Here is a 56,970-nt window from a genome sequence, read left to right as displayed (position 1 = left end):
GGTGCCCGGCTGGCAGACCCTCGCCCCGACCCTGGCCGCGCACCGCACCCAGCGCAACGCCGACCCGTACCACTACGAGCGGTACTGGGAGCAGGCGGTGCGGCTCGTCGGGACCCTCGGCGGGCAGGAGGGCCTGGCCGCGAGCCTGCCCGCCGCCGGGGACCTGCCGTGCGCGCCGGGCACGGGCGGCGGCGGGAGCGGCGGGCTGTTCACGGGGGCCGCCTCCCTGTCGCCGGAGGGGTGCAGCGTGCGCCCGGACCCCTCCACCGGCCGGGGCTGCCTGACCCCGCGGGCCGCGGCCCTGTACGAGCAGCTCGCCGCCCGCGGCTGGTCGACGTCGTGCTGGGACGCGCACGCGTGGAACCCCCGCAGCGACCACCCGCAGGGGCGGGCGTGCGACGTGTTCCCCGGCCGGGGCGGGCGGATGCCGAGCGCGCAGGAGAAGGCGCGCGGCGACGCCCTGGCCGCGGACCTGCAGGCGAGCGCGGAACAGGCCGGGATCTCCTACGTCGTCTGGTACGGGCGGATCTGGTCCCCGGCGCGCGCGGCGGAGGGCTGGCGGCCCTACGGCGGCGGGGGCGTGTACGACCCGGGCGACGTGACCGGCGGGCACTTCGACCACCTGCACATCTCGGTGCGCTGAGCCCGGCCGGCGCATTGTTGACTTTCCAGACCGACAATCGGATAGGGTTCGGGGACGCCGTCCGGGGCGGCCGGGGGACCCGGCCCACCGACGCCGCGGAATCCCCCCGGAACAGGGTCCGGGTGTTCCCGCCAGGACCGATGGGAGAGCAGACGTGAGGACCACGGCCGGCCGCGCGGCGCTGGACCGCCGCAGCGTGCTCCGCCGGCACGTCGACCTGTGCCGCGTCCGCAGCGCCCTCTGTCCGTCCCCGCGCGCCTGACCGGCGCACCCCCGCGGTTCCCCCGCCTCCCCGCGACCGGCCGAGCGCCGGTGCGCGGTGGACCCCCCGCGCACCACCACCGCGCGGCACCCCTCCCGCCGCACCCCCCGCACGGCGCCACCCCTCCTCCGGGGCGGTGCCGTTCCACCCCTCCCCAGGAGTTCCGTTGTCCCAGAGCACCCTGGCGCGCCCGCGCGCCTCCGCCGAGCAGGTCCCCACCCTGCGGCAGCTGTTCGGCACCCACGCCGGTGCGGTGGCCGTCATCACCGCCGACGGCGGCACCGGCCCCGCCGGTTTCACCGCCACCTCCGTCAGCTCCCTGTCGCTGGAACCGGCGCTGCTGGTGTTCAACGTCTCCCACACCTCCTCCAGCTGGGACGCCGTGCGGAACTCCGCCACCGCCGCGGTGCACTTCCTCGACGAGGAGCAGGCCGGCCTCGCCCGCCGCTTCGCCACCAGCGGCGTGGACCGCTTCGCCGCCCCCACCCGCTGGTCCCGCCTCGCCGACGGCACCCCCGTCCTCGACGACGCGCCCGTCGCCATCGCCGGGCCGGTCGAGCACCGCTTCACCGCCGGCGACCACACCATCGTCGCCGTCCGCATCACCTGGGCCGAGATCCGCCGCCCGCACTCCCCGCTGCTGCACCACGCCGGCCGGTACCACGGCCTCGGCGTCGAGGCCGCCGCCCCCGCGCGGGACGTGGCGCCGTAGATCTGCGCGCGACCGCCCGGAAACCTGCCCGGGAACCCCGTTGCGCTGCGGTGCAGCGCAACGGGCGCCGCGGTGGTCCTGCCGCCGCACTCCTCGCCGCCCCGCGGGGCACCGCTCACACCCGGTGCCCCGCGGCCGTCCCGGCGAGCAGACCGAGCAGCGCCGCCGCCACCCCGGCCAGCAGCGAACCGGCGGCGTAGGCGGCGGCCCGGCCGGGAACCCCGTCGCCGTGCAGGCGGACGACCTCGACGGCGGCGGTGCTGAACGTCGTGTACCCACCGCAGAACCCGGTCCCGGCGACGGCGAGGAGGCCGGCGCCCCAGGGCAGCGCGGGCGCGAGGCCGGCGAGGAACCCCAGCAGCAGGGAACCGCTGACGTTGACGGCCAGCGTGGGCCAGGGGAAGGCGTCCCCCAGGCGGGCGCGCAGGGACGTGTCCACGGCGTAGCGGGCGGCGGCACCGGCACCCCCGGCCAGGGCGGTGGCCACGGGCACCAGCAGGCCGCTCACCGGCGCCGGCCCGCGCGCGCACCGGCCGCCGCGCACAGCACGCCCAGCGCGACGGTGAGCAGGGGGTATAGCAGCCCCGCCGGCACCTCGCCCCGGCGCAGCAGCACCCCGGTCTCCAGCGCCAGCGCGCTGTACGTCGTGAACCCGCCGAGGAACCCGGTCCCGGCCAGCAGCCGCCGGCGTGCCGACGGCGCCCGCGCCAGCAGCAGCCCCAGCGCGAAGGCCCCGGCGAGGTTCACGGCCGCGGTGGCGAGGGGCCAGGACCCCGGCTGGGCGGGCAGGGTGAGGGCGAGGCCGTACCTCGCCGCCGTCCCGGCCGCCCCGCCGGCGGCGACGAGGGCACACGCACGCAGGTCCACACCCGGATCCTCCACCCTCCGCGCGGCCCCTCCCCCCGACGGGGGACCCGGGCGCCGCCCCGCTCGGCCGGGCGTCGCGGACCGCGGGCCCGTCGGGTGCGGAACCGCCCGGGGCGCAGCCGGGACCCGCGGCCGTGGGGTTGGCTGGTCGTGCACCCCGGGAGGCCGCCGACGGCGAGCGTCCGGTGGTGGCGGCCGGACCGACCGGATCGACGAACCCGAGGAGAGAGCGTGGACACGCAGGACCGGCCGGTGGGGGGCAACCCGGCGAAGGAGGCCGCGCTCGCCGTGCTCGCGGCGCGGGACGAGGCGGGCCGCGGCGGGGACGCCGAGGTCGGCCCGGAGCACCTGCTGCTCGGCCTGGTGGGGCTGGGCGGTCCCGCCGCGCGGGTCCTGGCGGACGCCGGGGCCGGTGCGCACGCCCTGCGGACCGCCGCGCGGCTGCAGGACGGCGGCGCCCAGGACGGCGGCCTGCTGGGCGCCGGGCTCCCGCTGTCGCCCGCGGTCCGCGCCGTCGTCGAGGCGGCACCCCGGCGCGGGGACGACCGCGTCCTCCTGCGGACGCTGCTGGACGCGGACGGCGGGCGGGTCCAGGAGCTGCTGCGCCGGGCCGGGGCGGACGTGGGCGCGGTGCGCGCCGCGCTCGACGGCGGGGCGCCCGCCGGTTCCGCCGCACCCGTCCCGAGGCCCGCGCCCTCCGTCCACCGCGGCGGGGTGGCGTTCGAGCACGAGCAGGTCGTGGAGTGCACCCCGGAGCGGCTGTGGCCGATGCTGAGTGACCCGGCCCGCAGGCCGGAGTGGGACCACACCGCCGGGTCCGTGACGGTCGGCCCGGACGGGGTGCAGCGCGTGTCGCGGCGCGTGGGGGACGGCGAGCGCCCGCGCGTGGTGGAACAGGTCGTCACGGTGTCCGACCCCGGCCGCGAGATCGCCTGGCGGCACGTCGGGGCGAGGGTGGGCAGCTTCCCCGGCCTGCACCTGCGCCTGGTGGCGGTGGACGGCGGCACGCGGGTGCACCTGCGCGCGGACTGCGCCGCCAAGGGCCGGGTCGGGCGCCTGCTGGCCCGCTGGGTCGTCTCCACGGAGCTGCGCATGCTGGGCCAGAGCATCGCCCGGGCCGCCTCCCGCACCCCCTGAGGACGTGGGGCGCGACCCGCCCCGCGCGGCTACCGCCGCGGCGCCGCGCACGACAGGATCGGGGAACCACCGTTCCGTCCGTGTCAGCGCCGACCGCCGGAGGCCCCGATGAGTTCCACCGCAGCAGCCCCGAGCCAGCACCAGAGCGAGCTGAAGCGGGCCATCGGGCCCAGGCTCCTGCTCCTGTTCATCATCGGCGACATCCTCGGCACGGGGGTGTACGCGCTCACCGGCCAGGTCGCCGCCGAGGTGGGCGGGGCGGCGTGGCTGCCGTTCCTGCTGGCGTTCGCGGTGGCCACGGTGACCGCGTTCTCCTACCTGGAGCTCGTCACGAAGTACCCGCAGGCGGCCGGCGCGGCGCTGTACGTCCACAAGGCCTTCGGGATCCACTTCCTGTCGTTCCTGGTGTGCTTCGTGGTGATGTGCTCGGGCATCACGTCGGCCTCGGCCGCCTCCCGGGCGTTCGCGGCGAACTTCGTGAAGGGGTTCGGCCTGGAGTGGGGCAACGGCGGGATCGTGCTCACCGCGCTGGCGTTCATGCTGCTGGTGATGGCCGTGAACCTGCGCGGCGTCAGCGAGAGCGTGCGCCTCAACGTGGTGCTGACCCTCGTGGAGCTCTCCGGTCTGCTGCTCGTCATCATGATCAGCTTCTACGCGATCGCGGGCGGGAACGCCGACTTCTCGCGCGTCGTGCTGTTCGACGCCCCCGAGGACAAGGGGATCCTGCTCGGCGTGAGCACCGCGACGTCGCTGGCGTTCTTCGCGATGGTGGGCTTCGAGGACTCGGTGAACATGGCCGAGGAGACCCGCGAGCCGAGCCGCATCTTCCCGCGGGTGATGCTCACCGGCCTGGGGATCACGGCGGTCGTCTACGTCCTGGTCTCGATCTGCGCGGTGGCCGTCGTGCCGGTCGGGGAGCTCGCGGGCAACGAGACGCCCCTGGTGACGGTGGTGCAGACCGCGGCGCCGGACTTCCCGATCTCCGACCTGATCCCGTTCATCTCGATGTTCGCCGTCGCGAACAGCGCCCTCATCAACATGATGATGGCCAGCCGGCTGCTGTACGGCATGAGCCGCCAGCACGTCCTGCCCCGGCCGCTGTCGGCGGTGCACCCGACGCGCCGCACGCCGTGGGTGGCGATCCTGTTCACCACCGCGCTGTCGCTGGGCCTCATCACCTACGTGTCGCTGACGCCGGACACCTCCGTCGTGTCGGTCCTGGGCGGCACGACGTCGCTGCTGCTGCTGGCGGTGTTCACGATCGTCAACGTGACGGTGCTGGTGCTGCGCCGCGACCCGGTGGAGCACGGACACTTCTCGGCCGGGCGGGCGCTGCCGGTGGTGGGGGCGCTGGCGTGCGCGTACCTGGTGCTGCCGTGGTCCTCGGGGCGCGCCGCGGAGCAGTACCAGATCGCCGGCGGGCTCCTCGCGCTGGGCGTCGTGCTGTGGGCGCTGACGCGCCTCGTCGGCCGCTCGGCGGGCGCGGGCGCTCCTGGCGGGAACCGGTAGGGGCGCAGCGGTCCTCAGCCCCGGTCCGCACCGTCCCCGCGCCGGGCGCCGAGGCCGACCAGGCGCTCCACCTCCGCCGCCTGCCCGGCCTCGCCACCGGTGCGCAGGTCCAGGTGCGTGCGGTCGTCGGTGTCCAGGGTGAGGACCGGGCCCTCCCCGTGCCGGGGCACCAGCACCGGCACGCCTCACCTTCCCCAGGGCATGCCGGGCGCCGGTGACATAACGTCGAGGTAACTCGACGGGGAGGCGCCGTGGCCGTGCTGACGTTGCCCGTGGAGCGCGCGCCGGGCGTGGTCGCCGCAGCCCTCAGCCTCACCGGTGCGGCGCTCCTGGCGGTGCGCGCCCTGGGGCTCTGGGAGTCCGGGCCGGTGACGTCGGCCGCGGCCGTCCCCCTGGCGGCGGCCGCCGCGCTGCTGGCGGTGGCGGCGGCGGCGAGCGCCCTGCGGGGCCGCCGCGCCGCGACCGTCCTGGCGGGCCTGGCGGTCGCCTGCGCGCTGGCCGTCGACACGGTGCCCGCCGCGCCGCCGCGCCTGCTGCCGCTGCTGCCGCTGGCCGTCGCCACGGCGCTGCTCGCCGCCGCGCCCCGGGCGACGTCCACGGCGCGCTCACCGTGGGCGCTGGCCCTGGGGTGGATGGCGATCGCGGCGCACACCGCGGTGGGTTTCGGCTACCTCCTGCTCGGGCTCGTCGTGCCCTGGTACGGGCTGGCGGTGCTGTGGGCGGTGTGGGCCGGTCTGCTCGTGCTGGCGGTCCGGCTGCTGCGGGAGCGCCCCGCCTGGGCGCTCGCGGTCCCGCCGGTGGCGGTGGTGACGGCGGTCGGCGTGGTGCTCGTGGGCGAGCACCTGCTCGGCTGGATGCCCTGACTCCCGGTCGTCCGACAGGAAGCCGGGCTGCCCGCGGGGTGGCGTCGCACCCGCCGCCCACGGTGGCCGGTGCACGGATCGGACCGGGAGGGCAGCGGCACGCAGGACCCCCGCCAGGAGATCACCCGCATCCTCGACGAGGTCGTGCGCAGGAACCCCGGTGAGGCGGAGTTCCACCAGGCGGCCCGCGAGGTCCTCTCCAGCCTCGCCCCGGTGCTGGCCGAGCACCCCGAGCACCTGGAGATGCGCACGGTGGAGCGCCTCTGCGAGCCGGAGCGGCAGATCATCTTCCGGGTGCCCTGGCAGGACGACGCGGGGAGGGTCCACATCAACCGCGGCTTCCGGGTGGAGTTCAACTCGGCCCCGGGCCCCTACAAGGGCGGGCTGCGGTTCCACCCGTCGGTCAACCTCGGCATCGTGAAGTTCCTGGGCTTCGAGCAGATCTTCAAGAACGCCCTCACGGGGATGCCGATCGGTGGCGGCAAGGGCGGGTCCGACTTCGACCCGAAGGGCCGTTCCGACACGGAGGTCATGCGGTTCTGCCAGTCCTTCACGACGGAGCTCCACCGGCACCTGGGCGAGCACACCGACGTGCCGGCGGGGGACATCGGCGTGGGGCGCCGGGAGCTCGGTTTCGTGTTCGGCCAGTACGAGCGGATCACCAACCGCTACGAGTCGGGGGTGCTGACCGGCAAGGGGCTGTCGTGGGGCGGGGCCCGGGTCCGGACGGAGGCGACCGGTCACGGCCTCGTGTACTTCGCGCAGGAGGTCCTCGCCGCCCGGGGCACGTCCCTGGAGGGGCGTACCGCGGTGGTGTCGGGATCGGGGAACGTGGCGATCCACGCGGCGGAGAAGGCCCAGCAGTTCGGGGCCCGCGTCGTGGCGTGCTCGGACTCCGACGGCTACGTCGTGGACGAGCAGGGCCTCGACGTGGCGCTGCTGCGCGAGGTCAAGGAGGAGCGGCGCGAGCGCCTGACCGCCTACGCCGCACGGCGGCCCGGCGCCCGCCACGTCGTGGCCGGCTCGGTGTGGGACGTGCCGTGCGAGGTGGCCCTGCCCTGCGCGACGCAGAACGAGCTGGACCGGGACGCGGCGGGCTCGCTGGTGCGCAACGGCTGCACCCTGGTGGCCGAGGGCGCGAACACGCCCACCACCGCGGAGGCGGCGGAGGAGTACGGCACGCCGGGCGACCACGTCCTCGGCGCCAACTGCGCGGGCTTCGTGCACGTCGCCGACGCCATGCACGACCTGGGCCTGATCTGAGGGGTCGACCCGGCGGGCCGCACGTCGCCTCCGCCCCGGACGACGACGGGCCGCACACGCGCCTGGAGCCGTGACCCCCTCCCCCGGTGCTGCACCCGGGCCACTTGCCTAAAGGTATTAGGAAGCTGCATAGTTTCCTTAGGCAGGACGGAGGGGGCGGACGTGGCACGTGCGGGGCTGACCGCGGAACGCCTCACCCTGGCCGGGGCGGAACTGGCCGACGAGGCAGGGTTCGACCAGGTGACCGTCTCCGCGCTCGCCAGGCGGTTCGACGTGAAGGCCGCGAGCCTCTACTCGCACCTGAGCGGCTCGGAGGACCTGCGGACCAGGATCACCCTGTTCGCGCTGGAGGAGGTCGCCGACCGCCTCGCCCCCGCCCTGGCCGGCCGCTCCGGCAGGGACGCCCTGGTGGCCTTCGCCGACGTCTACCGCGACTACGCCCGCGAGCACCCCGGCCGCTGGGCCGCCGCGCGGGCGAGGCTGGACCCGCAGGCGGCGGCCGGCAGCGCGGGCGCACGGCACGCGGAGATGTCGCGGGCGATCCTGCGCGGCTACGACCTGACGGGGGCGGACCAGACGCACGCGGTGCGCCTGCTGGGCAGCGTCGTCCACGGCTTCGTCGACCTGGAGGCCGGTGGCGCGTTCGACCACAGCGCCCCCGGCCCGCAGGAGAGCTGGCCGCGGGTCCTCGACGCCCTCGACGCCCTGCTGCGGAACTGGCCCGCGCCCTGACGCCCCGCCCACCCGCACGCCACCCGAGAACCCCGACCCGAGCGACAGGCCACCCCGATGCACCCCGAGCACCCCTGGACCACCACGCCGATCACCGCCGACCTGCTGCGCGGCGCCCTGGAGCTGGAGCACACCGGCCGCGGCGTGCTGCCGCACCGGCTGCCGGCCCGTGCCCGCGCGCAGTGCGCCGACGGCCAGCTCGCCGCGGCCGAGGCCGAGCCGTCCGGCGTGCGGCTGGTCTTCCGCACGCGCGCCACCGCGGTGGAGCTGGACACGCTGCCCACCCGGCGCGTCCACGCGGGCTTGCCGCCCCGCCCGGCCGGGGTCTACGACCTCCTCGTCGACGGGCGCCCGGCCGGCCGGGCCAGCGCGAGCGGCGGGAACACCCTCACCGTCGACCCCGCCACCGGAACCACCGGCACCCGGCCCGGGCCCGCCGGGACCCTCCGCTTCACCGGCCTGCCCGCCCGCGAGAAGGACGTCGAGATCTGGTTGCCCCACAACGAGGTCACCGAGCTCCTCGCGCTGCGCACCGACGCCCCCGTCACCCCCGCCCCGGACCGGGGCCGCGCGGTGTGGCTGCACCACGGCAGCTCCATCAGCCACGGTTCCGGAGCCGCGAGCCCCACCACCACCTGGCCCGCGCTCGCCGCCGCAGCGGCCGGGGTGGAGCTCGTCAACCTCGGTCTCGGCGGCAGCGCGCTGCTCGACCCGTTCACCGCGCGCACCCTGCGCGACACCCCTGCCGACCTGATCAGCGTCAAGATCGGCATCAACCTCGTCAACACCGACGTGATGCGCCTGCGCGCCTTCACCCCGGCCGTGCACGGTTTCCTGGACACCGTCCGCGAGGGCCACCCCACCACGCCGCTGCTGGTGGTCTCCCCGATCTGGTGCCCGATCCACGAGGACACCCCCGGCCCCAGCGCCCTGGACCCCGACGCGCTGCGCGCCGGGACGATGCGGTTCGTGGCCACCGGCGATCCCGCGGAACGCGCGAGCGGGAAGCTCACCCTCGGGGTGGTCCGCGAAGAACTGGCCCGGATCGTGCGGCAGCGGGCGGACGGGGACCCGCACCTGCACCACCTCGACGGCCGGGAGCTCTACGGGCCGGAGGACTCCGCCGACCTGCCCCTGCCGGACCGGCTGCACCCCGACGCCGCCACCCACCACCGCATCGGCGAGCGTTTCGCCCGGCTCGTCCTCGCCGCGGGGCCCTTCGCGCACGTCGTCGCCCCGGCCCGGCCCGGCACGCCGTAGCAGCTCGCGGGCGCGCACCCTGGACAACGGGTGCGCCCGCCCGCGAGGGTTGCGCCATGGGAACCTCCACCGGCTCGCCGCGGCGCCTGGAGCTCGAACGCTCCCTCCCCGTCCCCACCGGTGAGCTGTGGCGGCACCTGACCTCACCGGAACTCCTCCCGGCGTGGATCGGCAGGCTGAGCGGGGAACCCGCCGCGGGCACGCTCGTGCACCTGGCCATGTCGCAGGAGGAGGGCGCACCGGAGTCGGCGGTGCTGGTGCGCGTCTGCGAGCGGCCCACGCACCTCGCGGTCAGCATGGACGACTGGGAGCTGGAGGTGCACCTGTCCGCGGACGGGGAGGGCCGCACCCTCCTGCGGTTCGCGCACCTGCTCGCCGCGGGACTGGAACCCGCCGACGTCGAGGCCGGCTGGCGGTTCTACCTGGACCGGCTCGCCTGGGCGGTGGAGGGCCGGGCGGGCGCGGAACCCCGCTGGGCGGACTACGAGACGACCGGGACCCGGTAGCGCCGGTCCCCGCCGGAGGCGGGGGCCGGCGGCGCGTCGACGGGCGGCGGGCGCGTCAGGTGGTGAGGAACGGGGCGTAGAACGTGCGCGGGTCCTCGGCGAGGGAGGCCTTGACCATCGCGCTCCAGTCGTCGACGACGACCTCGAGGTCACCGGCCTCCACGGCGTCCAGCGTCCTGCGGGCCACGACGGCCGGGTCGGTCTTCGGACCGTCGACGGCCCTGGCCATGTCCGTGTCCGCCAGGCCGAGGTGGACGGAGGTCACCTGCGTGCCCTGCCCGGCCAGCTCCAGGCGCAGGGCGTTGCTCATGTTCCAGTTCGCCGCCTTGGAGACCGCGTACGCGCCGGCGCCGGGGTAGGCGAACCAGGACAGCGCGGAGGCGACGTTGACGATCCTCCCGCCCCCGTTGGCCGCGAGCACGGGGGCGAAGGCGCGGACCATCGACAGGGTGCCCCAGAAGTTGACGTCCAGCTCGGTGCGCACGCCCTCCAGGTCGCCGAGCAGCTGAGCGCCGGTCGAGATGCCGGCGTTGTTGACGAGCAGGTCGACGTCGCCGGCCAGAGCGGCGGCCGCGGCGACGGCGGCGGGGTCGGTGATGTCGAGGGCGATGGGACGGGCGCCGGGCAGATCGATGCTCGCGGGCTCGCGGGCGGCGGCGTAGACCGTCGCCCCCCGTGTGAGCAGTTCTGCGGCGAAGGAGCGGCCGAGGCCGCGGTTGGCCCCGGTGACGAGTGCGGTGGTCATGTCCGGCACGCTAGGACCTCACGTCGGCGTGAGGTGCAAGTCGGGGTCGAGGGCGGGGGGACGGGTGCGCATCGGGGAGGTCGCCGCACTGGCGGGCGTCAGCGTGCGGGCGCTGCGCTACTACGAGGAGCAGGGCCTGCTGGTCCCCGGGCGCAGCGCCGGCGGGCAGCGCCACTACCCGCCCGGGGCGGTCGAGCGGGTCAGGTTCATCCAGAACCTCTACGCCGCCGGGCTCGGCAGCAAGGCCGTCCTGCGGATCCTGCCGTGCATGGAGCACGGCGTGCTCACCGACGAGATGCACGAGCGGCTGCTCGCCGAGCGCGCGCGCGTGCAGGCCCAGCTGGACGAGCTGACCGCGACGCGCGACAAGCTCGACGACGTCATCCGGGCGGGGCAGGCGCACCGCACGGCCCGGGGGCGGTGGGCGGGTGCGGGACGCCGCGCGGACGGACGCGGCTGCACGACGACCCCGGGATGACGGCGCCGGCGCCGCGAGCCCGGCCGCCGCGCGCGCGGTTCAGGGCGCCCGCGGTTCCCGGGCCGCGACCCAGGCCGGCCAGCCCGACTCGAGCAGGTCGACGACCACCGCGACGGCCCGGCGGGGCGCGGCGGTGGACAGCGCGAGGTCGGGGACCTCCAGCAGCCACCGCGCCGTGACCGCCGCCGCGGGGTCGTCGGCGGGCAGGCCCGCGTCCTCGGCCAGCACGGCCGCCAGGGCGGGCCGGCTGCGCAGCCAGGTGCCGCGGGCGTGCTCGCGCAGCTCCGCCGTGGCCAGGACGAGGTCGAGGGCGCGCCGCATCCGCGGCCCGGGGTCGAGGGCCAGCGGGCCGCGCTGCAGCAGCAGCTCCTGCACCGCCCGCAGCGGCGGGCTCCCCCCGGGGCGCCCGCGCACCGCCGCGGCCAGCGCCGCTCCCCGGTCGGCGGCGTCCTCGTCGAAGACCAGGCTCGCCTTCCCCTCGGGGAAGTGGGCGAAGACCGTCGAGACGGACACGTCGGCCGCCTCGGCGACCTGCCGGATGCCGGTCCGCTGGTAGCCGTGCGCGAGGAAGAGCTCCACCGCGGCGTCCGTGATGGCACGGCGGGTCCGCTGCCTCCCCCGCTCGCGCAACCCCTGCGGCGCCGGTTCCGGCTGCGCCGCGGACTGCGGTGTCGGCGGGGCAGCCGGTGGGGCGGCCGGTGCCGGTCGTGCCGCACCGGGCCGTCGTGAGGCGCCCCGCCAGCCGTGCTCCAGCACCGCCCAGGCGGCGGCGGGCCCACCCGCGGCGCCCGGTCCGGCGGCGGCGCGGTCGAGGACGAAGCGCGCCAGGGCCGCGGCGCCCGTGGGCGCGTCGCCCCCCTCCGGCAGGCGCGCCGCGACCGCCGACGCGAGCGCGGTCTCCTGCTCCCGCCACACCTGCTCGGCGTGGGCGCGCAGGGCGGGCGTGCGCTCGACGAGGGCGAGGACCGCCGTGCGCTCCCCGCCGGTGGTCGCGGCGGGCGCCGTCACCGCCTCCCGCGCCGGCGGGGCGAGCAGGGCCGAGCGCAGCGCGTGCAGCAGCGGCGCCCCGGGGGGCGGGCCCTCCACGCAGGAGAGCAGCGCCCCCAGGGTTCCGCCCCCCCGGTCCAGCAGGAGGGACTCCTTGCAGGAGTAGTGCTTCCACACGCCGCTGACCGACACCCCGGCCGCCTCGGCGACCTCCCGCACGCTCACGGCGTCGTAGCCGCGCTCGAGGAACAGCCGCAGCGCGGCGTCCGCGATCGCCTGCCGGGTCCGCGCCTTCTTGCGGTCACGGCGTCCGGGCGCGTCCACCGGCTGGGTCATGCCGCCATCCTACGTTCGGGGGTAGTCGTGCCGATCGTGGACTCGTTACGGTTTTCGGGACACGACGGCCGCACCCCTGGAGGACCGATGACCACGCACCACCCCCTCTGCATCGTCGGCGCCGGTCTCGGCGGCCTCACGCTCGCCCGCGTCCTGCACCTGCACGGCATCGGGGCGACCGTCCTCGACGCCGAGCCCTCGCCCGCGGCGCGCCCGCAGGGCGGCCTGCTCGACATCCACGACGACACCGGCCAGCCCGCCCTGCGCGCGGCCGGGCTCCACGAGGAGTTCCTCGCGCTCGTGCACCGGGGCGGCGAGGCGATGCGCATCGCCGACGAGCACGGCGTCGTGCGGTGGGACGAAGCCGACCACGGCGCCCTGGAGCGCCCCGAGGTCGACCGCGGCCGGCTGCGCGACCTGCTGCTGGGGTCGCTGCCGGCCGGAACCGTCAGGTGGGGCGCGAAGGTCGTCGCGGCACACCCGCTCGGCGACGGCCGGCACGAGTTCACCCTGGCGGACGGCAGCGCCCTGACCGCGGACCTGCTCGTCGGTGCCGACGGCGCCTGGTCCCGCGTCCGCCCGCTCGTCTCCCCCGCGGTGCCCGCCTACACCGGCATCTCCTTCGTGGAGGGCAACCTCCACGACGCCGCGCGGCGCCACCCGGCGGGCGCCGCCCTCGTCGGCGGCGGTTTCTTCCTCGCCCTCGCCGGCGGCCAGGGGTTCATCGCCCACCGCGAGGGAAACGGCGACCTGCACGTCTACACCGCGCTCGCCGTCGGGGAGGACTGGATCGACACGCTCGACCCCGCCGACACCGGGGCCACCAAGGCCGCCGTCCTCGCGCGCTTCACCGGCTGGGCCCCCGCCCTGCGCGCCCTCGTGGCCGACGCCGACGGCCCGCTGGTGCTGCGGCGCGTCCACGCCCTGCCCGTCGGGCACCGCTGGGACCGCACCCCCGGGGTCACGCTCCTCGGGGACGCCGCCCACCTGATGTCGCCCTTCGCCGGCGAGGGGGCCAACCTCGCGATGCTCGACGGCGCCGAGCTCGGCCGTTCCCTCGCGGACCACCCCGGCGACGTCGAGGGAGCGCTCGCGGCGTACGAGGCGGCGCTGTTCGCGCGCAGCGCGCGGTCCGCGGAACGCTCCGCGCAGAACCTGGAGGTGATGTTCGGCCCGGACGCCACCGAACGGCTCCTGGAGATGTTCGCCTCCCCCGTTCCCGCCGGCTGACCCCGTGGGGTGGACCGGCCGGGCCCGTTCAGCCCGGCCGCGGGGCCGTCCAGCCCGCGAGGGCGAGGACGTCGCCGGCCACCTCCGCGACGGTGCGCCGGTCGGTACCGACCCGGTGGGTCCCGGCCGGCGCCCGCTCCTCCAGCACGGCGGCCATGACGCGGCTGCGCTCGACGTGGGCCGCGAGCTCCGACCCGGTCTCCCGGCCGCCCAGGCGGGCGCGGACCGTCTCGTCGGAGGCCGTCAGGAGGACGCCGGTGACCGTCGCCCTGCCGCCGACCGCCCGCACGACGAGGTCGGGTTCCAGGACGCTGACGGTGTTGACGTAGACGAGGCGGTGGTGGCCGATCGCGGCGTAGTTCGACCACAGGGCCGCGAGGTTGGCCTCGGTGAGCCGCGTGCCCTGCGGGTCGTCCGGCGCCCTGGGGTGGGCGGCGTCGAGGTTGTCGCCCTCGACGTGGCAGTGCGCGACCCCCAGGGCCCGCAGCCGGGCCGAGACCTCGTAGGCGGTGCTGGTCTTGCCCACACCGGCACGGCCCCCGACGAGCAGCACCTGCACGACACCACCGACAGCTCCCGTCACGGCGCACAGTCACCCACGCACCGCCGCCGCCGTCCAGCGGCGTGCGCCCCGGGGTCCCACCGGATCCGCGCGCACCCGCGGGCGATGAGTTCCCCCCGTGACAGGCGTCTGAGAACCCATGGCGACCTTCGCGTTGATCCACGGTGCGGGCGACGGCGGCTGGGCGTGGCACCTGGTGCAGCGCGCGCTCCGGGAACGGGGGCACGAGGCCGTCGCGCCGGACCTGCCCGACGACCGCGACGACGCGACGTGGGACGACTGCGTCGACGTGGTCGCCGAGGCCGCCGAGGCCGTCGGGGCCGTCCGGGGCGCCGGTGACGTGGTGGTGGTCGGGCACTCCGCCGGGGGTCTCGTCGTACCGCTCGTGGCGCAGCGGCTGGGCGCGGCGCTGCAGGTGTTCCTGGCGGGGATGGTGCCGCGGCCGGGGGAGAGCGCGGGCGGGTGGTTCGCGAACGTCGGCTGGTACGAGGCGGTGGCCGGGCTGGCGCGGGAGGACGGCGGCCTCACGGGCAACGCGGACCCCCTGGTCGCCTTCTACCACGACGTCCCGGCGCCGCTGGCCCGCGAGGCACTGGCGAGGGAACGGCCGACCGACGGGCGGCTCGGCGAGGTGCCGTGGCCCCTGCCCGCGCTGCCGGACGTCCCGGCGAGGTACGTCGTCACGACCCGCGACCGCTTCATCCCGCCCCCCGTGCAGCGCCGCGTCGCGGCCGAACGCCTCGGCATCACCGCACCGGACGGGATCGAGGCGGGACACTGCGCCAACCTCAGCCGCCCCGGGGAGCTGGCCGCCCTGCTGGCCGGCTGCGTCGACCGGCGGGTTCCGCGGTGACCGGGTTCCGCGGTGACCGGGTTCCGCGGGCGGGTGGGTACGGCGATCCGCCGCCGGTGCCCCGCGTGCCCGTTCAGCCCAGCGCCAGCTCCCCCGCGGGGACCGGCCGTCCCAGCAGGAAACCCTGCCCCAGGTCGCACCCGAGGTCCCGCAGGAACCGCAGCGCACCCGGCGTCTCCACGCCCTCGGCGACCACGTGCATGCCGAGGTTGTGCCCCAGGTCGATGACCGAGCGCACGATCGAGGCGTTGCGGTGGTCCGTCTCCACCTCGCGCAGGAAGGAACGGTCGATCTTCAGCACGTCGACGGGCAGGTCCCGCAGGTAGGCCAGGGAGGAGTACCCCGTCCCGAAGTCGTCCAGCGCCAGGCGGACGCCGAGGTCGCGCAGGCGGGCGGTGACCGTCATCGCCACGTCCGGGTTCGCCATGACGGCGCTCTCCGTGAGCTCCAGCTCCAGCGCGCCGGCCGCCGCACCGGTCTGCTCCAGGATCCGCACGACGGTGTCCACGAGCGAGCCGTCGTGCAGGCTGCGGGCGGAGACGTTCACGGCGACCGACACCTGCGCGCCGGCCGCCGCCCACCGCGCGGCCTGCCGCAGCGCGGAGTCCAGGACGTGCTCGGTCAGCGGGCCGATGAGGCCGGTCTGCTCGGCCACGGGGATGAAGCTCCCGGGCGGGACGAGGCCGTGCTCGGGGTGCTGCCAGCGCACCAGGGCCTCGGTCCCGGTGACCTCGCCGGTGACCAGGTCCCGCTTCGGCTGGTAGTGCAGGAGGAACTGCCCGCGGTCCAGCGCCTCCCGCAGCGCCCCGCGGTACCCCAGGCGTGCGGGGTGGTTCAGGTCGGCGTCGGCGGCGTACGTCTCCACGCCCGAGCCGTTCTGCTTGGCGCGGTACATGGCGACGTCGGCGCGCTTCAGCAGCCCCACCGCGTCCTGCCCGTGGTCGGGTGCCAGCGCGATGCCGACGCTGCCCTCCAGGTGCAGGGTGAGCCCCTCCACGGGCACGGGCCGGCGGATCTGCCGGCGCAGCTCGGCGGCCAGCCGCTGGGCGTAGGACCCGCCGGGCACGGGTTCCAGCAGCACCGCGAACTCGTCGCCGCCGAGGCGGGCCACGGTGTCGGACTCGCGGAACTGCTGGCGCAGGCGGTCCGCGACGACCTCGAGCACCCGGTCGCCCACGTCGTGCCCGAGGGTGTCGTTGACCTCCTTGAAGCGGTCGAGGTCGATGAGCAGCAGCGCCAGCCGGTTCCCGCTGCGCTGCTGCGCGGCGAGGGCGTGGTTCAGCCGGTCGTGCAGCAGCACCCGGTTGGCGAGGCCGGTGAGCGGGTCGTGCAGGGCGCGGTGGCGGATCCACTCCTCGGTGCGGCGCCGCTCGACGGCGGCGGCCACGACGTGCGCGACGGCGGTGAGGAACGCCATCTCGTCGGAGGTGAACGAGCGGGGCGCCCCGGCCTGCACGCACAGGTACCCGAAGCAGTCCCCGCTCCCGCCGACGGTGACGGCGGCCGCGGCGGCGACGCCCTGCTCCCGCCACGCGGCCGCACGCCCGCCGGGCGGCAGGGCCTCCCGCAGGACGGCGTCCTCCCCCGGCGCGGGCACCAGCAGGCCCTCCAGGTCGGAGTGCTCCAGGACGTGGGGGAAGCTCCCCGCAGGCCAGCCGCTGGTGGCGCGGGTCAGCAGGGCGCCGTCGGTGTCCGGGCGCTCCAGCACCTCGCAGTACGCCACCCCGAGGACGCCCCGCACCGCGGAAGCCGTGCGGGAGAACAGGTCCGGGAGGTCGGCCCCGGCGAGGGCGTACCCGCCGAGGTCGGAGACGACGCGCTGCTGCCGTTCGGCGCGCCAGCGCTCGCTCACGTCCTGCAGCACGAGCGTCAGCCGGCCCGCACCGCCCTCCCCCACGGGCAGGACGGTGGTGCGGAACACCCGCTGCGCCCCGTCGGCCCCGCGCAGGGACAGGTCGGCGTGCTGGGCGCGCCCGGTGGCGGTGGCGGTCGCCGCCATGCCGTGGGGGCCGAGGAGGTCCGGGCCGGAGCCCGCGGGGCACAACAGCCCGCGCAGCCGCTGCAGCTGCGCGGAGACCTCCACCGCGTCGCCGAGGAGCGCGCGCAGTGCGGGGGTGCCCCGGAGCAGGCGCCCGTCGGGCCCGTAGTCGAGGACGCCGATGGGCAGCTCGTCGAACGGTGCGCCGCCCGCGACGAGCTCCAGCAGGTGGGCGTGCTCCCCGGCGGCCTCACCGCCGAGGCGCTCGGCGGTGATGTCCACGAGGGTCCCGACGTTGCCGACGACCTCGCCGTGGGCGTCGCGCAGCACCTTCGCGCGCAGCCGGACGTGCCGGTAGCCGCCGGAGGCGGTCCGGTAGCGGCCCTCGTGGTGGCAGTGGTCGGACCCGCCGCCGACGACCGCGGCGAACAGCGCGAGGGTGCGCTCCCGCTCGTCGGGGTGGACGTACTCCAGGAAACCCGTGCCCAGGGTGCTCCCGACGTCGAACCCGGTGAGGCGGGTCCAGGCGGGGCTCAGGGCGGTCCAGTTCCCGGCGGCGTCGGTGCGGAACACCACCTCGTCCAGGTCGGCGAGGACCGTGGCGAGGAGCGGGTCCGCCCCGCCGGGCCCGGTGCTCACGGTTCGGCGCTCACCGGTCGTCGTGGTGCTCGGCGCACCACGCCTCGCGCCGCTCGAGGTCCCGCCGGGAGGTGTAGGTGGTGGCGGCCACGACGGCGCGGGCCTCCGCCTCGGCCTGCGCCTCGACGCTCGCCGCGGTCAGCGCGTACTGCAGGGGCCCGGCGCGGCGGGCTGCCACGAGGCGCTCGGCGTTGCGCCACGCGTTCTCCCGCCACGCCTGGATGGCCTGGAACACCGCGGTCCCGTCGAGGGTGGTCCCGGGCACGTCGCGGTCGTCCACGGTGGGGTCGTAGCGCCGGGCGATCTCGGCGACCTCCTCCTCGGCGACGGCGTTGAGCCACTCGTAGACCCGGTCGTGGTCGGGTTTGCGGCTGGTGCCGTCGGGGGCGACGAGGCCGATCTCGGCGAGGACGAACGGCAGGTCCCTGTTGATGTGGCCGTTCATGCCCAGCAGCATGTCACCGGTCCCGGTGACGCGGCGGGCCTCGGCGGCCTCGAAGGCCACCCGCCAGGCGGGGGCGACCTCGGCGGTGCGCCCGGCCCGCCACAGGTCCTCCTGCTCGAACCAGTACGCGGCGAACGTGGCGTCGTAGTGGTTGAGGAACGGGTGGTCCCGGTAGAAGCCGGGGACGACGGCCGAGCGGCGGTACGCCTCGGTGGTGCGCAGGTACAGCAGGCCGAACACGGCCCGGTGGTGGCAGGAGCGGTCGAAGGGGCGCAGCCGCTGCTCCATCACCCGGATCACGGTGTCGACGCAGGCGAGGCGACCGGCGCGGCAGTCGTCGGAGCTGCTGGGGTCGTAGCCCTGCATGAGGCCGGGCAGCAGCTCGTTCCACGGCAGGCGCTCGGGGTCCTCGGCGGCCGCCGGGGGTGCGAACGCGACGGGGACGGCGACGGCCAGCGCCGCGACCACCCGCTGGACGCGCCGGCGGGTCCCGGACCTCACGCTCTTCTCGCGCACGACGGCCTCCCAGCCAACTACGAGCAGAGCGTGATTGTGACTCAACACGGCGTAGCCACCAAGTCGATCTACCGGGCGCCACCCCGCGGCCCCTACCCTGCCGGGCGTGGACACCCCGCACCGCAACGTCGCCCTCGTCCGCGACGCCCTGGCCGCGCGCGGCTGCTCCGCCGAGGTGCGGGTGCTCGCCGACGCCGTCCGCACCGCGGCCGAGGCCGCGGCCGCCCTCGGCGTCCCGGCCGGCGCGATCGCCAACTCGCTGGTGTTCCTGCTCCGCACCGACGACGGGGAGGAGGCGCTGCTCGTCCTCACCAGCGGGGCCCACCGGGTCGACGTGCGGGCCCTGGGGGCGGCGCTGGGGGGCACGGTCTCCCGCGCCGACGCCACCCGGGTCCGCGAGGCGACCGGCCAGCCCATCGGGGGTGTCGCGCCCGTGGGGCACCCCACCGCCCTGCGCACCGTCGTCGACGAGCACCTGCGCTCCTACCCACGGGTGTGGGCCGCCGCCGGGCACCCCCACGCGGTGTTCCCCACCAGCCACGACGAGCTCCTCGCCCTGACCGGCGGGGTGTCCATGCGGGTCGCGGCGCCCGCAGAACCCACCGGGCCGGACGGTGCGGCCGGGCGGGGGCAGGGGGTGGGTCCAGCAGGGCCACCCTCACCGGGCCCCCGCGCCCCCGCCGCCGGATAGCGTCGACGGCGCCCAGCCCGCACCGGCGCCGCGCGAGCGGCCGCCGCCGCACGCCCGCCCAGGAGGACCTCCGTGCCCCACGTCGCCGCGGACACCCGCTACGACACCATGCCGTACCGCCGTCTCGGCCGCAGCGGCCTGAAGCTGCCCGCCGTCTCCCTCGGCCTGTGGCACAACTTCGGCGACGACAAGCCGCTGGAGACCCAGCGCGCCATCCTGCGCCGCGCGTTCGACCTGGGCGTGACCCACTTCGACCTGGCCAACAACTACGGCCCGCCCGCGGGGTCCGCGGAGGAGAACTTCGGCGCGCACCTGGCCCGGGACCTGCGCCCGTACCGCGACGAGATCGTCGTCTCCACCAAGTCCGGGTACCACATGTGGAACGGCCCGTACGGGGAGTGGGGCTCGCGCAAGCAGCTCGTCTCCAGCCTCGACCAGAGCCTGACCCGGATGGGCCTGGAGTACGTCGACGTCTTCTACCACCACCGGCCGGACCCGGAGACGCCGCTGGAGGAGACGATGGGGGCGCTGCACTCCGTCGTGCAGCAGGGCAAGGCGCTCTACGTCGGGATCTCCAACTACTCCGCCGAGCAGACCCGCGAGGCGGCGCGCATCCTGGCCGGCCTCGGCACCCCGCTGCTCATCCACCAGCCGCGCTACTCGATGCTCGACCGGTGGGTGGAGGACGGCCTGCTCGACGCCCTCGACGAGGTCGGCGCGGGCAGCATCGCCTTCTCCCCGCTGGCGCAGGGCCTCCTGACCAGCCGCTACCTCGACGGCGTCCCCGCCGACTCCCGCGCCGCGGGCGCCAGCCCCTTCCTGGGCACCGACCGCATCACCGACGAGCTGCTCACCCAGCTCCGCGCGCTGGACGACGTCGCCGCCGCGCGCGGGCAGACCCTCGCGCAGATGGCGATCGCCTGGATCCTGCGCGGCGGGCGCGTCACCTCCGCGCTCGTCGGCGCCAGCAGCGTGCGGCAGCTGGAGGACAGCGTCGGCGCGGTCGCGAACCTGGACTTCTCCGACGAGGAGCTGACCCGGATCGAGACCGTCCTGGCCGGCTGAGCCTCCCGGCCCGCCACGGCCCCGGCACCGGACCCGCGAGGTCCGGCGCCGGGGCCGTCGTGCGCCCGGGCCCGCGCGACCTCCCGGGCCGTGAGACCTGCCGGACCGCGGAACCTCCCGGCCCGTGCAACCTGCCGGGGCACGCGGCCCGTCCCAGGGGTGACGGGCCGCGCACACCGCCGGCACGACGAGCCGACCGGGGAGGATCCGGGATGACCGAGGACGACGAGGCGGACTTCTGCGCCCTCGCGGCCGCCCGCGCCCCGGCGCTGCGGCGCACCGCGTACGCCCTCTGCGGGGACTGGCACCTCGCGGAGGACCTGGTGCAGCAGGCGCTGGTCAAGGCCTACCTGTCCTGGCCGCCCCGGGAGCGCTCCGCGGCGGCCGGGTACCTGCGCCAGATCCTGCTGCGCACCTGTACCGACTCCTTCCGCCGCCCGTGGTGGCGCAGGGAGCAGAGCACCGACGCCGTCCCCGACGTCCGGGGCGTGTCCGACGACTACCCCCACGACCAGGGCCCGCTGCTGGACGCCCTGCGCCGGGTGCCGCCCCGGCAGCGCGCGTGCATCGTCCTGCGCCACCTCGAGGACCTGTCCGTCGAGGACACCGCGGCGCTGCTGCGCTGCTCCACCGGCACCGTCAAGAGCCAGACGGCGCGCGGGCTCGACGCCCTGCGCCGCGAGCTCGGCAGCACCCCCGACCTCACCCCCACCCCTGGAGGCCTCCGATGACCGAGCGCGACCTGACCGGCCGGCTGCCCGCCCTGCTGCTGGACGACGTGCGGCGCACCGAGCAGCCGTGGCAGCCCGACCTCGACTCCGTCCTCGCCGCGGGCCGCCGCGCCCGCCGCCGCCGCACCGCCGGCCGCGCCGCCGGGGCCCTCACCGCGGTCGCCGCCGCCACCGGTGCCGTCCTCGCCGGCCCCGGGCTGCTGCCGCAGGGGCAGGGCTCCGGGACGGCGCTGACCCCCGCCGCCCGCACCGTCGGCAGCGCACCGGCCGCCCCTGGCGCGCCGGCTCCCTCCGGCGCACCGGCCGGTGCGGGCACCCCCGCGGCGGTGCCGGGCTCGCAGCCGGAGCCCCTGCTCGACGCCGTCGAGCGCGCCGTCCGCGAGGACGTCGCCCCCGCCACGTACACCGTGGTGGGCCGGGACCGCCTCGACGGCGGCGCCCGCGTCGACGGCAACCTCGCCGACGGCGAGGGCGCCCCCGCCCGGCTGTTCGTGGTGGTCACGCAGGACCGCCCGGGCACCCTGCTGGAGCGCCCGTGCGAGGACCCCGAGTTCGCGCGCGACTCCTGCAGGACCACCGACCTGCCCGACGGCCGGTGGCTGTCGATCGCCGCCGGCTCCGACGGCGGGTACGAGCAGATCGTCGCGACCCTCAGCGCCCCGGGCGGCGGGGACGGCGTCCACGTCGAGGTCGACAACATCGCCGCCCCCGACTGGACCGACCGCGCCCGGCCCGCCCCGGGCGGGGTGGACCAGGCGCCGGTCGTGCGCCCCGACACCCCCCTGGACGCCGCCCAGCTGGAACAGCTCGTCCTGGCCGTCGACGCCGCCGTGCGCTGACCCCCGGAGGAGGACGGACAGGCACCGGCCGCCGGGCGGCGCCCCGCTCAGGCGCGGGCGTCGCCCGGCGGCTCAGGCGCGGGCGTCGCCCGGCGGCTCAGGCGCGGGCGTCGCCCGGCGGCTCAGGCGTGGTCGTCGCCCGGCGCGCCGGAACCCGCGCTGCCCACGAACACGATGCGGTCCCCCGCACGCAGCGCCGCCACGGCCGGGTCGTCGTAGCGCAGCGTGCGCCCGTCCCGCACCACGGCCAGGACCGGCACCGGCAGCTCCGCGGGGGCGCGCCCCACCTCGTCGGTGCGCACGGCGCGGTCGTCCATGTCCAGGCCGTGGCCGAAGGACAGCAGGTCCTCCACGACGTCGACGGCCTGCGGGCTGTCCGTGGCCAGGCCCAGCAGCCGCCCCGACGTCTCCGCGGACACCACCACCGACACCGCCCCGCCCTGCCGCAGCAGCTCGGCGTTCTGCTGCTCGCGGGCCGCGGCGATCACCACGGCGTCCGGTGCGATCCGGCGGACCGTCAGGGTGGCGAGCACCGAGGTGTCGTCCCGGTCCAGCGCCACGATCACCGTGCGGGCCTGCTCGACGAGCGCCTGGCGGAGCACGTCCGGGTTCGTCGCGGAACCCGCCACCACCACGTACCCGTCGGCGGAGGCCAGCGCCACCGCACGCGGGTCCTGCTCCACCACGACGAAGCGGCTCAGCGGGTGTTCCCGCAGCCTCAGCGCGCGCAGGGCGTTGCGGCCCTTGGTGCCGTACCCCAGGACGACCACGTGGTCACGCATGCGTGCCCTCCACCGCGCGATGCGGAACTCGGTGCGGGAGCGCTCGGTGAGCGCCTGGATGGTGGTGCCGACGAGGACGATGACGAACAGCACGCGCATCGGCGTCACGATGAGGGCGTTGAGCAGGCGCGCCGAGTCCGTCACCGGGGTGATGTCGCCGTAGCCGGTCGTGGTGAGCGTGACCGTCGTGTAGTAGAAGGCGTCGATGAGGGACACGGTGCCGTCGCGGCTGTCGGTGTAGTCCTCGCGCTCGACGACCACCAGCAGCCAGTTCAGGACGACGAGCACCCCGGCCACCGCGAAGCGCAGCAGGATCGCGCGCAGGGGCCGGATCTGCGTGCGCGCGGGGAAGCGCAGGCTCTGGAAGGCCGCCGCCTCGGGACCGGGCAGCGTGCGGGAACGGGGCACGATCCCTGCCTACCACGGCGGCGCCTCAGCGGCCCCCGCTGACGTCGACCGTCGTGCCCGTCACGTACGAGGCCGCGTCCGACAGCAGCCACGCGACGGCCTCGGCCACCTCGTGGGCCTCGCCGCCGCGCCCCATCGGCACGCCCTCCGCCATCCGCTCCACCCGGTCCGGCTGGCCCCCGCTGGCGTGGATGTCGGTGTGGATCAGCCCGGGGCGCACCCCGTTCACGCGGATCCCCTCCCGCGCCACCTCCTTGGCCAGGCCGACCGTGAGCGCGTCCAGCGCCGCCTTGGAGGCGGCGTAGTCCACGTACTCCCCCGGCCCGCCCAGGACCGCGGCGCGCGAGGAGACGTTGACGATCGCGCCCCCGGGGCCGCCGTGCGCGGTGGACATGCGGCGCACCGCCTCCCGGGCGCACGTGAAGGCGCCCACGACGTTCACCTCCAGCACCCGCCGGACCCGCTCCCCCGTCAGGGCGTCGACCCGGGCCGGTGCCGCGACGACCCCGGCGTTGTTGACCAGGCCGGTGACGGGGCCCAGCGCGTCGGCGGCCCGGAACAGCGCCGCCACGTCGTCCTCGACGGTGACGTCCGCCCGGACCGCCGTCGCGGGCACCTCCAGCGCGACGCACTCGGCGGCCACGGCCGCGGCGGCGTGCGGGTCGGAGGTCCAGCTCAGGCACACCCCGAAACCGCGGCCGGCCAGCAGACGGGCCGTGGCGGCGCCGATCCCGCGCCCACCCCCGGTGACGACGACGATGCCGGTCATGGGTGCACCGTAGCGGCGCGGCAGCCGTTCCCGCGGCAGGCCCGGGCGGTGCCCCGGGTCCGGGCCGTTACGGTCGTGCCGTGACCGACGTCTCCACCACGGGTTTCCTGCTGCTGGCCCTGGCCGCCGTGCTCGTCGGTTTCGCCAAGACCGCCATCGGCGGCGCCGCCTCCATCAGCGTCGCCGTCTTCGCCGCGGTGCTGCCCCCGAAGGAGTCCACCGGGGCGCTGCTGCCGCTGCTCATGCTGGGGGACGTGCTGGCCCTGCGCGCCTACCGCGCGCACGCCGACTGGGGCCTGCTGCTCCGCCTGTTCCCCTACGTGGCCGTCGGGGTGGGCGCGGGCACGTGGTTCGTCTCCGCGGTGGACGACACGGTGATGCGCCGCTCGATCGGGGCGGTGCTGCTGCTGCTCGTGGCGTTCCACCTGCTGCAGAAGAAGCGCGGGAAGGACGCCGTGCCCACCGGCTGGGCGCGGCGCGTCGCGGCGGTGGTGTTCGGCCTGCTCGCCGGGTTCACGACGATGGTGGCCAACGCCGGGGGCGCGGTGATGTCGCTGTACCTGTTGTCGATGGGCCTGCCGATGCTGGGCTTCCTCGGGACCTCGGCGTGGTTCTTCGCGCTCGTCAACGCCTTCAAGGTGCCGTTCAGCGTGGGCCTGGGCCTCATCACCGTCCCGAGCCTGCTGCTGTGCGCGGCGCTGGCCCCGGCGGTCCTGGCGGGCGGCTGGCTGGGGCGGCGGGTCGTCGCCCGGCTCGACACGTCGGTGTTCCAGCGCATCGTGCTGGTGGTCACCGTCCTGTCAGGGCTGAACCTGCTCCGCTGAGCCGGCCGCACCGCGCGGGGTCCAGCGGTGCAGGCCGGCCGCGGCGAGCATCCCGAGGACGGTCACCGCGAGGGAGGCGCCCGGCAGGGACACCGCGGCGGCCACGGCCCCGACGAGCAGCGGCCCGGCGGCGGCCCCGGAGTCGGTGACCAGGCGCCACGCCCCGAGGAACGCGGCCCGGGCGCCCACCGGTGCCGCGTCCGCCCCCAGCGTCATGACGAGCCCGGCGCCCATCCCGTTGCCCAGCCCCATGAGCACCGCGACGGCCAGCACCGCGGTGGGGGTCTGCGCCAGCGGCAGCGCGGCGTGCGCGGCGCCGAGCACGAGCATCGACGGGATGCCCACCGCCGCGCGGCCGAAGCGGTCCATGGCCGAGCCCGCCGGGTAGAACAGCAGCATGTCCACGGCCCCCGACAGGCCGAAGACGAGGCTGGTGCCGGTCGGGTCCAGGCCCACGTGCTCGCACCACAGCGGCAGCACCGTCTGCCGGGACTGCCGCACGGCCTGCACGGCCAGCGCGGCGAGGCCGAGGGTCGCGAGCAGGTGCAGGTTGCGGCGCACCACCGCGCGCACCGGCTGCGCGGCGACCCCGGCCCGCTCCACGGGCACCTGCGGCTCCGGCAGGACCAGCAGCACCGCCCCGGCGAGCAGCACGGCGACGGCCGAGACGGCCCAGGCGCCGTCCGTGCCGGCCAGCCGGCTCCCACCGGCGCCGAGGAACGGGCCGAGGAACATGCCGATGCGCCCCACCCCGCCCAGCGTCGACATCGCCCGGGCACGCAGGTGCACAGGTGCCGCGGCGGCCAGGTAGGAGACCCGCGCCAGCCCGAACACCGCCGTGCCGGCGCCGAGGGCGGTCACCGCGGCGGCCAGCAGGGCCGCGGTGGGGGCGGCGGCCGCCGCGGCGGTGGCGCCGGTGCAGCCCGCCGCGGCGAGCAGCATGGCGCGGCGCTCCCCGAACCGGGCGACGAGCGCCCCGGCGGGCAGGGCGGCCGCGACCTGCCCGACGCCCAGGAGGGCGACGACACCGGCCGCCCCGCCGACGCTCGCGCCCAGGGAGCGGGCGGAGAGGGCGACGACCGGCAGCGCCGCCCCCTGCCCCACGCTGAACAGGGCGACCGGCAGGTACACGGCGAGCACGAGCCGCCAGGGGACGGACGGGTGGGCGGCGCGTTTCTCCACCGGGGCATCGTGCCCCGCCGGGTCAGGCGACCCGCGCGGGCCGTCCCCGCACCCCGGCGTCCTCGCCGGCCCCGCGCTCCTCCCGCGGCGCGGCCCCGGCGACCGACACGCTCCAGCCCGCGGAGGCCCCGGCGACGAGCGCGGCCCGGGTGCCGTGCGCGTCGGTGGACACCTCGAACACCGCGGCGGGCGCCCCGCCGGGCGCGGGCACGGCCACCCGGCTGCGCTGCCCGTCGGAGGGGGAGAACACCCGCAGCTCCACGTCGTCGTTCCAGGCGTACTCGGGGGTGTCGTCGACCGCGCCGACCGGGATCACCGAGCCCGGCCGCGCCAGCAGGGGGATGCTGTCGTAGCCGTGGACCTGCGTGACCCACCGCCCGCCGCGGATCTCCTCGCCGGTGCGGAAGTCCGTCCAGGTGCCCTCCGGCACGTAGAACGTCACGGTGCCGTCGGCGGAGAGGACGGGGGCGACGAGCAGGTCCGGGCCGAGCATGTACTGCCGGTCGCAGAACGCCGCCGTGGGGTCGTCGGGGAACTCCACCACCATGGGCCGCATCATCGGCACCCCGTCGGTGGCGGCCTCCTCCGCGACGCCCAGCAGGTACGGCATCAGCGACATCTTCAGCCGGGTGAAGGAGCGCAGCACGTCCACGGACTCCTCGTCGAACGCCCACGGCACCCGGTAGGAGCCGGAGCCGTGCAGGCGCGAGTGCGACGACAGCAGCCCGAACGCCACCCACCGCTTGAACACCGCCGGGTCCGGCCTGCCCTCGAAACCGCCGATGTCGTGGCTCCAGTACCCGAAGCCGGAGGAGGCCAGGGACAGCCCGCCGCGCAGGGACTCCGCCATCGCCGAGAACGTCGACTCGCAGTCACCGCCCCAGTGGACGGGGAACTGCTGCCCGCCCGCGGTGGCCGACCTGGCGAACACGACCGCCTCGCCCCGGCCCCGCTCCTGCTCCAGCAGGCCGAACACCGCCTCGTTGTACAGGTGCGCGTAGTAGTTGTGCATGCGCTGCGGGTCGGACCCGTCGTGCCAGACGACGTCGGTGGGGATGCGCTCGCCGAAGTCCGTCTTGAAGGTGTCCACGCCCATGTCCAGCAGGGCCTTCAGCTTCCCCCGGTACCAGGCGACGGCGTCGGGGTTGGTGAGGTCGACCAGCGCCATGCCGGCCTGCCACATGTTCCACTGCCAGACGCCGCCGTCGGGGCGGCGCACCAGGTAGCCGCGCTCGCGGCCCTCGTCGAACAGGTGGGAGCGCTGCGCGACGTAGGGGTTGATCCACAGGCTGATCCGCAGGCCCCTGGCCCGCAGCCGCTCCAGCATCCCGCGCGGGTCGGGGAAGGTGGCGGGGTCCCACACGAAGTCGCACCAGTGGAACTGCCGCATCCAGAAGCAGTCGAAGTGGAACACCGACAGGGGCAGGTCCCGCTCGGCCATGCCGTCCACGAAGGAGGTGACGGTGGCCTCGTCGTAGTCGGTGGTGAACGACGTGGACAGCCACAGGCCCATCGACCAGGCGGGCACCCGCGGGGGGCGGCCGGTGAGGGCGGTGTAGCGGCGCAGGATCTCCTTGGGCGTGGGCCCGTGGATGACGTAGTACGTCAGGCGCTGGCCCTCGACGGAGAACTGGGTCCGGGACACCACCTCGGAGCCGACCTCGAAGGAGACCCGCTCGGGGTGGTCGACGAACACGCCGTACCCGGCATCGGTGAGGTAGAAGGGCACGTTCTTGTAGGCCTGCTCGCTGCAGGTCCCGCCGTCCTCGTTCCACACGTCGACGGCCTGCCCGTTCTTCACGAACGCCCCGAAGCGCTCCCCGAGGCCGTAGACGTGCTCGCCGACGGCCTGCTCGAGCTGCTCGTGGACCCAGGTGCGGCCCTCGGTGTCGGTGAGGACGCCGACGCTGCGCTCCCCGGAGCCGGTGAGCCTGCGCCCGCCGGCGCGGAACTCCACCGACCACGGGCCGCGGCGCCCGACGTGGACGCTGAGCCCGCCGGAGGTGAGCACGGCCTCCTCCTCGCCGACCCGCACGTCGACGTCCACGGGCTGGTGCGCCAGCGCGAAGCGCGGGCCGCGGTCCACCCCGCCGCGGAGGTGCTCGATCGTCACGCCGATCACGTCGGGTGCCGGGGAGGAGTACGTGACGGTGATGACGGGCAGGTTCAGGGTGTCGCCGCGGTCCGCGAGGGGTTTCGTCGGCGCGTACACCGTGAGGGTGCGCCCGTCGTCCACGACCTCCTCGACCCCCCGGGGGCGCAGGGCGGTCAGCCCCGGGCGCAGCTGCCAGTAGCCGTCGGTGAACTTCACAGGGTCTCCTCCACGAGAGCGACGCCCCTGCGGGGCGCGAGGGTGGTGACGCCGCCGAGGACGTCGCCGGTGAGCAGGTCGGTGCGCCGGCCGGGCAGGTCCACCCGCACCTCGCGGTCACCGGCGTTCAGGACGAACAGGACGTCCCCGCGCCGCAGGGCCTCCACGCCCTCGGGGAGCGGGCCGCCGAGGGCGCCCTCGATCCCCGCCTCGGCGAGGCAGCGCGCCAGCACGCGCTCCAGCACCGCGGGGGGCAGCAGGACGGAGGCGTACCAGGCGCTGCCGCGCCCCACCGCCCGGTGGGTCAGGGCCGGCACGCCGTCGAGGTCGCCGCCGGTGTGGGCGGCGAGCACGTCCGCGCCGTCGCTGCGCAGGCGCTCGGCCCAGGTGTGCACGTCGAAGTCCCCGAGGTCCGCGGACGTGACGCGGGAGGCGCCCGCCAGCGGGACCCACTCCTCGCCCGAGGCGCCCAGCAGGTCGCGCAGGGAGGCCGGGAACCGCCCGGCCCCGATGCGCCCGTCGCGGTCGGCGACGCCGGAGAAGGGGCCGACGAGGAGGGTGCCGCCGTCCTCGACGAACCGGGCGAGGCGGGAGGCGAGGTCCGGCCCGACGACGTACAGGGCGGGCAGGACGACGAGGCCGTAGCCGGTGAGGTCGTCCGCGGGGCCCGGCACGTCGACGGCGACACCGCGGCGCGCCAGCGGCTCGTAGTGGGCGAGGAGCTGGTCCAGGACCCGCAGCTCCGCGCTGGGCCCGGCGGGTTCCTCGCACGCCCACCAGCTCCCCCAGTCGTGCAGCAGGGCGACGCGGGCGGGCACCGGGGAGCCGGCCACGGGCGCCAGGCGGCGCAGCGCGGCGCCCAGCTCGCGCACCTCGGCGTGCAGGCGGGTGTCGGGCCCGGCGTGCGGGAGCATCGCGGAGTGGAAGCGCTCGGCGCCCGCGCGGGACTGGCGCCACTGGAAGAAGCAGACGGCGTCGGCGCCGTGCGCGACGGCGCGCAGGGAGTCCAGCCGCATCCCCCCGGCGGGTTTGGGCACGTTGTGCCGCCGCCAGTTCACCGCCCCGGCGGCCTGCTCCATGAGCACCCAGGGCCTCCCGCCGCCGAGGGAGCGCACGAGGTCGTGGGTGAGGGCGGCGAGGAGCGGCGAGCGCGGGTCGGCGGGGTCGGTGTAGTGGTCGTCGGCGACGACGTCCACCTCACCGGTGAAGGTGCGGTAGTCCACGACGGGGAAGAACCCCATGAAGTTCGTGGTGACGGGCGCGGCGGAGAACCGGCGGACGACGTCCCGCTCGGCGCGGAACTGCTCCAGCAGCGCGTCGGAGCAGAACCGCTTCCAGTCCACGCTCTGCGCGGGGTTGTGCAGGTAGGGCGCGGCGCGCGGGGGCAGGACCTCCTCCCACGCGGAGTACCGCTGGCTCCAGAACGCGGTGCCCCACGCGGCGTTGAGCCCGTCGAGGCTCCCGTGCCGCTGCCGCAGCCAGTCCCGGAACCGCTCGGCGGCGGTGTCGCAGAAGCAGACCTGGCCCAGCTCGTTGCCCACGTGCCACATCACGACCGCGGGGTGGTCGCCGTAGCGCTCGGCGAGGTCGCCGGTGAGGGCGAGGGCGGCGTCGCGGTACTGCGGCGAGGAGGGGCAGAACTGGTTGCGGGAGCCGTAGTGCAGCCGCCGCCCGTCGGCGTCGACGGGCAGGGTGCCGGGGTGGCGGTGGCCGAGCCAGGGCGGTGGCGAGGCGGTGGGCGTGGCGAGGTCCACGTCGATCCCGGCCCCGGCGAGCATGCCGAGGACGGTGTCCAGCCAGCCGAAGTCCCGCTCGCCGGGGCGCGGCTCCAGCGTGGCCCAGGAGAACACCCCGACGGTGACGAGGTCCACGCCGGCCTCGGCCATGAGCGCGACGTCCTCGGCCCAGGTGGCCTCGTCCCACTGCTCGGGGTTGTAGTCGCCGCCGAAGCGGATGCCGGGACCACCGCGTCCGCGCGGGAGCCGCAGGGGGGCGTGCCCGTCCGTTCCCGATGTCATCGGCACCTCCAGGGAGAGCGCGGACGACACCACAGTCGAAGCGCTTCAACTACGCTAGCCAGCGCCCGGCGGCATGTCCAGCAGCCCGGCGGCCCCCGGGTCAACGGGGCGCGGCACCCACCAGGAGGGGGACCGGCGTGGCGACGACGCCCGCGGACACCGGCGGCACCTGCACCGGCGAGCACGAGATCCGCCTGCACGGCGACACGGGCGCGTGGGAGGAGAGCCTGCCGGTGGGCAACGGCCTGCTCGGCGCCTCCTGCTCCGGCCGCCACGGCGGCGAGCACCTCGCCCTCAACGACACCACCGCCTGGTCCGGCGGCCCGTGGTCCCCGGCGGAGGCGGAACACCGCGCCACCGGTGGGCCGGCGCAGCTCGCTGCGGCCCGCGAGGCGCTCGCCGCCGGGCGCGTCCGCGAGGCCGAGGAACTCCTGACCCGGTTCCAGACGCCGTGGACGCAGGCGTACCAGCCGCTCGCCGCGCTGAACGTGTCGGTCTGCGCCGCAGGCGATCCGGTGGGCGGCGGAACTCCCGGGACCCGCCCGGAGGTGGTGCGCCGCCTCGACCTCGACGCGGCCGAGGCGAGCACGTCCTACACCCTCGCCACGCCGGGCGGGCCGGCCGCGGTGCGGCACGCCACCTTCGCCAGCCACCCCGACCGGGTGCTCGTCCACGAGGTCCGCGCCGAGGCGGAGGTGGACGTGACGGTCCGCCTCGACGGCCCGCACCCGCAGGAGCTATGGCAGGTGGAGCCCGGCACGGGGCCGGACGGGGAGCGCCTGCGCGTCGCCTGGCTGCTGCCGGCGGACGTCGCGCCCGGCCACGAGGACGTGCCGGACCCGGTGCGCTACCCCCCGCCGGCAGCGCCGCGCCGCTGGGCGGGGTGCGCGGTGGTGCTCCTGCACGACGGGCGCGCCGAGGAGGTCCCCGGGGGCCTGCGCGTCCTCGGCGCCCGCTCCGCGGCCCTGGTCCTGGCAAGCGCTTCGACACAACCGCCGCCGTCCTCGGCCGGCGACGGCAGCGGCGTGGACGCGCCGGGGCCGCTGCTGGGACGCCTCGCGGAGCGCGCCGGCCGGGCCGCCGCCCTCGGCCCCGCCGTCCTGCGGGAGCGCCACCGGGCCGACCACCGCGCGCTGTACCGGCGGGTGGAGCTGCGACTGCCCCCCGGCCCGCACCCGGCGGGCACCCCCGTCGACGAGCGCGTCGCCGCGGCGGCACGCGGCGCCGAGGACCCGGGGCTCCTCACCCTGGCCTTCCACCACGGCCGCTACCTGCTCATCGCCTCCTCCCGGCCCGGCGGGCTGCCCGCGACGCTGCAGGGCCTGTGGAACACCGAGCTCCGGCCGCCGTGGAGCTCGAACTACACCCTGAACATCAACCTGCAGATGGCGTACTGGCCCGCGCACACCACCGCCCTCGACGAGTGCGCGCGGCCGCTGGCGGACTTCCTGGCCGTGCTCGCCGCGCAGGGCGGGCGCACCGCGCGCGAGCTGTACGGCGCGCCCGGCTGGGTGGCCCACCACAACTCCGACGCCTGGGGGCACAGCGCCCCGGTGGGCGCCGGGCACGGCGACGCGGCGTGGGCGTTCTGGCCGGTGGCCGGGGCGTGGCTGTGCCGGCACCTGCTGGAGGCGGCGCGGTTCCGCGGCGACCCCGCGCGCCGGCGCGAGGCGCTCCGGGAGGCCTGGCCGGTGCTGGAGGGCGCCGGGCGCTTCGCCCTGCACTGGATCCGCCCGGCGCCCGGCGGGGGGACGTGCTCGGCACCGTCCACGTCACCGGAGAACCACTACGTCGCCGCCGACGGCGCCCCGGCCGCCGTGACCGTCTCGACCACCGCGGACGTGGCGCTGCTGCGGAACCTGGCCGCCGGCTGTGCGGAGGCGGCCGCCGGGCTCGGCGCGGACCCGCCCTGGGTCGCGGACCTGCTCGCCGCCACCGCCGCCCTGCCCGGCCCCCGGGTCGACGCGCGCGGGCGCCTCGCGGAGTGGCCGGGGGACGTGGCCGACGCGGAGCCGCACCACCGGCACGTGTCGCACCTCGTGGGCGTCTTCCCGCTGGGCGACGTGGCGGACCCCGCGCTGCTCGCGGCGGCGGCGCGGTCCCTGGACACGCGCGGCGGGGAGTCGACCGGGTGGTCGCTGGCCTGGAAGCTGGCGCTGCGCGCACGGCTGCGCCAGCCGGAACGGGCGCACGAGCTGGTGCGGATGCTGCTGCGGCCCGCGGCCGGCGAGGGGGTGCAGCAGCGCGGCGGCGTCTACCCCAACCTCTGGTCGGCGCACCCGCCCTTCCAGCTGGACGGGAACCTGGGCCTCACCGCGGGGGTCGCGGAGCTGCTGCTGGACAGCGCGGTGCGCGGCGGGCGCCCCGAGCTGGAACTGCTGCCCGCGCTGCCGCCCGCCTGGCCGGTGGGCGAGGTGCGCGGCCTGCGCGGCCGCGGCGGCGTGGAGGTGGACCTGCGGTGGGCGTCCGGCCGTCTCGTGGCGGCCTGGGTGCGGACGGAGTCCGACGCTGTCGTCGTGCTGCGCCACCGCGGCCGGTCGGCCGAGCTGGCCTGCCGGGCCGGGGAGCGCGCCGGGATACCGGCGGGGCTGCTGGGCGGGTGAGCGCGGGCCCGCCCGCCCGGGTCGGTCCGCCCGGGGGCGGGCGGGTCAGCGGGCGACGGGCAGTTCGGTGTCCGCGGCGAGCGCGGGAACCGTGCGGGCGGCGGGCAGGTCGCCGCGGTCGGCGCGCAGCCGCTGGCCGAGGTCGGCCAGGGCCTGGCGCAGCTCGCGCGTGCCCGCCGAGGGGGCGAGCAGGCCGGCGGCCGCGAAGCGGTCGCGCAGGCGGCGGGATCGGGCCAGGCCGACGAGGCCGGCCGTCACGTCCGCCTCGAGGGAGTCGACGAGCTCGGTGAGCACGGCGAGGTCCTCGGAGCGGCTGGGACGGGGGGCGCTGGGTCGCTCGGTCGTGGCGCGGGAGAGGGTCGGTCCGGTCGTGGAGGGCGCTGCGAGCAGGCTCATGGGGCACAGCTTGCCGTGCAGGACACGCCGATGTCACTGCCCTCCGCAGATAGTTTCACTGTCCGTAACATTCTGGAGGGTGGCGTACCGCCCTGGAAACCGGTTCCGGCCGCTCCGCCGGGCACGCGGCCCGCAGTTCCCCGCACCCGGTGGTGACGCACGGCCGAACACCTCCGCCGCGCCGCCGCGGCCCGGGTCCGCCCCACTAAACTCCCTCCACGCCAGCCCGAGGAGTGCCGTGCCCACGATCACCGACGTCGCCGACGCAGCAGGCGTGTCCACCAGCACGGTCTCCTACGTGCTCAGCGGGAAACGCTCCATCTCCGCCGCCACGCGGGCCCGCGTCGAGCGCGCCATCAAGGAACTCGGCTACCGCCCGCACGCCGGTGCGCGCGCCCTCGCCTCCAGCCGCACGAACGTCCTGGCCCTCGTCGTCCCGCTGCGCGCGGACGTCAACGTCAACGTGATGATGGACTTCGTCCGCGCCGTCGCCACCACCGCCCGCGCCTTCGACCACGACGTCCTCCTGCTGACGCAGGAGGAGGACACCGGCCTGGAACGCGTCACCGGCGGCTCCCTCGTCGACGCCCTCATCGTCATGGACATCCAGTCCGACGACCCGCGCGTGCAGGTCCTCACCGGGCTGCGCACCCCCACGGTGCTGATCGGGATCCCCCGCGACCCGCAGGGCCTGAGCTGCGTGGACTTCGACTTCGAGGGCGCCGTCCGCACCGCCGTCTCCCACCTGCGGGCACAGGGCCACACCTCGATCGGCCTCGTCGGCTCGGCACCGGAGGCGGTGCGCCGGCACGCCGGGTACGCCACACGGGTGCGGGACAGCTTCCGCGCGGCCACCGCCGACCCCGGACTGCACGCCGCGCTGCGGCCCTGCGAGCCCACGCGGGAGGGCGCCCGCCGGGCCCTGGCGGAGATCCGCGAGGACCTGCCCGGCCTGACCGCGCTCGTCGTGCACAACGAGGCCGCGCTGGCCTCGCTGCTGGCCGCGCTCGTCGACGGGGGCGTCCGCGTCCCGCAGGACCTGTCGGTCGTGACGATCGGCGCGTCCACGGCCTCCCAGGCGCTCCCGCAGCAGCTGACGTCCGTCGACATGCCCGCGATGGACGTGGGACGGGTCGCGGTGGAGATGGTGATGGCACGCCTGGAGGGCTCCGTCTCCGCCCCCGAGACCCGGCTGCTCTCCGGTGTCCTGACCGACCGGGGCAGCACCGCCCCACCGCGCGGCTGAACCCCCGCACGGCGGCGCCCCCGGCCGGGTCCCGGCCGGGGGCGCTGCGTGTGCGGCGGCGTCAGCCCTTGACGGCCCCGATGAGGACGCCGGAGGCGAAGTGCCGCTGGATGAAGGGGTAGACGACCAGCACCGGCACGATCGCGATGACGACGACCGCCATCTGCACCGCCACGGGTGCGAGCTGCCCGGAACCGACGTCCACCTGCCCGGGGACGTCGACGCCCTGGAGCACGAACGACTGCAGGACGACCTGCAGCGGCATCCGGTCGAAGTCCTGGATGTACAGGGTGGCGTTGAAGTACGCGTTCCAGTAGCCGACGCCGTAGAACAGCGCGATGACGGCGAGGACCGCCTTCGACATGGGCAGGACGATCTGCCCCAGGATCCGCCAGTCGCTGGCCCCGTCGATCCGGGCGGCCTCCAGGATCCCCTGGTCGAGCCCCATGAAGAACCCGCGCAGCAGCAGGACGTTGAACGCCGAGACCGCGGTCGGCAGGATCAGCGACCACCAGCTGTTGATGAGGCCCAGGCTGCTCACCAGCAGGTACGTGGGGATCATGCCCGCGCCGAAGAACATCGTGACGAGGAACGTGAACAGGACGGCGCGGTGCCCGAGGGAGCCCGGCCGGGAGAGCCCGTAGGCGGCCAGCACGGACACGAGCATGCTGATCGTGGTGCCGACCGTCGTGACGAACACGCTGATCAGCACGGCCCGGGTGACGACCCCGCCGCTGAGCACCTGGCGGTAGGCCTCCAGGGTCAGCTCCCCCGGGACGAGGACGAGCCCGCCCGCGCGGGTGATGGTGGCCTGGGTGGACAGGCTGGTCAGGACGATCGTGTAGAGCGGCAGGAGCACCGCGAGGCAGATCGCGACGAGCGCGACGGCCTTGGCGCCCTTGCCGGCGACGCCCGGTTCCTCGTCCCACACGGGGCGCGGGGAGGTGCGCTGCCGCAGCCCGGCGCCTCCGGGGGGGCGCGCGGGGTCCGCGGGACCCGGTCCGGTGCCGTGGACACCGACCGGGCCGTCCACCAGTTTCTGGTCGGCGTCGCTCATGCCTTCTGGTACACCCCCTGCTCACCGAAGAGGTGGGCGATCTTGTTGGCCGCGAGCACCAGGCCCAGGCTGACGAGCCCCTTCACGAGACCGGCCGCCGCCGCGTAGCTCCAGTCGCCGTTGCGCACACCTCGGTAGTAGACGAACGTGTCGAGCACCTCCGCGACGCCCTGTCCCACCGCGTCGCGCTGGAGGATGAGCTGCTCGAAACCGACCGTCAGGGCGTCGCCGAGACGGAGGATGAGCAGCAGGACGATGACGGACTTCAGCGCCGGCAGGGTGATGTGCCACATGCGGCGCCAGCGGTTCGCGCCGTCCATGGCCGCCGCCTCGTACAGGGCGGGGTCGATGGCCGCCAGCGCGGCGAGGAACACGATCATGCCCCAGCCGGCGTCCTTCCACACCGCCTGCGCGGTGACCAGGAAGAGGAAGGCGTCGGGGTTGGTGACGATGTCCACCGGCTCGAAACCCGCGGTGCGCAGCAGGCGGTTCAGCAGGCCGGCACCGCCGAGGATCTGCTGGAAGATCGCGACGACCAGCACCCAGGAGAAGAAGTGCGGCAGGTAGACGACGGACTGCACCAGCACGCGGACCCTGCTGCTGAGCACGCTGTTCAGCAGCAGCGCCAGGGCGATGGGGACCGGGAAGAAGAACACCAGCTGGAACGCCGTGATGGTCAGGGTGTTCTGCACGGCGTGCCAGAAGGCGGGGTCGGCGAACACCCGCTGGAAGTTCAGCCACCCGACGAACGGGCTCTCCCGGAAGCCGGTGAACGGCGAGTAGTCCTGGAAGGCGATGACGTTGCCGAGCATGGGGACGTAGGCGAAGACCACCAGCAGCAGCACGCCGGGCAGGCACATGAGCAGCAGCGAGCGGTCGCGGCGGAGCCGGGCGCGCAGGCCCGTCTGCGGGCGGGCGCCCACCGCGGTGGGCGCCTTCCTGCGGGCCTTCCCGCCCTGCGGGCCGGCCGGCTGCGGGGCCACCGCAGCCGGCCGGGTGTTCGTCGCCACCGTCAGCTCGTCTTCTCGTCGCCGGTGAGGAAGCCCTCCCGGTACTTGCGCAGCTCCTCACCGCCGCTGCTGCGCCACGTCTTCACCGCCTCGTCGAGGGCCTTCATGTCCTTGCGGCCGCGGGCGATGTCCTTGACGAGGTCGTCGAACGGCTTGCCCAGGGAGGAGTACTGCGAGGGGTCCTGGATCTGCTGGCCGTAGAAGGCCGGCTCCACCGAGAACTCCGACATCCGCGCCATCCAGCCGGTGTAGTCCTCCACCATGTCGGGGAACTGCACGGTGGCGTTGACGACGGGCGGGCTGGCCAGGAACTCGTAGGTGGAGGTGGCCTCCTTCGTGCCCTTGTCGGTGTGGACGGGGGCACCGGCGGCGTCCCGGGTGAAGTGCTCGCCCTCGACGCCGTAGCGGATGAGCTGGTACTCCTCGGAGCCGAACGGCGCGGCGCAGAAGTCGGCGATGGCGAGCATCTCCTCGATCGCCGCGGTGTCGTCGGTCTTCTTCAGGAAGCTGAAGATGTTGGCCGGCGCGCCCTTGGGGATCTGCGGGGTCTGCCCGGCGGGGGCGAAGAAGTCCAGCGGCTGCTGGTCGTAGGCCGGGTTGCTCGGGCGGACGCGCACGAGCGCCTCCTCCCAGCCCCCGAGGCCGTCGAAGGACATCAGGCTCGCGCCGGACTCGAAGCGGTCCTTGGCGTTCTGGGTGTTGCCCGCGACGGCGTCGGGGTGGACCGCGCCGGACTCGAACAGCTTGCGCAGCCACGCCACGGCCTCGCGGTAGCCGTCGGTCTCGAACCGGCTGAGGAGCTTGCCGTCCACGAGGTACCAGTCGGTGGAGGCGTTGAAGATGAACTGGGCGCCGTTCCAGACGTCCTCCGAGCCCCAGCGCCCGGCGGCGGGGTCGGTCGCGGCCCTGGCGACCTCGAGGTACTCCTCGGGGCTCGTCGGCGGCTCCAGCCCGAGCTGCTCGAAGAGGTCGCGGCGGTAGAACATCGCGTTGCCGATGAGCTCGCCCGGGTAGGGCAGGCCGTAGATGCGGCCGTTGAACGCGGAGTACTTCCAGGCGTCGGTGGGGATGTTCGCCAGGTTCGGGTACTTCTTGATCTTGTCGCCGGCGAGGAAGTCGGTGAGGTCGGTGAAGAGCTTGCCGACGCCCTGGCCGAAGCGCGGGGGGATGTTCCAGCTCGGCATGACGACCCAGTCGGCGATGTCCTTGGGCGAGGCCAGCACCGCCTGGAGCTTGTCGCCGTAGGTGTTGCCGTCGGCGACCTGGAAGGCGACGGTCGCGCCGAGCGCCTGGTTGACCGCCTGGTAGAAGGAGTTGCCGTCCAGCCCGGGCGGCGGCGTCCACCAGGCCGGGCTCATGACGGTGTACTCCCCGCCCTTGCCGGGCTTCGTGCCCACCGACCTCACCAGCTCGGCCGGCATCTTCGTGAAACCGGCGGTGGAGCCGTTCACCCCGGGGATGTCGGGGGTGACGAGGTCGAGCGGGTAGTGGTTCGGCAGGACCTTGGCGAGGTCCTCGGCGGAGACCGGGCCGGTGGCGGCCGGGGCGCTGGCGCCGCCGGAGGAGCAGGACGCCAGCGAGCCGGGGAGGGCGACGGCTGCGGCGCCGGTCCCCATCAGCCCCAGCACCGACCTGCGGCTGAGCCTCGACTGCAGGGCCGTGCCGCGTGGGGGGCGAGTGCGCTCGTCCATCGTGTCCACCACTTCCTCGTGCGGGACCGGGAGCCTGCCGCCGGGGGTGCCTCGTGGGCCGCCCGTGGAGGCGGCACCGCACGCTCGCTCGGCGCGACGTCCCTGTCGAAGCGATTCGATTAACTGGACTCTAGGACGCTCGCGGTCGGTTGACAACCACGCGTGTCCGGATCGTGTCCCGGGGACAAGTCCACGCGCGCAGGGGGTGTCCCCAGCGCCTCCCCGGCCGCTAGCATCGAACCGCTTCGACTCCGAGAGGACCGACGATGAGCCACGGCACCGCCGCCGTCCCCGCCCAGGCCGCACCGGGCCCCGGCGCCGCCCGCGCCCTCCCGCCGTTCCGGGACCCCGCCCTCCCCCTGCCCGAACGCGTCGACGACCTCCTCGCCCGCCTCACCCCCGACGAGCGGCTGGCGATGCTGCACCAGCACTGCCCGGCCGTGCCGCGCCTCGGCCTGGCCGCGTTCCGCACGGGCACCGAGGCCCTGCACGGCGTCGCCTGGCTCGGCGCCGCGACCGTCTTCCCCCAGCCCGTGGGCCTGGCCGCCACCTGGGACGCGGAACTGCTGACACGCGTCGGCACCGCGGTGGGGCGCGAGGTCCGCGCCCGGCGCGCCACCGACCCCACCGTCAGCCTCAACGTCTGGGCGCCCGTCGTGAACCCGCTGCGGCACCCGCTGTGGGGTCGCACCGAGGAGGGGTTCAGCGAGGACCCGCACCTCACCGGGGAACTGGCCGCCGCCTACGCGCGCGGCCTGCGCGGCGACCACGAGCGGGTGTGGCTCACCGTCCCGACGCTCAAGCACTTCCTGGCCTACAGCAACGAGACCGACCGCGCGACGACGTCCTCGCAGCTGCGCGCCCGCGTGCTGCACGAGTACGAGCTGCCCGCGTTCCGCATCCCCGTCGAGGCGGGCGTCGTCGGGGCCGTGATGCTGTCGTACAACCTCGTCAACGGCGTCCCCGCCCACGTCTCCCCGCTCGTCGCGCAGCACCTGCGCCGCTGGACCGCCGGCCCCGACGACCTCACCGTCGTCACCGACGCCGGGGCCCCGCAGAACCTCGTGCACGCCGAGCGCGCCTTCCCCGACGCGACCGCCGCCGACGCCGCAGCCCTGCGCGCCGGGGTGGACAGCTTCACCGACGACGGCGAGGACCCCGGGGTGACCCTGCGCGCCCTCGGCGCCGCGCTGGAGTCCGGGCTGATCTCCCCGGCCGACGTCGACGCCGCCGCCCGACGGGTCCTGACCCTGCGCCTGCGCACCGGCGAGCTCGACGCGGGACCCGGCCCCCACGACGGGATCGGCCCGGGGGAGCTGGGCCGCGCCGAGCACGTGGCCCTGGCCCGCGAGGCCGCCGCCGCCGGGGTCGTCGTGCTGCGCAACCGCTCCGGCGTGCTGCCCCTGGCCGGCACCGGCACCGTGGCGCTCGTCGGCCCGCTCGCCGACCTCGTCCTCACCGACTGGTACAGCGGCACGCCCACCGCGACCACCTCCCTGGCCGCCGCCCTGCGCGAGCGCCTCGGCTCCGGCTGCGTCCTCGTGGCGGACGGCAGCGACCGCGTCGCCCTGCGCAGCACCGCCACCGGCCGCTACGTCACCACCGACCCGCGCGACGGCAGGCTCCTGGCGACGGGCGCCACCGCCGGTCCCGAGGCGCAGTTCGACGTCACCGACTGGGGGCAGGGCGTGGTGACCCTGCGCTCGGCCGCCACCGGCAGGCTCGTCAGCGGCGCGGCGCTGCGCGCGGACGCGGACCGGGTCGGCGGCTGGGTCGTGCAGGAGAGCTTCCGCCTCCACGACCACGGCGACGGCACCGTGAGCCTGCGCCACCTCGGCTCCGGCCGCTGGGTGCGGCCCGAGGCGACGACCGGTGCGCTCGGCGCCACCGCCGCGGACGCCTCCGACGCCGGGCGCTTCACCGTCCGCACCGTCCGCAGCGGGGTCGCGGTCGCCGTGCAGGCCGCCACGGCGGCCGACACCGTCGTCGCGGTGGTCGGCAACGACCCGCACCTGGGCGGGCGGGAGACGGAGGACCGCCGCACCCTGGAGCTGCCCGGCGCCTCGGCGGAGCTGGTGCGCGCGGTCCGGGAGGCGAACCCCGCGTGCGTCCTGGCGGTGGTCTCCTCCTACCCCTACGCGCTGGGGGACCTCGCGGCCGACGTCGACGGCATCGTGTGGTCCGGCCACGCCGGGCAGGAGGTGGGCAACGGCCTCGCCGACGTCCTGCTCGGGGACGTCGAGCCGCGCGGGCGCCTGGCGCAGACGTGGTTCGCCTCCGACGCGGACCTGCCGGACGTCCTCGACTACGACGTGCAGTCCGCCGGCGGCACCTACCTGTGGTCGCGGGCCGAGGTGCTCTACCCCTTCGGGCACGGCCTCGGCTACACGCGGGTGGAGTACACCGCCGTGGAGGCGGACACCGGCGGCACCCCGGGGGAGGTGACCGCGGCGGACGCGGTGACGCTGCGCGTGCAGCTGGAGAACACCGGTGCGCGCGCCGCGGAGGAGCTGGTGCAGGTGTACGCCACCGCGCCGGGGATCCGGCCGGAGTTCCCCCGCCGCCGCCTCGTGGCACACCGGCGGGTCCGGGTGGAGCCGGGTGCGCGGGCCGCGGCGGAGCTGACGGTGCCCGTGGCGGCGCTGGCCACGTACGACGTCGCCCGCGAGCGGGAGGACGTCGTCCCGGGCCGGTACTTCCTCCTGGTGGGCGCCTCGGCGGAGGACGTGCGGCACGAGGTGGCCCTCACGGTGTCCGGCCCGGCGCGCGGGCCGCGGCCGCTGGGGCCGGCCTGCTCCTTCGACGCCTGCCGCGGCGTGGAGCTGGTCCCCCGCGACGGCCTGTCCGGCACGGCGGTGCGGGTGGCCGACCGGGGGCTGGGGGGCGCGGTGGACTTCGACGACTGCGCCACCGCCGGCGCGGAGGTCCTGCGCTGCACCGCGAGCGGGCCGGGGGAGCTCCGCGTGGCGCTGCGCGGGGCCTCGGGCGCGTGGCGCGAGGTGGGCGGGGCGCAGGTGCCCGCCGGGGGGTGGCACGCCGTGGACGTGGCGCTGCGCGGGCCGCTGCCGGAGCGGGCGGACCTGCGGGTGCGGCTGTCCGGCGAGGTGTCGCTGGCCGAGCTGGCGCCGCTGCCCGCGACCTGAACGTCAGCGACCTGAGCGTCAGCGGCCCGTCGTCAGCGGCCCGTCGTCACCAGAGGGGCGGGTCCGCCGGGGCGAGGGCCGGGTCGTCGTCGCGGAACGTGCGCACCCGGCCCACGGGGGTGTGCGGCCCTTCGAAGCGCACGGTCACCCGGCCCACCCCCGAGCCCTGCACCCAGCCGGGACCGTGCTCGTCGTGGGCGACGTCCTGCCCGGGCCGCCACTGCACGTGCGCGGGGGCGGGCGGGCCGTAGGGCGCCGCCGAGCCGTGCGGGAGCAGGCCGCCCCCGGCCCCGGGGCCGGCGTCCGGGACCGGCCCGGCGCCCTCGGCGGCGCCGGCGGGCTCGTCGAGCTCGGCGAGCAGGTCCTGCTGGGTGTACTCCGTGAGCCCGGAGACGCCGACCCCGAGCAGCCGCACCCCGTCGGCCACGTCGAGGGCGTCGAGGAGGGCGACGGCGACCTGGGCGATCTCGCGCGGTGCGGCGGTGGGCTGCGGGAGGGTGCGGGAGCGGTTGAGGGTGGTGAAGTCGTAGCGCCGCACCTTGATCGTCACCGTGCGGCCGGAGACGCCGCCCGTGGCCAGGCGCACCGCGACCCGGTCCACCAGCCTGCGGGCGTGGGCGGCCAGCTCCCGGCGGTCGGTGAGGTCCACGGCGAACGTCTCCTCCGCCGAGACGGACTTGGCGTCGTGCTCGGGCACCACGGGCCTCGGGTCGACCCCGCGGGCGTAGGCGAGCAGCCCGGAGCCGTGGGCCCGGCCGAACGTGCGGACGAGCTCGGCCTCGTCGGCGGCGGCGAGGTCGGCGACGGTGCGGATGCCGAAGCGGTGCAGCTTGTCCCCGGTGACGGTGCCCACGCCGGGGATCCTGCGCACGGACAGGGGCCCGAGCAGCGCGGTCTGCTCGTGCGGGGGCACGACGACGAGGGCGTCGGGCTTGCGCAGGTCGGAGGCGATCTTCGCGACGAGCTTGCTGGGGCCGGCGCCGACCGAGACGGTCAGCCCGGTCTCCTCCCGCACCCGCACCCGGAAGCGCTCGGCGAGCACCGCCACGCCCTGCGCGTCGAGGCCGGGGTGGGCCGCGCCGAGGTCGACGTACGCCTCGTCGAGGGAGACGGGCTCCACGAGGGGGGAGAGCTCGCGGGCCAGGGCCAGGACCCGCTCGGAGACGCGCCGGTAGGCGGAGAACCGCCCGGCGAGGAAGGCGGCGTTGGGGCAGCGGCGCCGGGCCTCCATGGTGGGCATGGCGGAGCCGATGCCGAAGGTGCGGGCCTCGTAGGAGGCGGTGGCCACGACGCCGCGCCAGCCGGTGCCGCCGACCACGACGGGCTTGCCGCGCAGGGAGGGCTTGTCCCGCTGCTCCACGGCGGCGAAGAAGGCGTCGAGGTCGAGGTGGAGCACGCTGGGCCGCGTGGCGTCGGGCGCCGCGGTGCGCAGCGCGGAACCGGCTCCCTCCACGGGGCCAGTGTGCCCCGCAGGGCCGACAGGGGGACGGATCGCGGTCATCCGGGTGAGCCTTCAACCAGCAGCTCCGGATCTGACCCACGGCGTCCGTAGCTCTCCGCAGAGTCCGTCCCGAGAAGTGTGGAGAGTGACATGACAGCCTTCGGTTCCCGCTGCCGGCGCGCGCTGGCGGCCCTGCCCCTGGTCGCGCTCGCCTCCGTGGGCGCCGCCGGCGCCCCCGCGGCGGCCCAGCCCACCCCGGGCGGCGCCGAGCGCGAGTGGATCGCGGTCGTCCCCGAGGGCCGCACCGTCGCCGCGGCCGCCGCGGCCACCCGCGCCGCCGGGGCGGACGTCGTCGCGGAGCTGTCCGCCCTCGGGCAGGTCGTCGTGCGCGCCACCGACGCCGAGGCCACCCGCCTGGAGGCCTCCGGAGCGGTCCGCTCGCTCACCCCGGACTCCACCGTCCACCTCTCCAGCGCCACCTACGACGCCGTGAGCGACGCCGGCAGCGCGTGGAACACCACCATCTCCACCGGGGCCCGCGGCATGTGGTGGGCGGGTCACACCGGCAAGGGCGTCGACGTCGCCCTCATCGACTCCGGCGTCAGCCACACCCCCGGCATCGGCCGCGTCGCCATCGGGCCGGACCTGTCCTTCGACTCCCAGGACCCGAACGCCAAGCAGGCCGACAGGTACGGTCACGGCACGCACCTGGGCAGCATCATCGCCGGTGACGACGGGGCGGCCTGGGCCGACTCCAAGGCATGGATGGGCATGGCTCCCGATGCGCGCGTGGTGAGCGTGAAGGTCGGCGACGTCAACGGCGGCGTCGACGTCTCCCAGGTCGTCGCCGCCATCAACTGGTGCATCGAGAACCGCCAGAACAACATGAACCTGCGGGTCATCAACCTCTCGTTCGGCACCGACTCCAAGCAGGCGTGGAACCTCGACCCCGTCGCCTACGCCGCCGAGGTCGCCGTCCGCAAGGGCATCGTCGTCGTCGCCGCGACGGGCAACTCCGGTGGCACCGTCATGGACAACCCCGCCTACTCCCCGTGGGTCATCGCCGTCGGCGCCACCGACCCGCGCGGCACCGTCGACACCGCCGACGACGTCGTCGCGAGCTACTCCACGGGCGGCAACGGGGTCCGCAACCCGGACATCGTCGCCCCCGGCACCGGGATCGTCGGCCTGCGCTCGTGGGGTTCCCTGCTCGACGCCCAGGTTCCCAACCCCACCGGCTCGCGGTGGATGAAGGGCTCGGGCACCAGCCAGGCCGCCGCCGTCGTCTCCGGCGCCGTCGCCCTGCTGCTGGAGCAGCGCCCCGGCCTGACCCCCGCGCAGGTCAAGGCGCTCCTGAAGAACACCGCGACCCCCATCCCGGGGACCCCCGCCGCCGTGCAGGGCGCGGGCAGGCTGAACCTCCTCAGGGCCCGGGACACCGCCACCCCGGCCGCGTCGAACCCCTCGACGTGGGGCACCGGCACCGGAACCCTGGAGGCCAGCCGCGGCAGCCAGGTCCTCATCCTCGACGGCAAGCCCCTCACCGGCGAGGTCGACGTGTGGGGCACGTGGGTCAACACCGCCAACCTCGCCTCGGCCTCGCAGAACGAGACCGCCTGGAGCGGCGCCTGGTTCAACGGCAAGCAGTGGGCCGGCACCGGCTGGACGACCCCCCTGCCCGGCACGGAGCTGACCTTCGCCAACGTCACCAAGCCGAACGACACGATGTGGTCCGGAATCAGTCTGACCTCCTGGTCCGGGAAGTCCTGGTCGGGGAAGTCCTGGTCCGGGAAGTCCTGGTCGGGGAAGTCCTGGTCCGGCCGCTACTGGACCGGGAACCGCTTCTCGGCGGTCGGGTCCGCCTCCTCCGGCCCCACCTGCTCCCCGCTGGTGCTGACCGGCGGAGGGTGCTGAGCACCACCGGCACGCCGCGAGCGCCGCCGCGGGAACCCCCGCGGCGGCGCTCCCGCGTTCCGGGCCCGGGTTCCCGGCCGGACGCTCCGGACGGCGCGGGGCCGGATGGCTGACGCTCCCGGACCATCCGGGTGATCCGCCCGCGAACACGCTCCGGTCGCCGTCCGCGGAGTCCGTAGTTCCCGGTAAGAGAAGTAATCGATGCCACACGGAGAGTGACATGAGAGTTCTTGGCACCCACGCCCGGCGCACGCTGGCGGCACTGCCCCTGTTCGCCCTCGCCGCCGCGGGAGCCGGGATCTCCCCCGTCGCCGCACAGGCCGCACCCGGCCCCGAGCGCACCTGGATCGCCGTCGCCCCCGCGGGCACCGGCACCGGTGCGCTCGCCGGAGCGGCCCGCAGCGCCGGCGCGGACACCGTCACGGAACTGTCCGCCCTCGGGCAGGTCGTCGTGCGCGCCACCGACGCCGAGGCCGCCCGGCTGCGGACCTCCGGCGTCGTGCGCTCGCTCACCGCCGACGCCACCGTGCACCTGTCCACCGCCACCTACGACGCCACCACCGACGCCGGCAGCCCGTGGAACCTCACCACCACCACCGGCGCGCGGGAGATGTGGAAGGGCGGTCACACCGGCAACGGCATCGACGTCGCCCTCATCGACTCCGGCGTCACCCCGGTTCCCGGCGGCGCGCGCGTGGCCCTGGGACCGGACCTGTCGTTCGACTCGCAGAACTCCGCGGACAGCCAGACCGACCGCTTCGGCCACGGCACCCACCTCGCCGGGATCATCGCCGGCGACGACGGCACCCGCCTGTCGTTCACCGACCCGATGGCGGAGAAAGGGATCGCGCCCGACGCCCGCGTCGTGAGCGTGAAGGTCGGCGACGTCAACGGCGGCGTCGACGTCTCCCAGGTCATCGCCGCCATCAACTGGTGCGTCGAGAACCGCTCGAACGGCATGAACCTGCGGGTTCTCAACCTGTCCTTCGGCACCGACTCCAAGCAGGCCTGGACACTCGACCCCGTCGCCTACGCCGCCGAGGTCGCCGTCCGCAAGGGCATCGTCGTCGTCGCCTCCACCGGAAACACCGGCGGCACCGTCATGGACAACCCCGCCTACTCCCCCTGGGTCATCGCCGTCGGCGCCACCGACCCCCGCGGCACCGTCGACCCCGCCGACGACGTCGTCGCCTCCTACTCCACCCGAGGCAACGGCACCCGCAACCCCGACCTCGTCGCCCCCGGCACGGGCGTGGTGAGCCTGCGCTCGCCCGGCTCCGTCCTGTCCGACGCCGTGCCGAACCCCACGGGCTCGCGGTGGATGAAGGGGTCGGGCACCAGCCAGGCCGCCGCCGTCGTCTCCGGCGCCGTCGCGCTCCTGCTGCACCAGCGCCCCGGCCTGACGCCCGCGCAGGTCAAAGCCATCCTGAAGAACAGCGCAACCCCCGTCCCCGGCGCCACCGCCGCCATGCAGGGCGCCGGCCGGCTCGACCTCGCCCGGGCGATGAACACCCCGACCCCGACCGCCGCGAACCCCACCACGGCGGGCACCGGAACCGGGACCCTGGAGGCCAGCCGCGGCAGCCAGGTCCTCGTCCTGGACACCAAGCCCCTCACCGGCGAGATCGACGTCTGGGGCAGGCCGTTCAGCACCTCCGGCCTCGCCTCGGCCGCCGCCGCGGAGACCGCCTGGAACGGCGGGACCTTCAACGGCACCACCTGGGGCGGCGCGAACTGGACCACCGCCCTGACCGGTACGGAGATGACGTACGCCACGGCGGCCAGGCCCACCGCGGCCATGTGGTCCGGCCTGACCCTGAACTCCTGGTCGGGCCGGTCCTGGTCGGGCCGCTCGTGGTCCGGCAAGTCCTGGTCCGGGCGCTCCTGGTCCGGGCGGCACTGGTCCGGCGAGCGGTTCTCCCCCGTGGAGACCACCACGGCCGCCGCCACCTGCGCCGTCCCCCTGGTCAGCGGTTCCGGCCGCACCTGCTGAAACCCCGCGGAGCCCGTCGTCGACCGGGTGAACCCTCGGCAGGATGCTCGGGCCGGGTCCCGCGACATCCGAAGTTCCTCCTGGAAGTACTCATCGATGCGGCACGGAGTGTGACATGACAGTTCTCGGCCCCCGCTGCCGCCGGCTCGTGGCGGCGCTACCCCTGGTCGCGCTCGCAGCGGCCGGGGTGGTCACCGCCCCCGTCGCCGCACAGGCCACGGCTCCCGAGCGCGAGTGGATCGCCGTCACCCACGACGGCGCGGGCACCGCCGCCACCGCGGCCGCCGCCCGGACCGCCGGCGCCGACGTCGTCGCGGAACTGGCCTCCCTCGGGCAGGTCGTGGTGCGCGCCACCGACGCCGAGGCGGCCCGCCTGCGCGCCGGCGGTACCGTCCGCTCCCTCACCCCGGACGCCGCCGTGCACATGTCGAGCGGCTGGTACGAGTCGTACTACGACACCGGCAGCCCCTACAACACCGCCGAGTCCACCGGTGCCGTCGACATGTGGGAGGCCGGCTACACCGGCAACGGCATCGACATCGCGCTCATCGACACGGGCGTCACGCCGGTGCAGAACGGCCCCCGGCTCGTCATCGGTCCCGACCTGTCCTTCGACTCCCAGGACCCGCGAGCCCGCCGCATCGACAGGTTCGGCCACGGCACGCACCTGGCCGGGGTCATCGCGGGGGACGACGGCTCCTCCGTCCGCTACACGAACTCGCAGACGGACAAGGGCATCGCCCCGGACGCGCGCGTCGTCAGCCTCAAGGTCGGTGACGTCAACGGCGGCGTCGACGTCTCCCAGGTCATCGCCGCCATCGACTGGTGCGTGCAGCACAGGAACGACAACCTGAACCTGCGCGTCATCAACCTCGCCTTCGGCACCGACTCCAGGCAGGCGTGGACCCTGGACCCGCTGGCTTACGCGGCGGAGGTCGCCGTCCGCAAGGGCATCGTGGTGGTGGCGTCCACCGGCAACACCGGCGGCACCGTCATGGACAACCCCGCGTACTCCCCGTGGGTCATCGCCGTCGGCGCCACCGACCCCCGCGGGACGATCGCCGAGTACGACGACGTCGTCGCCTCCTACTCCACCCGCGGCAACGGCACCCGCAACCCCGACCTCGTCGCCCCCGGCACCGGCCTGGTCGGGCTGCGCTCCCCCGGCTCCGTCCTCGACGCCGCCGTCCCGAACCCCACGGGCTCGCGGTGGATGCGGGGCACCGGCACCAGCCAGGCCGCCGCCGTCGTCTCCGGCGCCGTCGCCCTGCTGCTCCAGCAGCGCCCGAACCTCACCCCCGCGCAGGTCAAGGCGATCTTGCGGAACAGCGCGACGTCGATCTCCGGCGCCACGGCCGCCGCGCAGGGCGCGGGCCGGCTCAACCTGGCCCGGGCGAGATATGCGGCCACGCCCTACGCGACGAACCCGTCCAGCGGTGGGACGGGGACCGGGACCCTGGAGGCCAGCCGCGGCAGCCAGGTCCTCATCCTCGACGGTGTGCCGCTGACGGGGGAGAAGGACGTCTTCGGGGCGGCGTTCAGCACGAGCAGGCTCGCCTCCGCGGCGAGCACCGCGTCGGCGTGGAACGGCGGGACGTTCAACGGGCGCACCTGGGCCGGGACCACCTGGTGGACCCAGGACCCGGTGCCGGGCGCGGAGATGACCTACGCCACCGCCGTCCTGCCGAACGCCGCGCTGTGGTCGGGGCTGTCCATGACGTCGTGGTCCGGGCGTTCCTGGTCCGGGCGCTCGTGGTCGGGCAAGTCGTGGTCCGGGCGCTCCTGGTCCGGGCGCTCCTGGTCGGGATCCGCCTTCGGCGGTGCGGTGTTCGAGCCCGCGGGCGGCGCCACCGGGCCCACGTGCGCCGTCCCGCTGGTGAGCGGGCCGGGCGGCAGCTGCTGAGCCCCGTCCCGGCGGGTGGTTCCGGGAGCACAGGACAGGACGGGAGGCGCCGTCGCGGGGCAACCGCGACGGCGCCTCCCGTGCGTCCGGCTCGACCCCGCGGCTCCACCGGGAAGGGTTGCGGCACAGCCGGGACGAGCTCTCCCGGCAACCGGGTGAAACTTCAAGGAGATGCTTCGGAACACCTCCCGGGAGGTCGTAGCTTCAACCAAGACGCAGTAACCGAAGTACTACGGAGAGTGACATGATCCTTCTCGGCCCACGCTGCCGGCGCACGCTGGCGGCACTGCCCCTGTTCGCCCTCGCCGCCGCCGGAGCCGGGATCTCCCCCGTCGCCGCCCAGGCCTCCCCCGGTACCGAGCGCACCTGGATCGCGGTGACCTCCCAGGTCACCACCGGCACCACCGCCGCCGCGGCCCGCGCGGCCGGCGCCGAGGTCGTGACCGAGCTGTCCGCCCTCGGGCAGGTCGTCGTGCGCGCCACCGATGCCGAGGCGGCCCGCCTGCGCGGCTCCGGCGCCGTCCGCTCCCTCACCCCCGACGGCACCGTGCACCTGTCCACCGCCACCTACGACGCCACCACCGACGCCGGCAGCCCGTGGAACCTCACCACCACCACCGGCGCGCGGGAGATGTGGCGGATGGGCCACACCGGCAACGGCATCGACGTGGCCCTCATCGACTCCGGCGTCACCCCCGTCGCCGGCAGCGGTCGCCTCGTCGTCGGCCCCGACCTGTCCGTGGACTCCCAGGACCCGAACACCAAGCAGATCGACCGCTACGGCCACGGCACGCACCTGAGCAGCCTCATCGCCGGCGACGACGGGGGCCAGCTCTCCTGGACCGACCCGATGGCCGAGAAGGGCATGGCTCCCGACGCCCGCGTGGTCAGCGTCAAGGTCGGCGACGTCAACGGCGGCGTCGACGTCTCCCAGGTCATCGCCGCCATCAACTGGTGCGTCGAGAACCGCTCGAACGGCATGAACCTGCGGGTTCTCAACCTGTCCTTCGGCACCGACTCCAAGCAGGCCTGGACACTCGACCCCGTCGCCTACGCCGCCGAGGTCGCCGTCCGCAAGGGCATCGTCGTCGTCGCCTCCACCGGCAACACCGGCGGCACCGTCATGGACAACCCCGCCTACTCCCCCTGGGTCATCGCCGTCGGCGCCACCGACCCCCGCGGCACCGTCGACCCCGCCGACGACGTCGTCGCCTCCTACTCCACCCGCGGCAACGGCACCCGCAACCCCGACCTCGTCGCCCCCGGCACCGCGGTCGTCGGCCTGCGCGCCCCGAACTCGGTGCTGTCCAACGCGATCCCCAACCCGACGGGCTCGCGGTGGATGAAGGGCACCGGCACCAGCCAGGCCGCCGCCGTCGTCTCCGGCGCCGTCGCCCTCCTGCTGCAGCAGCGCCCCGGTCTCACCCCCGCGCAGGTCAAGAAGATCCTCACCTCCAGCGCCGCGCCCATCCCCGGCGCCACCGCCGCCATGCAGGGCGCCGGCAAGCTCAACCTCACCAAGGCGATGAACACCGCCACGCCCACCGCGTCCAACCCGTCGACCGGCGGCACCGGCAGGGGCACCCTGGAGGCCAGCCGCGGCAGCCAGGTCCTCATCCTCGACACCAAGCCCCTCACCGGCGAGGTCGACGTCTGGGGCGCCCCGGTCAACACCTCCACCCTCGCCACGGCCGCCGCCGCGGAGACCGCCTGGAACGGCGGGACCTTCAACGGCAAGCCGTGGGCCCAGGCCGACTGGAGCGGTACGTACGTCCAGGGCTCGGAGGCCACCTTCGGCACCGTCTCCAAGCCCACCGCGCCGATGTGGTCCGGGCTGTCCCTGTCCTCCTGGTCCGGCCGTTCCTGGTCGGGCAGGTCCTGGTCCGGCAAGTCCTGGTCCGGGCGCTCCTGGTCCGGGCGGCACTGGTCCGGCGAGCAGTTCCAGCCGCTGGAGGCAACCGCCGCCCCGCTCACCGGCTGCGCCGTCCCGCTGCTCAAGGGGTCCGGCGAGACCTGCTGACCCGGCACCACGACGCGACGGGCGCCACCACGGGAGATTCCGCGGTGGCGCCCGTCGTCGTGGAGCCGGCGGTTCCCTGTCGGCGGCCCGGCGCGGGGAACTACGTCGCCATGTCCACGAAACGCGAGTAGTGCCCCTGGAACGCGACGGTGATGGTGTCCGTCGGGCCGTTGCGGTGCTTGGCGACGATGAAGTCCGCCTCACCCGCGCGCGGGCTCTCCTTCTCGTACATGTCCTCGCGGTGGAGAAGGATCACCATGTCCGCATCTTGCTCGATGGAGTTGTGCACGGCCACACCGTCGGCGATGAAGTTGTGCCCGCCCAGCACCGTCGCGTCGTAGACGTCCTCCTCGCCGTCCGGCTCGACGGCGACCACCTCGTCCCACAGCACGTCGTTCACCGCCATCACCTCCAGCTCCGCATCACCCAGCAGCTCGGCGACCCGGCCGAGCCGCTGACGCGACGGGGCGCGCTTCCAGAGCGCGCTGCCGCAGAACGACGTGCCCATCGCCGCGGCGAACTCACGGTGGGTCATACCCCGCTCGGCGAGCACCTCGCGCACGCGGTCCCAGACCTGCCGGGGCACGGTGTCCACGTTCGGGTTGGCCGTCAGTCCACGGACGATCCCGAGCAGACGCTCCGCGTTCTCCCCGCGTGTGCCGTGGACACCGATCTCCTGCAGGAAACGCCGCTGGTCGTCGGCGCCGGACACGTCGAGGGTCCAGCCCTGCCGATACGTTCCCTTGACGGTCGCACGGTGCACCCGCGCGGAGACGCCGAACCGCAGCAGCAACCGGGAGACGTCCTCCACGAGGCGGCGGCTGGTGGAGGCGTAGTAGATGCGCCCGCCCCGGCCCGACGAGTTCACCGTCACCGACCCGTCGGTGGCCCACAGGTGGTGCAGGAAGAGGGCGATCTGTCGCTTCGGCAGGGAGAACACCTGACCGGGGACGAACTTCTCGTGGCTGCGCAGCCCGAACAGCCCGAGTTCGTCGAGCCACGACGCGAGCGGGTTCCTGCGCCCGTGGGTCAACCGGTACGGCGCCGGCAGCCGCAGACTGGTGCACCGTGCCGCGGCATGGTCGTCGCGCACCGCCGAGATGCCGAAGGCACCGGCCGCGGCACCGGCGACCGCCGTCAGGTTGGCCTCGTCCACGCTCGCGTAGCGCAGCGGCTGCCGGCGCACGAACGACCCATCACCGATCAGGTGGGCGAGCAACAGCACCCGGTCGTCGTCCCACCCGGTCACCTGCTCCGGCGCGGGCACGTGCCGGGGAACAGCGATCCGACTCCCCGGCACCAGGTCGCCCAGCGGCGTCCAGCCCTCGTAGGCGAGGAACGGGTGGTTAGCCGTGGCGCGCACCTCCTTGCCCGAGGCCAGCCGCAGCCGGAACACCGGCTTGGTGCCGGTCCGGAAGACGTGGGTGAGGTGGCGGCGGACGTAGCGGAGGGAGTCGTCGAGCGCCCACACCGGAACGTCCTTCGCTCCCGTGGCGAACAGCTCCCCCAACGTCGTCTCCGCGCCCGTGTCCGCGCGGAGAACCCTGGTGTCGGCGGTCAGGCATCCCGATTCGCGCAGGTCGCTCATCTGCGGCTTCTTGTCGGTGCGCTGTTCCGGGCCACGGTTGAGCTGCGACAGCGCGATGACCGGCACCTCGATCTCCTTGGCGAGCAGCTTCAGCGCGCGGGAGAACTCCGACACCTCCTGCTGGCGGCTCTCGACCCGCTTGCCGGAGGTCATCAGCTGCAGGTAGTCCACGATGACGAGCTTGAGGTCGTGGCGCTGCTTGAGCCGGCGGCACTTCGACCGGATCTCCATCAGCGACATGTTCGGGCTGTCGTCGATGAACAGCGGCGCCTCGGACACCTGGCCCATCGTGCGCGCCAGCTTCGTCCAGTCGTCCTCGCGCATCGTCCCCTTGCGCATGTTCTGCAGCGGGATCTTCGCCTCCGCCGACAGCAGACGCATCGTGATCTCGTTGCGGCCCATCTCCAGGGAGAAGATGACCGACGCCAGGCCGTGCTTGATCGACGCGGCGCGGGCGATGTCCAGTCCGAGGGTCGACTTCCCTACAGCCGGCCTCGCCGCGATGACGATCATCTGCCCGGGGTGCAGGCCGTTGGTGAGCTGGTCGAGGTCGGCGAAGCCGGTGGGCACGCCGACCATCGCGTCGCCGCGGTGGGAGGACGCCTCGATCTCGTCGATCGCGCCCTCGATGACGTCACCGAGGGGGGCGTAGTCCTCGCGGGTCCGCTTCTCCGTGACCTGGTAGACCTCGGCCTGCGCCTGGTTGACGATGACGTCCACGTCGCCCTCGCCTGCGTAGCCCATCTGCACGATGCGCGTCCCGGCCTCCACGAGCCGGCGCAGCACCGCGCGCTCGCGCACGATGCGGGCGTAGTACCCGGCGTTGGCGGCCGTGGGGACCGTGGAGATGAGGTCGTGCAGGTACGGCGCCCCGCCGACGCGGGTCAGCTCCCCGCGGTTGGTCAGCTCGGCGGAGACGGTGACCGGGTCCGCGGGCTCCCCGCGGCTGTAGAGGTCGAGGATCGCCTCGTAGACAAGCTCGTGCGCGGGGCGGTAGAAGTCGGGGCCCTTGAGGACCTCCACGACGTCCGCGATGGCGTCCTTGGACAGCAGCATCCCGCCGAGGACGCCCTGCTCCGCGGCGATGTCCTGCGGGGGCATCCGGTCGTACTGCTCGCTGTTGCCGGGGCCGCGGTCTTTCCGCCCGCCGCTGCCCGAGCCGCCCCGGGTGCCGCCGGGGGCCTGCTGGTCCGCCGTCACGCTCGTCCACTCCCTGCGCTCGCCGAGCCGTCCCGCGCGTGCGGTGGGCCGCCCCGGAGGCCGCCCGGCTCTGGGGACAGTGTCCCTCCCCGCGGACATGTCTACGCGCCGCCACCGACACCCCGGCGAGCCGCCGCGGGCCTGTGCACAGGGGCGTTGACAACATGTGGACGCACCTGGGGACGTTGTGCACAGGGGGTGGACAACCCTGGGGACAACTTTGCGCCCGGCGGTGGACGGAGGGCTCCGGACGGCCCTCACCTGCATGAACGCCGTCCACCAGGTGTGGAGGAGGGAAATGCCTGTGGACGAGACACCGCCCGGCACAGGAGGGCGCAGGTACCCGTCCCCGCTCTCACCGCGGGTCACGGCCCGTGACCTGGAGGTGCTCCGGCTGGCGGTGCCCGCCCTCGGCGCGCTGGTCGCCGAACCCCTGTTCCTCATCGCCGACTCGGTGGTCGTGGGCAGGCTGGGGACCCTGCCGCTGGCCGGGCTGGGCATCGCGGGGGCCGCCCTCGCCGCCTGCGTCAGCGTCTTCGTCTTCCTCGCCTACGGCACCACCGCGAGCGTCGCGCGCAGCGTGGGGGCCGGTGACCTGCGCGGCGCCCTGGGCCGGGGCGTGGACGGGATGTGGCTCGCCCTGGCCCTGGGGGTGCCCGTCGCGGCCGCGGGTGCGCTGGCGGCCCCGCAGGTGGTGCGGCTCCTGGGGGCGTCCGCGGCCGTGGAGCCCTACGCCGTGGACTACCTGCGATGGAGCATGCCGGGCCTGCCCGCGATGCTCGTCGTGCTCGCCGCCACGGGGGTGCTGCGCGGCCTGCAGGACACCCGCACCCCGCTGGCCGTCGCGGTGGGCGCGGCGGTGGTCAACACCGTCGCGAACGTCGTGCTCGTCCACGGGCTCGGCTGGGGCATCACCGGCTCCGCGGTGGGCACCGCCGGCACGCAGGTGCTCATGGCCCTGGTGCTCACCGCCGTCGTCGTGCGCGGCGTGCGGCGCACCGGGGCCGGCGTGCGCCCCCACCCGGTGGGCATCCTGCGCAGCGCCCGCGGCGGCGTGCCGCTGCTCCTGCGGACCCTGACCCTGCGGGTGGCGCTGCTGCTGACGACGGCTGTGGCCGCCGCGCAGGGCGACGGGCCGATGGCCGCGCACCAGGTGGCGATGACGGTGTGGACGGCCACCGCGCTCGTCCTGGACGCCCTCGCCATCGCGGCGCAGGCGCTCGTCGGGCGGGCCCTGGGCGCCGGGGACACCGCCGGGGTCCGCTGGTCGGTGCAGCGCATGGTCGTCTGGGGTGTCGCCGCGGGGGCGGCCCTGGGCGCCGTCCTCGTCCCCACCCGGCACGCCGTCGCCGCCGTGTTCAGCGACTCGCCCGCCGTGCGGGCGGACCTGGCGGCCGCGCTGCTCGTCGCGGCGCTCGCGCTGCCCCTGGCCGGGTGGGTGTTCGTGCTCGACGGCGTCCTCATCGGGGCCGGGGACGGGCGCTACCTCGCCGCCACGGGCGCGCTCGTGCTGGCCCTGTACGCCCCGGCGGCGCTGGCCGTGCTGGAGCTCGCGCCCCGCGGGCGCAGCGGCCTGCAGTGGCTGTGGGTGTCCTTCGCCTGGGGGTTCACGGCGGCCCGGCTCGTGCCGCTGGCGGCGCGGGCGCGCGGCACCGGCTGGATGGTGACGGGCGCGTGAGACGACGCAGGGCCGGCCCCGCGGGTGCGGGACCGGCCCTGCCGGGAGCAGCGGTGCTGCTCAGGCCTGCGCGGCGAGGACCTCGACGGTCACCTTCGCGGAGACGTCGGTGTGCAGGCGCACGGCGACCTTGTAGGTGCCGGTGGTCTTGATCGGCTGGGCGATCTCGACCTTGCGCTTATCCACGGACGGGCCGCCGGCGGCGACCACGGCCTCGGCGACGTCCGCCGGGGTGATCGCGCCGAAGAGGCGGCCACCCTGGCCGGAGCGCGCCGACAGGCGCACGGTGCGCGCCTCGAGGGACTGCTTGACCTGCTGGGCCTCCTCGAGCGTGGCGATCTCGCGGGAGCGGCGCGCCTTGCGGATCGCCTCGACCTGCTTCTCGCCGCCCTTGGTCCACGGGGTGGCCAGGCTGCGGGGCAGCAGGAAGTTGCGGCCGTAGCCGTCCTTGACCTCGACGACGTCACCAGGAGCGCCGAGACCGGTCACCTCTTGGGTGAGGATGAGCTTCATCTCGTCGTCCCTTCTCAGCGAGCCGAGCTGGAGTAGGGCAGCAGCGCCATCTCGCGGGCGTTCTTGATCGCCTTGGCGATCTCGCGCTGCTCCTGCACGGACACACCGGTCACCCGGCGGGCGCGGATCTTGCCGCGGTCGGAGATGAACTTCCGCAGCAGCGCGGTGTCCTTGTAGTCCACCGCCTCGATCTTCGCCGCCTTGAGCGGGTTCTGCTTCTTCTTGGGCTTGCGCACGGGCACCTTGGCCATCGTGGTGCTCCCCTCTCGTGAGAGCCCGGGAACGGTCCCGGGATGGTGGTGTGGAACTGGTCGCGCTGGGCGCGGAGTGGTTCAGCCGCCCCGGCCGGGGCGGCGCTCCCCAGGTGCGCCGGTCAGAACGGCGGTTCGTCGTTGGACGCGCCGCCGCCCCAGCCGCCGCCGCCGCCACCGGCGGACGGGCCGGTCGCCCACGGGTCGTCCTGCGGCTGCCCGCCACCGGAGCCACCGGAACCGGCGGAGCCGCCGCCCCAGCCGCCACCGCCACCGCCACCGTTGCCACCGCCGCCGAAGCCGCCACCACCCCCGCCGCCGCCGCCGCGGGAGGTGCGGTTCACCTTCGCGTTGGCGTAGCGCAGGGAGGGGCCGACCTCGTCGACCTGCATCTCGATGACGGTGCGCTTCTCGCCCTCCTTCGTCTCGAAGGAGCGCGACTGCAGGCGCCCGGTCACGATGACCCGGGTGCCGCGGGTGAGGGACTCGGCGACGTTCTCCGCCGCCTCGCGCCACACCGCGCAGCGCATGAACAGCGTCTCGCCGTCCTTCCAGTCGTTGGACTGGCGGTCGAACGTGCGCGGCGTGGAGGCCACCGTGAAGTTGGCCACCGCCGCACCGGACGGCGTGAAGCGCAGCTCGGGGTCGTTCGTGAGGTTGCCGACCAGCGTGATGACGGTCTCGCCGGCCATCAGCGGGCGCCCGGGCGGAGCAGCTTGGTCCGCAGCACCGCCTCGTTGAGGTTCAGCTGGCGGTCGAGCTCCTGCGCGAGGGCCGGCTCGGCCTGCAGGTCGACGACGGCGTAGATGCCCTCGGACTTCTTCTTGATGTCGTAGGCCAGACGACGACGGCCCCAGATGTCGACCTTCTCCACCGACCCGCCGCCCTGGCGGACGACGTTCAGGAACCGGTCGAGCGACGGAGCGACGGTGCGCTCCTCCAGCTCGGCGTCGAGGATGACCATGAGCTCGTAGTGACGCGCGCTCATTCCCCACCTCCTTCGGACTCAGGCGGCCACGGTCTCTCCGTGGCAGGAGGGTGTGCGTGCTGTCCGACCTCCCGGCGCCACCCGCGGAGGGCGGGCGCAGGACGCGGACCGCACAAGCCTACCCGCCCCCGGAGCCCGGCCCGGACACGACGCCGCACCCGGTGCCCGTCGCGGGCGCCGGGTGCGGCGTCG

The 56,970-nt window shown here is 75.5% G+C and carries 48 protein-coding genes (1 of these 48 only partly in view); 25 read left to right on the top strand and 23 right to left on the bottom strand.

The window, feature by feature from the left end; genetic code table 11:
- A protein-coding gene (locus ACYQBY_RS07335) for a hypothetical protein (RefSeq protein WP_459643193.1) crosses the window boundary here: on the top strand, positions 1–643 show its 3' portion. 437 nt of this gene lie to the left of the window's left edge; only the last 643 of its 1,080 coding nucleotides appear in the window; its start codon lies off the left edge, out of view; it ends in the stop codon at positions 641–643.
- Positions 644–1,071: 428 nt separating this feature from the next.
- Positions 1,072–1,617 (top strand): flavin reductase family protein, encoded by a 546-nt coding sequence (locus tag ACYQBY_RS07330; RefSeq protein WP_459643192.1) that lies wholly within the window; start codon positions 1,072–1,074, stop codon positions 1,615–1,617.
- Between the two features lie 115 nt (positions 1,618–1,732).
- Here the strand turns inward: ACYQBY_RS07330 and ACYQBY_RS07325 are convergent, their stop codons facing one another.
- Positions 1,733–2,125 carry a fluoride efflux transporter FluC gene (locus tag ACYQBY_RS07325; protein WP_459643191.1) on the bottom strand — a complete coding sequence of 131 codons (393 nt, stop codon included), beginning with the start codon at positions 2,123–2,125 and terminating at the stop codon, positions 1,733–1,735.
- A complete protein-coding gene (locus ACYQBY_RS07320) occupies positions 2,122–2,484 on the bottom strand; it encodes a FluC/FEX family fluoride channel (protein WP_459643190.1) in 363 nt (120 codons plus the stop codon). Before ACYQBY_RS07320 ends, ACYQBY_RS07325 begins: the two co-directional genes overlap by 4 nt.
- A 231-nt stretch (positions 2,485–2,715) precedes the next feature.
- Between ACYQBY_RS07320 and ACYQBY_RS07315 the strand changes: the two genes are divergently transcribed.
- The gene (locus tag ACYQBY_RS07315; protein WP_459643189.1) at positions 2,716–3,621 is read left to right on the top strand and encodes an SRPBCC family protein; all 906 of its coding nucleotides are present in this window, start codon (positions 2,716–2,718) and stop codon (positions 3,619–3,621) included.
- Between the two features lie 108 nt (positions 3,622–3,729).
- Complete coding sequence (locus ACYQBY_RS07310) at positions 3,730–5,130, top strand: APC family permease (protein ID WP_459643188.1); 1,401 nt, start codon at positions 3,730–3,732, stop codon at positions 5,128–5,130.
- Between the two features lie 14 nt (positions 5,131–5,144).
- Here ACYQBY_RS07310 and ACYQBY_RS07305 read toward each other — a convergent pair whose 3' ends face one another.
- Positions 5,145–5,312 carry a hypothetical protein gene (locus tag ACYQBY_RS07305; RefSeq protein WP_459643187.1) on the bottom strand — a complete coding sequence of 56 codons (168 nt, stop codon included), beginning with the start codon at positions 5,310–5,312 and terminating at the stop codon, positions 5,145–5,147.
- Positions 5,313–5,381: 69 nt separating this feature from the next.
- Here ACYQBY_RS07305 and ACYQBY_RS07300 point away from each other — a divergent pair, with 69 nt between their 5' ends.
- From ACYQBY_RS07300 to ACYQBY_RS07280, 5 genes are all read left to right on the top strand, one after another.
- Complete coding sequence (locus tag ACYQBY_RS07300; RefSeq protein WP_459643186.1) at positions 5,382–5,993, top strand: hypothetical protein; 612 nt, start codon at positions 5,382–5,384, stop codon at positions 5,991–5,993.
- 69 nt (positions 5,994–6,062) lie between these two features.
- Entirely contained in the window at positions 6,063–7,256 is a 1,194-nt protein-coding gene (gdhA, locus tag ACYQBY_RS07295; protein WP_459643185.1) for an NADP-specific glutamate dehydrogenase, read from the top strand.
- Positions 7,257–7,418: 162 nt separating this feature from the next.
- Complete coding sequence (locus tag ACYQBY_RS07290) at positions 7,419–7,988, top strand: TetR/AcrR family transcriptional regulator (protein ID WP_459643184.1); 570 nt, start codon at positions 7,419–7,421, stop codon at positions 7,986–7,988.
- 57 nt (positions 7,989–8,045) lie between these two features.
- Complete coding sequence (locus ACYQBY_RS07285; RefSeq protein ID WP_459643183.1) at positions 8,046–9,248, top strand: GDSL-type esterase/lipase family protein; 1,203 nt, start codon at positions 8,046–8,048, stop codon at positions 9,246–9,248.
- Positions 9,249–9,304: 56 nt separating this feature from the next.
- Positions 9,305–9,754 carry an SRPBCC domain-containing protein gene (locus ACYQBY_RS07280; protein WP_459643182.1) on the top strand — a complete coding sequence of 150 codons (450 nt, stop codon included), beginning with the start codon at positions 9,305–9,307 and terminating at the stop codon, positions 9,752–9,754.
- 55 nt (positions 9,755–9,809) lie between these two features.
- Here ACYQBY_RS07280 and ACYQBY_RS07275 read toward each other — a convergent pair whose 3' ends face one another.
- Positions 9,810–10,499 carry an SDR family oxidoreductase gene (locus ACYQBY_RS07275; RefSeq protein ID WP_459643181.1) on the bottom strand — a complete coding sequence of 230 codons (690 nt, stop codon included), beginning with the start codon at positions 10,497–10,499 and terminating at the stop codon, positions 9,810–9,812.
- 64 nt (positions 10,500–10,563) lie between these two features.
- On the opposite strand from ACYQBY_RS07275, the gene ACYQBY_RS07270 reads away from it, so the two are divergent.
- Positions 10,564–10,977: a MerR family transcriptional regulator gene (locus ACYQBY_RS07270; RefSeq protein ID WP_459643180.1), complete on the top strand. Its 414-nt coding sequence runs from the start codon at positions 10,564–10,566 to the stop codon at positions 10,975–10,977.
- 39 nt (positions 10,978–11,016) lie between these two features.
- On the opposite strand, the gene ACYQBY_RS07265 is transcribed toward ACYQBY_RS07270, so the two are convergent.
- A complete protein-coding gene (locus tag ACYQBY_RS07265) occupies positions 11,017–12,300 on the bottom strand; it encodes a TetR/AcrR family transcriptional regulator (protein WP_459643179.1) in 1,284 nt (427 codons plus the stop codon).
- An 87-nt stretch (positions 12,301–12,387) separates the two neighbouring features.
- Here ACYQBY_RS07265 and ACYQBY_RS07260 point away from each other — a divergent pair, with 87 nt between their 5' ends.
- Positions 12,388–13,530 (top strand): FAD-dependent oxidoreductase, encoded by a 1,143-nt coding sequence (locus ACYQBY_RS07260; protein WP_459643178.1) that lies wholly within the window; start codon positions 12,388–12,390, stop codon positions 13,528–13,530.
- Positions 13,531–13,558: 28 nt separating this feature from the next.
- On the opposite strand, the gene ACYQBY_RS07255 is transcribed toward ACYQBY_RS07260, so the two are convergent.
- The gene (locus ACYQBY_RS07255; RefSeq protein WP_459643177.1) at positions 13,559–14,113 is read right to left on the bottom strand and encodes a hypothetical protein; all 555 of its coding nucleotides are present in this window, start codon (positions 14,111–14,113) and stop codon (positions 13,559–13,561) included.
- A 118-nt stretch (positions 14,114–14,231) separates the two neighbouring features.
- On the opposite strand from ACYQBY_RS07255, the gene ACYQBY_RS07250 reads away from it, so the two are divergent.
- Complete coding sequence (locus ACYQBY_RS07250; RefSeq protein WP_459643176.1) at positions 14,232–14,945, top strand: alpha/beta fold hydrolase; 714 nt, start codon at positions 14,232–14,234, stop codon at positions 14,943–14,945.
- 73 nt (positions 14,946–15,018) lie between these two features.
- On the opposite strand, the gene ACYQBY_RS07245 is transcribed toward ACYQBY_RS07250, so the two are convergent.
- Positions 15,019–17,562, bottom strand: a complete 2,544-nt coding sequence (locus tag ACYQBY_RS07245) for a sensor domain-containing protein (protein ID WP_459643175.1) — start codon at positions 17,560–17,562, stop codon at positions 15,019–15,021.
- A 10-nt stretch (positions 17,563–17,572) separates the two neighbouring features.
- Positions 17,573–18,523, bottom strand: a complete 951-nt coding sequence (locus tag ACYQBY_RS07240) for a DUF5995 family protein (protein WP_459643174.1) — start codon at positions 18,521–18,523, stop codon at positions 17,573–17,575.
- Positions 18,524–18,620: 97 nt separating this feature from the next.
- Between ACYQBY_RS07240 and ACYQBY_RS07235 the strand changes: the two genes are divergently transcribed.
- The 4 genes from ACYQBY_RS07235 to ACYQBY_RS07220 all read left to right on the top strand — a co-directional run bounded on the left by ACYQBY_RS07235 (position 18,621) and on the right by ACYQBY_RS07220 (position 21,849).
- Positions 18,621–19,214, top strand: a complete 594-nt coding sequence (locus tag ACYQBY_RS07235; protein ID WP_459643252.1) for a YbaK/EbsC family protein — start codon at positions 18,621–18,623, stop codon at positions 19,212–19,214.
- A gap of 108 nt (positions 19,215–19,322) precedes the next feature.
- Complete coding sequence (locus tag ACYQBY_RS07230) at positions 19,323–20,279, top strand: aldo/keto reductase (protein ID WP_459643251.1); 957 nt, start codon at positions 19,323–19,325, stop codon at positions 20,277–20,279.
- 212 nt (positions 20,280–20,491) lie between these two features.
- Entirely contained in the window at positions 20,492–21,010 is a 519-nt protein-coding gene (locus ACYQBY_RS07225) for a SigE family RNA polymerase sigma factor (protein WP_459643173.1), read from the top strand.
- Positions 21,007–21,849 carry a hypothetical protein gene (locus ACYQBY_RS07220; RefSeq protein ID WP_459643172.1) on the top strand — a complete coding sequence of 281 codons (843 nt, stop codon included), beginning with the start codon at positions 21,007–21,009 and terminating at the stop codon, positions 21,847–21,849. Before ACYQBY_RS07225 ends, ACYQBY_RS07220 begins: the two co-directional genes overlap by 4 nt.
- Positions 21,850–21,971: 122 nt before the next feature.
- Here the strand turns inward: ACYQBY_RS07220 and ACYQBY_RS07215 are convergent, their stop codons facing one another.
- Positions 21,972–23,039 (bottom strand): potassium channel family protein, encoded by a 1,068-nt coding sequence (locus tag ACYQBY_RS07215; protein WP_459643171.1) that lies wholly within the window; start codon positions 23,037–23,039, stop codon positions 21,972–21,974.
- A 25-nt stretch (positions 23,040–23,064) separates the two neighbouring features.
- The gene (locus tag ACYQBY_RS07210) at positions 23,065–23,808 is read right to left on the bottom strand and encodes an SDR family oxidoreductase (RefSeq protein ID WP_459643170.1); all 744 of its coding nucleotides are present in this window, start codon (positions 23,806–23,808) and stop codon (positions 23,065–23,067) included.
- A gap of 80 nt (positions 23,809–23,888) precedes the next feature.
- On the opposite strand from ACYQBY_RS07210, the gene ACYQBY_RS07205 reads away from it, so the two are divergent.
- Positions 23,889–24,632, top strand: coding sequence for a sulfite exporter TauE/SafE family protein (locus tag ACYQBY_RS07205; protein ID WP_459643169.1), 744 nt, complete (start codon positions 23,889–23,891; stop codon positions 24,630–24,632).
- Here the strand turns inward: ACYQBY_RS07205 and ACYQBY_RS07200 are convergent.
- Genes ACYQBY_RS07200 through ACYQBY_RS07190 form a run of 3 tightly spaced genes read right to left on the bottom strand, consistent with a single transcriptional unit; the run spans position 24,609 to position 30,143 of the window.
- The gene (locus ACYQBY_RS07200) at positions 24,609–25,814 is read right to left on the bottom strand and encodes an MFS transporter (protein ID WP_459643168.1); all 1,206 of its coding nucleotides are present in this window, start codon (positions 25,812–25,814) and stop codon (positions 24,609–24,611) included. The genes ACYQBY_RS07205 and ACYQBY_RS07200 overlap by 24 nt on opposite strands.
- A 22-nt stretch (positions 25,815–25,836) precedes the next feature.
- The gene (yicI, locus tag ACYQBY_RS07195) at positions 25,837–28,125 is read right to left on the bottom strand and encodes an alpha-xylosidase (RefSeq protein WP_459643167.1); all 2,289 of its coding nucleotides are present in this window, start codon (positions 28,123–28,125) and stop codon (positions 25,837–25,839) included.
- Entirely contained in the window at positions 28,122–30,143 is a 2,022-nt protein-coding gene (locus ACYQBY_RS07190; RefSeq protein ID WP_459643166.1) for a beta-galactosidase, read from the bottom strand. Before ACYQBY_RS07190 ends, yicI begins: the two co-directional genes overlap by 4 nt.
- Positions 30,144–30,280: 137 nt before the next feature.
- Here ACYQBY_RS07190 and ACYQBY_RS07185 point away from each other — a divergent pair, with 137 nt between their 5' ends.
- A complete protein-coding gene (locus tag ACYQBY_RS07185) occupies positions 30,281–32,746 on the top strand; it encodes a glycosyl hydrolase family 95 catalytic domain-containing protein (protein WP_459643165.1) in 2,466 nt (821 codons plus the stop codon).
- Positions 32,747–32,791: 45 nt separating this feature from the next.
- Here the strand turns inward: ACYQBY_RS07185 and ACYQBY_RS07180 are convergent, their stop codons facing one another.
- Entirely contained in the window at positions 32,792–33,142 is a 351-nt protein-coding gene (locus ACYQBY_RS07180; RefSeq protein ID WP_459643164.1) for a hypothetical protein, read from the bottom strand.
- A 238-nt stretch (positions 33,143–33,380) separates the two neighbouring features.
- Between ACYQBY_RS07180 and ACYQBY_RS07175 the strand changes: the two genes are divergently transcribed.
- The gene (locus ACYQBY_RS07175) at positions 33,381–34,388 is read left to right on the top strand and encodes a LacI family DNA-binding transcriptional regulator (RefSeq protein WP_459643163.1); all 1,008 of its coding nucleotides are present in this window, start codon (positions 33,381–33,383) and stop codon (positions 34,386–34,388) included.
- 61 nt (positions 34,389–34,449) lie between these two features.
- Here the strand turns inward: ACYQBY_RS07175 and ACYQBY_RS07170 are convergent, their stop codons facing one another.
- Genes ACYQBY_RS07170 through ACYQBY_RS07160 form a run of 3 tightly spaced genes read right to left on the bottom strand, consistent with a single transcriptional unit; the run spans position 34,450 to position 38,146 of the window.
- Positions 34,450–35,445 (bottom strand): carbohydrate ABC transporter permease, encoded by a 996-nt coding sequence (locus ACYQBY_RS07170; RefSeq protein ID WP_459643162.1) that lies wholly within the window; start codon positions 35,443–35,445, stop codon positions 34,450–34,452.
- On the bottom strand, positions 35,442–36,455 hold the full coding sequence (locus ACYQBY_RS07165; protein ID WP_459643161.1) for an ABC transporter permease: 1,014 nt from the start codon (positions 36,453–36,455) through the stop codon (positions 35,442–35,444). The genes ACYQBY_RS07170 and ACYQBY_RS07165 overlap by 4 nt, the downstream gene beginning before the upstream one ends.
- Positions 36,456–36,457: 2 nt before the next feature.
- A complete protein-coding gene (locus ACYQBY_RS07160) occupies positions 36,458–38,146 on the bottom strand; it encodes an extracellular solute-binding protein (RefSeq protein ID WP_459643160.1) in 1,689 nt (562 codons plus the stop codon).
- Between the two features lie 266 nt (positions 38,147–38,412).
- Here ACYQBY_RS07160 and ACYQBY_RS07155 point away from each other — a divergent pair, with 266 nt between their 5' ends.
- Positions 38,413–41,289, top strand: coding sequence for a glycoside hydrolase family 3 C-terminal domain-containing protein (locus ACYQBY_RS07155; protein ID WP_459643159.1), 2,877 nt, complete (start codon positions 38,413–38,415; stop codon positions 41,287–41,289).
- Between the two features lie 46 nt (positions 41,290–41,335).
- Here the strand turns inward: ACYQBY_RS07155 and ACYQBY_RS07150 are convergent, their stop codons facing one another.
- Positions 41,336–42,742 (bottom strand): DNA polymerase IV, encoded by a 1,407-nt coding sequence (locus ACYQBY_RS07150; RefSeq protein ID WP_459643158.1) that lies wholly within the window; start codon positions 42,740–42,742, stop codon positions 41,336–41,338.
- Positions 42,743–42,880: 138 nt separating this feature from the next.
- Between ACYQBY_RS07150 and ACYQBY_RS07145 the strand changes: the two genes are divergently transcribed.
- The 4 genes from ACYQBY_RS07145 (at position 42,881) to ACYQBY_RS07130 (ending at position 50,560) form a co-directional block, all read left to right on the top strand.
- Positions 42,881–44,644 carry a S8 family serine peptidase gene (locus ACYQBY_RS07145; RefSeq protein WP_459643157.1) on the top strand — a complete coding sequence of 588 codons (1,764 nt, stop codon included), beginning with the start codon at positions 42,881–42,883 and terminating at the stop codon, positions 44,642–44,644.
- Between the two features lie 220 nt (positions 44,645–44,864).
- On the top strand, positions 44,865–46,637 hold the full coding sequence (locus tag ACYQBY_RS07140) for a S8 family serine peptidase (RefSeq protein ID WP_459643156.1): 1,773 nt from the start codon (positions 44,865–44,867) through the stop codon (positions 46,635–46,637).
- Positions 46,638–46,752: 115 nt separating this feature from the next.
- Positions 46,753–48,540 carry a S8 family serine peptidase gene (locus tag ACYQBY_RS07135; RefSeq protein ID WP_459643155.1) on the top strand — a complete coding sequence of 596 codons (1,788 nt, stop codon included), beginning with the start codon at positions 46,753–46,755 and terminating at the stop codon, positions 48,538–48,540.
- 244 nt (positions 48,541–48,784) lie between these two features.
- Positions 48,785–50,560 carry a S8 family serine peptidase gene (locus tag ACYQBY_RS07130; RefSeq protein ID WP_459643154.1) on the top strand — a complete coding sequence of 592 codons (1,776 nt, stop codon included), beginning with the start codon at positions 48,785–48,787 and terminating at the stop codon, positions 50,558–50,560.
- Between the two features lie 100 nt (positions 50,561–50,660).
- Here ACYQBY_RS07130 and ACYQBY_RS07125 read toward each other — a convergent pair whose 3' ends face one another.
- Positions 50,661–53,249 (bottom strand): replicative DNA helicase, encoded by a 2,589-nt coding sequence (locus tag ACYQBY_RS07125; RefSeq protein ID WP_459643250.1) that lies wholly within the window; start codon positions 53,247–53,249, stop codon positions 50,661–50,663.
- A gap of 397 nt (positions 53,250–53,646) precedes the next feature.
- On the opposite strand from ACYQBY_RS07125, the gene ACYQBY_RS07120 reads away from it, so the two are divergent.
- Complete coding sequence (locus ACYQBY_RS07120) at positions 53,647–55,026, top strand: MATE family efflux transporter (RefSeq protein WP_459643153.1); 1,380 nt, start codon at positions 53,647–53,649, stop codon at positions 55,024–55,026.
- Between the two features lie 60 nt (positions 55,027–55,086).
- Here ACYQBY_RS07120 and rplI read toward each other — a convergent pair whose 3' ends face one another.
- The 4 genes from rplI to rpsF form a co-directional block, all read right to left on the bottom strand.
- Entirely contained in the window at positions 55,087–55,539 is a 453-nt protein-coding gene (gene rplI, locus ACYQBY_RS07115) for a 50S ribosomal protein L9 (protein ID WP_459643152.1), read from the bottom strand.
- Between the two features lie 14 nt (positions 55,540–55,553).
- Positions 55,554–55,790: a 30S ribosomal protein S18 gene (gene rpsR / locus ACYQBY_RS07110; protein WP_459643151.1), complete on the bottom strand. Its 237-nt coding sequence runs from the start codon at positions 55,788–55,790 to the stop codon at positions 55,554–55,556.
- 122 nt (positions 55,791–55,912) lie between these two features.
- Positions 55,913–56,482, bottom strand: a complete 570-nt coding sequence (locus tag ACYQBY_RS07105; RefSeq protein WP_459643150.1) for a single-stranded DNA-binding protein — start codon at positions 56,480–56,482, stop codon at positions 55,913–55,915.
- Positions 56,482–56,778, bottom strand: a complete 297-nt coding sequence (gene rpsF, locus ACYQBY_RS07100) for a 30S ribosomal protein S6 (RefSeq protein WP_459643149.1) — start codon at positions 56,776–56,778, stop codon at positions 56,482–56,484. The genes ACYQBY_RS07105 and rpsF overlap by 1 nt, the downstream gene beginning before the upstream one ends.
- Positions 56,779–56,970 lie beyond the last annotated feature (192 nt).

The sequence above is a fragment of the Kineococcus anabasis genome (genome assembly GCF_054590795.1).
This window is presented reverse-complemented; position numbering and strand designations above follow the sequence as displayed.

Excerpts from the sequence above, each read along its gene's own strand:
- ACYQBY_RS07310 (WP_459643188.1), top strand. The coding sequence starts at position 3,730 with ATGAGTTCCACCGCAGCAGCCCCGAGCCAGCACCAGAGCGAGCTGAAG.
- ACYQBY_RS07285 (WP_459643183.1), top strand. The coding sequence starts at position 8,046 with ATGCACCCCGAGCACCCCTGGACCACCACGCCGATCACCGCCGACCTG.
- ACYQBY_RS07280 (WP_459643182.1), top strand. The coding sequence starts at position 9,305 with ATGGGAACCTCCACCGGCTCGCCGCGGCGCCTGGAGCTCGAACGCTCC.
- ACYQBY_RS07275 (WP_459643181.1), bottom strand. The coding sequence starts at position 10,499 with ATGACCACCGCACTCGTCACCGGGGCCAACCGCGGCCTCGGCCGCTCC.
- ACYQBY_RS07265 (WP_459643179.1), bottom strand. The coding sequence starts at position 12,300 with ATGACCCAGCCGGTGGACGCGCCCGGACGCCGTGACCGCAAGAAGGCG.
- ACYQBY_RS07260 (WP_459643178.1), top strand. The coding sequence starts at position 12,388 with ATGACCACGCACCACCCCCTCTGCATCGTCGGCGCCGGTCTCGGCGGC.
- ACYQBY_RS07250 (WP_459643176.1), top strand. The coding sequence starts at position 14,232 with ATGGCGACCTTCGCGTTGATCCACGGTGCGGGCGACGGCGGCTGGGCG.
- ACYQBY_RS07230 (WP_459643251.1), top strand. The coding sequence starts at position 19,323 with ATGCCGTACCGCCGTCTCGGCCGCAGCGGCCTGAAGCTGCCCGCCGTC.
- ACYQBY_RS07225 (WP_459643173.1), top strand. The coding sequence starts at position 20,492 with ATGACCGAGGACGACGAGGCGGACTTCTGCGCCCTCGCGGCCGCCCGC.
- ACYQBY_RS07220 (WP_459643172.1), top strand. The coding sequence starts at position 21,007 with ATGACCGAGCGCGACCTGACCGGCCGGCTGCCCGCCCTGCTGCTGGAC.
- ACYQBY_RS07210 (WP_459643170.1), bottom strand. The coding sequence starts at position 23,808 with ATGACCGGCATCGTCGTCGTCACCGGGGGTGGGCGCGGGATCGGCGCC.
- ACYQBY_RS07190 (WP_459643166.1), bottom strand. The coding sequence starts at position 30,143 with ATGACATCGGGAACGGACGGGCACGCCCCCCTGCGGCTCCCGCGCGGA.
- ACYQBY_RS07180 (WP_459643164.1), bottom strand. The coding sequence starts at position 33,142 with ATGAGCCTGCTCGCAGCGCCCTCCACGACCGGACCGACCCTCTCCCGC.
- ACYQBY_RS07170 (WP_459643162.1), bottom strand. The coding sequence starts at position 35,445 with ATGAGCGACGCCGACCAGAAACTGGTGGACGGCCCGGTCGGTGTCCAC.
- ACYQBY_RS07160 (WP_459643160.1), bottom strand. The coding sequence starts at position 38,146 with ATGGACGAGCGCACTCGCCCCCCACGCGGCACGGCCCTGCAGTCGAGG.
- ACYQBY_RS07155 (WP_459643159.1), top strand. The coding sequence starts at position 38,413 with ATGAGCCACGGCACCGCCGCCGTCCCCGCCCAGGCCGCACCGGGCCCC.
- ACYQBY_RS07145 (WP_459643157.1), top strand. The coding sequence starts at position 42,881 with ATGACAGCCTTCGGTTCCCGCTGCCGGCGCGCGCTGGCGGCCCTGCCC.
- ACYQBY_RS07140 (WP_459643156.1), top strand. The coding sequence starts at position 44,865 with ATGAGAGTTCTTGGCACCCACGCCCGGCGCACGCTGGCGGCACTGCCC.
- ACYQBY_RS07135 (WP_459643155.1), top strand. The coding sequence starts at position 46,753 with ATGACAGTTCTCGGCCCCCGCTGCCGCCGGCTCGTGGCGGCGCTACCC.
- ACYQBY_RS07130 (WP_459643154.1), top strand. The coding sequence starts at position 48,785 with ATGATCCTTCTCGGCCCACGCTGCCGGCGCACGCTGGCGGCACTGCCC.
- ACYQBY_RS07125 (WP_459643250.1), bottom strand. The coding sequence starts at position 53,249 with ATGCCCCCGCAGGACATCGCCGCGGAGCAGGGCGTCCTCGGCGGGATG.
- ACYQBY_RS07120 (WP_459643153.1), top strand. The coding sequence starts at position 53,647 with ATGCCTGTGGACGAGACACCGCCCGGCACAGGAGGGCGCAGGTACCCG.
- rplI (WP_459643152.1), bottom strand. The coding sequence starts at position 55,539 with ATGAAGCTCATCCTCACCCAAGAGGTGACCGGTCTCGGCGCTCCTGGT.
- rpsR (WP_459643151.1), bottom strand. The coding sequence starts at position 55,790 with ATGGCCAAGGTGCCCGTGCGCAAGCCCAAGAAGAAGCAGAACCCGCTC.
- ACYQBY_RS07105 (WP_459643150.1), bottom strand. The coding sequence starts at position 56,482 with ATGGCCGGCGAGACCGTCATCACGCTGGTCGGCAACCTCACGAACGAC.
- rpsF (WP_459643149.1), bottom strand. The coding sequence starts at position 56,778 with ATGAGCGCGCGTCACTACGAGCTCATGGTCATCCTCGACGCCGAGCTG.